We start from the raw sequence: 57,671 nt of genomic DNA on the forward strand, positions 1-57,671 counted from the left end.
ACCGGTAAGTTGTGGATGATTAATTACATAATGTAGTGCATCGAAACCAATGTGGCCAAAGCCGATATTTTCGTGGCGGTCTTTATGTGCACCACGTTCATTTTTACTGTCGTTTACATGGACTACTTTCAAACGGTCTAAACCGATAATTTTATCGAATTCGTTTAATACACCGTCAAAATCCTCGACGATATTGTATCCCGCATCGTGAATATGACATGTATCCATGCAGACAGACAGTTTATCATTATGTGTCACGCCATCGAAAATTTGTGCCAGTTCCTCGAAAGTACGCCCGATTTCGGAGCCCTTTCCAGCCATTGTTTCAAGGGCTATCTGTACATCTTTATCTTTTTCTAGCACCTCATCAAGACCTTCTATTATTCGCTTGATACCACTTTCAGCCCCCGCACCTACATGGGCGCCTGGATGCAGCACAATCTGCCTGGCACCTATTGTAGCCGTACGGTCAATTTCGCTTCGCAGGAAATTTACGCCTAGCTCAAAAGTTTCCTGTTTTACCGTATTTCCGATGTTGATAATATATGGAGCATGAACAATGACCTCTTCAATGCCGTTCGCTTTCATATGCTGTCTTCCATCCATAATATTAAGTTCTTCAACCGGTTTTCTGCGCGTGTTTTGTGGTGCGCCGGTATATATCATAAAAACGTTTGAACCATAAGATATAGCTTGCTCACTGGAACCCAAAAGCATTTTCTTCCCGCTCATTGATACGTGTGAACCTATTTTCAACAATTTCCCCACTCCTATTTTCGCTTATTCTGCTTTTTAAGTATTTGTCTTTTTATATTCTCTTGCTGTTTCTTCATCTTTTTCTTGTAACCAGGCTTAACTTTTTTCGTTTTTCTAACTTTCTTCCACGCTTCCGTATCCGCATCTGAAACTGTCTTGGTCCGTAAGCCACGCTCATTCCACGCCTTGGCTTCTTTCCATTCACCATTACGAATATCATAGTACGTGAAGGCTAGGCCCTTTTGTTCCAATTTATCTATCAGCTTGATATCGCTGTCTTGATACAGACTAATAGCTGTTCCTTCCATTCCAGCACGTGCAGTTCTTCCGACCCGGTGAATATAAAAATCTTCTTCTTTGGGCAGCTGGGCGTTAATAACATGGCTTACTCCTTTAATATCAATACCTCTGGAAGCAAGGTCAGTTGCTACAATATACTGATAACGCAGATCCTGAATCTCTTTAAGGACCCGTTTTCGTTCTCTAGGCTTCAAACCGCCATGGATAATCCCAACATCCAAACCTTTTTGCTGTAAGGATGCAGCAAGATCATCAGCAAGGTCTTTACCATTCGTAAAAATAATGGCTAGATACGGTTGGATTGTTTTGGATATTTCCATGATAATCTCAGCTTCACTCCGGTGTTTTAAAGGGATTAACCTATGTTCCATAGTCTCCGGGGATAAGGCATCATCAATTTTTACATGGAGCGGATTCTCCAAATACTTGCGGAAAAAATGCTCCAACCGCTGTGGAATGGTCGCAGAAAATACAAGAAGCTGGACATCTCGATGGGCTCTTACAAGCAACTGATCAACGTCATTGATAAATCCTAAATCTAGCATCAAATCAGCTTCGTCAATTACGAAAGTCTCAGTTGTGTAGATGGATAAAGCATCCTCCTTAACCATATCAAGAATTCTGCCGGGTGTCCCTACGACAACGTGAGGGGGAACCTTCAGTTTCTCTATGGCCTTTTGTTTATCGGTGCCACCAACCAACAATTTCGATGTCCAAATTTGTTTCTTATCAGCAAAGTCAATAATCTTTTTTACTTCCTCGTGTATTTGCGTTGCCAATTCGCGTGTTGGTGCCGTAATAACAACCTGCACCTCCCGCCTGCTCTCATCCAACTGATTAAACAGGGGTAAAAGATATGCATGGGTTTTCCCGGAACCTGTATGTGATTGCCCGATTACACTTTTTCCTTTTAAAATAGCCGGAATTACCCGCTGTTGAATTTCTGTAGGCTTCCTGAAATTTAAATCTTCCGTTACCTCTGTCATAACAGGACGGAAACCAAATTGCTCAAAATTGTTTTGCATGGTGTGTTACTCCTTTATGATTAATGGTTTCTATTCTTTTTAAATAAACTGGAATGGTTCAGTGTTTGACTGGGAGATAATAACCTCTACATCTTTTTCGTCAATATTGTCATTTAGATAATCACGTGTTGCTTGTTTCATCACTTTTTCAACATGATGTCCTGGATCAATGACCGACAACCCCATTTCCCATGCATCTTGTGCAGTATGGAACGACATATCTCCCGTAATATAAACATCTGCTCCTAATCTTTTCGCCTTTTGTATATATTTCTCCCCACTTCCACCAAGGACGGCAATTTTGCTTACTTTTTTAGTGAGATCGCCGGTTACACGGAGACCAGGAATATCAAGCTTTTCCTTTACCTGTTCACTTAAACTTTTAAGCGTTACCTTTTCCGGGAGCGTCCCAATTCTGCCTATTCCATATGATTTTCCTGGATTTTCAAGTGGAAATAAATCGTATGCCGCCTCTTCATAAGGATGTGCTTCCACCATTGAATCTATCGCATTTTTGAGCTTATTTTCAGGGATAATCGTCTCGATCTTAACCTCGTCGACTACTTCCAGTTCATTCTGCTTACCGATGTATGGATCTGTTCCTTCAAGTGGCATAAATGTACCTTGTCCATTCGATTGGAATGTACAGTGACTGTAATCACCGATATGACCAGCTCCACTTTCACTCAATGCATTACGGACTGTTTCCTTATGTGAATGTGGAACAAACACGGAAATTTTAATGAGGTTCTCTGTAAAACTAGTTAAAAGAATATCGGTATCCCTTATATCAAGCAAGTCACAAAGTATATCATTCACTCCTCCATCAGCTGCATCAAGATTGGTATGTGAAGCATAGACAGAGATATTGTGCTGTAATAATTTTCTGATTAGCCTGCCCTTACTTGAATCCAAATTTATTTGACCAAGCGGCTTAAATAGAAGCGGATGGTGTGCAATTATTAGGTCCACATTATTTTGGACAGCTTCATCCACAACTGAATCTAACACATCCAATGTAACCATAACTTTTTTGACCGGATTATTATACGAACCTACCTGCAGGCCAACATTGTCCCAATCATATGCCAGATGTGTTGGTGCCCACTCTTCCATTACCCTGAAAATATCTTTGTTACGAATAGTCCCTTCCATTTGATAAAACCTCCTGTATCCACTGTAATTCCTGTTGAAATGCAGAAAGCTTTTCGGGATTTTGCTTGCTGGCTTTTTTCATCTCGCCAATAACCCGCTCCCGTTTAAAAGCCTCATGCTCCCATTTCCGATAAAAAACTTGAGGCTTTTTGTGCAGCAAAATTGGACCGAACAGAAACTGCCGATCAAGTATACCCTCTTTAAACGGATTTCTTTCCGCATTTTTATCAGCAACGATAATTTCATAAATATGACCGTTTTCTTCCAGTATTTCCTCTTCTGTAATGGTATAATCATTCGTATATAGCCACTTACGCAGTTGACGCTCATCAACATTCGGCTGTGCCACGATCCGTGATACGTTACGTAGATGGGCTTTTCCCTCTTCAAGAATGGATCTGATTAAAGCCCCTCCCATTCCGGCAATCACTACTGAATCGATTCCATCATCTACGTTCAGGACAGACAAGCCATTTCCTAATCTCACATCTATTCGGCTGGAAAGATTACATTGGGTGACCGTTTCGATTGCACTCTCATATGGTCCTCTATTTACCTCGCCTGCGATGGCATGCGCCTCGTTATCTTTCATACAAACATAACATGGTAGGTATGCATGATCTGAACCTATGTCAGCAAAATAAGACCCTGGCGTGATGAAAGATGCAACTTTTCTCAGCCGGTCAGATAGTTTAACATTGTTGTTCATCATTATCTCCTTCAATTCCAATAGCATAAAAGAGTAAGCCTGCTGCATCAGTCAGTAAGCTTACTCTTTTGGCTAATTTACTATAAGTATGTTTGGTTATTTCTTCTCAGCAAGCCACGTTGCAAGTGCGTCAGCCTGCTCACCTTGAACAAGTCCCCCAGGCATTCCTGATTCAGGGAATCCGGTCTTTATAATTTCCAGAATTTCATCTTTTGAATACTCACTTCCAATCTTATTCAGTGCAGGACCAGCAGCACCTGACAGGTCAGCACCATGACAGCTTGCACAATTGTTCTGGAAAATCTTTTCCGGATCAGTTGCAGCTGTTTCGCCGCCCTGTTCCTGTTTCTGTCCGCCATTTTTCTCTGCTTCCTGGATAGCTTCTCGCTGACCTAAACCGGCAAACGAAATAACAACTACTAAAAGGATCCCAACTACTGCGATAATTGCGTAAGGGATAACCGGGTTTCTTTTCATCGTAGTTCCTCCTTATGTAATCCCTTTTATTCTATTTCTTGATAACTATTTATATTTTACTCGAAAAGTTCATTGGATTAAAGGGATATGTTGTGAAATTTTTATAAAACAGTATATAAAATGACAAATAATACACTAATGCCACTGACAATCCGAAGATAATTGATTCTGTACTTTTGACCAAGGAAATACCAGAAAACCATATTAACCAAAATAAGTGCTATTTGGATTCCCTGCTCAAGTACTAAAGCTGTACTAATATGCACACAAAGAAGCAGTATCAATAGCAAATGTATTAATAAAGCCAAATGATAAACCTTACTTCGTTTCACACGGTAAGTCCGGCTCATCCAAAATGCATACAAAGCAAAGAGAATAAGAAAACCTGATTGCAGTATAAAATGAAATTCAGTTAAATAAATGGTGACAAAAGAAAAAGGCAGCAATAGAAACAACATGGTCAGCTGCACCAAATTCACTAAGGCTATCCTGCTGATTTTACCTTTTTGCGGCTCCTCACTGTATTCACCATTGGTATACAACGCAAGCAGGAAATCGCAATACATATCAGGTAATAATTTATGCTCTTTCCAATAACCGATTTCTTCTACGATTGTAGCAATCCGTTTATCTTGAATATGAATCACCCCGATGCCTCACATCCTGTAATTATCACAGGTATAGGAAAAACGCGGTCAGTCATTGAACACATCAAAAGGCGACAATGACTGATACGATTATTCCAGAAAGTCTTTTAAGCGTTTGCTACGGCTTGGGTGTCTCAGTTTACGCAATGCTTTAGCCTCAATCTGACGGATACGTTCTCTGGTTACTCCAAATACTTTACCTACTTCTTCAAGTGTACGAGTACGCCCGTCATCAAGTCCAAATCGCAGCCGTAAAACATTTTCTTCCCTGTCAGTCAATGTATCAAGAACATCTTCAAGCTGCTCTTTCAATAATTCGTATGCAGCGTGATCTGAAGGGGATACAGCTTCCTGATCTTCAATGAAATCCCCCAGATGGGAGTCATCCTCTTCACCGATTGGTGTCTCAAGGGATACCGGTTCCTGCGCGATTTTCAAAATATCGCGTACCTTGTCAGGTGACAGTTCCATTTCTTTTCCGATTTCCTCTGGTGTTGGTTCACGCCCGAGATCCTGCAGCAGTTGGCGTTGAACCCGGATTAGTTTATTGATGGTTTCCACCATGTGAACCGGAATTCGAATAGTTCTTGCCTGGTCAGCAATGGCACGTGTGATTGCCTGGCGAATCCACCAAGTTGCATACGTACTGAATTTAAAACCTTTACGGTAGTCAAATTTCTCCACCGCTTTTATAAGACCCATGTTACCCTCTTGAATAAGGTCAAGGAATAGCATACCACGGCCCACATAACGTTTTGCGATACTTACCACAAGGCGCAGGTTCGCTTCAGCCAGGCGGCGTTTTGCCTCTTCCTCACCATTTTCTATACGGTGTGCCAAATCAATTTCTTCAGCAGCGGACAGCAAATCCACCCTGCCGATTTCTTTCAGATACATACGTACGGGATCGTTAATCTTGATCCCAAGTGGTACACTGAGATCATTCAGATCAAATTGCTCCTCTTTGGCAATCTGTTGCATTTTCGGATCCTCATCTGACTCACCGATTATTTCCACACCTTGCTCTGTCAGGTACTCATAAAATTCATCCATCTGATCGGATTCAATTTCAAAACCGGATAGACGGTCTGCTACTTCTTCATAAGCCAGTACTCCTCGTTTTTTACCCAGTTCAAGCAATTGATCCTTAGCCTGATCTAGCGTCAATTCGTTTTCATTCTCTTTTGTCTGTGAAGGCTTATTTTCGGCCATGAGTCCCCCTCCTTCCAACTACATTCAATTTCAATTAGTATTCCTTAACTGCTTCTGCAGTTCAATAATTTGCATAGCAATCTTTGCTGCTTTAATTGGGTCTTGCTGCTGTTCGGCTAATCTTTGCTGCTCTTTAAGGGAAGTAATACTTTCCTTATTACTGTGTTCAGCTCGAATCAGCCTTATATAATCATTGATTTCTCTGTCACTGATGTTGTCGTGAACAGGAATCATTGCTATTTCTGTAATAATCCGTTTAAGATTATCATCTGCCAGTTTTTCAATAAACATACTGACATCCGGTTCATGCCCATCCTCATAATATGCGTATAGATGTGTAGCAATTATTTTATGCGCATCAACATTAAAGGATGCTCCTAATTCCTCCTGCACTTTATCAGTAATAAAGCTGTCTTGCAACATATATGCAATAAGCTGCCTTTCCGCATTCTGGAATGCTGGCAGTAATTTTTTTGTCTGGTTAAACCTTGGTGCCCTATTAGTATATCTGTTCTTTTCTCTCTTATCCTTACTAATACTTATATTTTCGCGCTGTGACTGGATTTCTTGATTGAGTGATTCCATGGAAACATCAAATTCATTACTTAACTCTTTCAGGTAGTATTCCCGTTCCACAGAACTGTCAATCAAAGCAAGTTGTTCAATTACTTTTTCTATATACTGAATACGGTCAGCTTCCAGACTCAGATTGAAATCCTTTTTTACGTACTGCATATAAAAGCTGGTGAATGTATGGCTGGCTTTTATTACTTCATCCTTAAAAGCTTCTGCACCAAATTGGTGAATAAAACTGTCTGGGTCCATACCTTCTCGGAGGTTGGCAATTTTTACATGGCACCCTGCTTTCTGAAGCGCCCCTGCAGCCTTGTAAGTCGCATCTAAACCAGCGCGATCCGCATCATAGCAGATGATTACTGTATCAACATACCTGTGAAGAAGTTTCGCTTGATTCTCTGTCAAAGAGGTGCCGAGGGTCGCAATGCCATTCTTTACCCCCGCCTGATGCGCGGAGATGACATCCATATATCCCTCAAATAAAACTGCTTCACTTTGCTTACGGATGTGCTTTTTCGCCTGGTCGAAATTGTACAGGATTCTTCCTTTCTGAAACAGCTCACTTTCCGAACTGTTCAAATACTTCGGCTCCTGGTCAGTAATTGTTCGGCCCCCAAAGCCAATAGGTTTACCCAGATGATTTCTTATAGGAAAGATGACCCTTCCACGAAACCTGTCTGTTACACTATTATCCTCTTGCATAGAAAGTAAACCAGCTTTCACCAGAATCTGCTGATGAAAACCTTTTTTCTTTAAAAATTCCGCAGTGAAATCCTTAATATTAGGGGCAAACCCCAATTGAAACACATCAATTGTTTCATCGGTTATTCCCCGGTCAAGAAAATACTGATAGCCTGCTTTTCCATCTTTCGTATAACGGAGCAGGTGATGATATAATTTTGTAACCCATTCATATGCTGAGAGTATATTCTGGCTCTCAGGGGATAAAGAAGACTCCTGTTTAATATTACTTTCAGGAATTTCCACCCCGCTTTTTTCAGCGAGATATTTCAGGGCTTCGAAAAAGGAGTAATTCTCCATTTCCATGATAAAGGTGAGGACATTACCGCCTTTACCACATCCAAAACAGTGAAAAATTTGCTTTTCTTGTGTTACCGAAAAGGATGGCGTTTTCTCCCCGTGAAAGGGACATAGTCCAAAAAAGTTACGTCCCTGCTGTTTCAGTTGAACGTATTCGCCGATAACATCCACAATATCATTGGACTTACGTACCTTTTCAATCACCTCATCAGGTATCTGATTGGACATTTTCACCACCGCGCCTTTAATATAATTCGCTGTTCGTTAAAAAAATCCTTTAATATTCGACAATATTTTTTGATAAAGTCGAAAAAAATTTCCTTCTATGATGTCAGCGGCTTAGAAGGAGATGTCTTTAACCGTTGTACTATTGTGCCTCGATACAGGCTTTCGTAAACCTGCAGCAGTTTATTGACTGCTACACTCCCTATAATTCTACACAATCAAGAGATATTCCTTCCTTTTGAGTAATGTTTTATTTTTCTGAATATCCTTCCGTACACTGGTAAGTATTACTATATTTTTGCACAAAAAAAGATTATAATACAAAAAAAGCAAAATTACCACTAAAATGCATTAGAAAAACTTGGCCCGCTGGTATTAATCCAACAGGACAAGTTTCAGGCATGGAAATTATTTGTTGCTATTTCTTTATCATTTGCATAATAGTGTTCGCTGTTTCTTCGACCGCTTTGTTGGATACATCAATGACTCTACATCCGATTTTATTCACGACGTCATTGAAATATTCAAGTTCCTGATGAATCCGTTCCATATTTGCATAGGTTGCCTGATCCCCAAGCCCCAAAGCACGAAGCCGTTCTCTTCGAATTTCATTCAGTTTCTCGGCACTAATCCTCAACCCGATACATCTTTCTGGGTCAACTTCGTATAATTCTTCCGGTGGGTCAACTTCGGGAACGATTGGCACGTTGGCAACCTTCAGCCGTTTGTGGGCAAGATATTGCGACAGCGGTGTTTTAGAGGTTCTGGAGACTCCTATTAGGATAATATCTGCTCGGGCTATTCCTCTTGGATCTCTGCCGTCATCGTATTTTACCGCAAATTCAATTGCTTCAATCCGCTTAAAATAATCTTCATCCAATTTATGTACCAATCCTGGTTCTAAACGAGGCTCATGATCAAACACACGCTTGAGAGAATCCATCATCGGTCCCATAATATCGATTACCTCGATATTGTATTCTTTAGCCCTGGTGTTCAGGTGCTTGCGTAATTCCGGGTCCACCAGTGTAAACCCGATTATGCCCTGTTTTTCTTTAACAAGCTGAATTGTTTCATCTATCGTTCCCTTGTCTTCAACGTATGGAACCCGCTGTATCTTATATTCTTCATTATTGAACTGACTCAATCCTGCTTTGATCACAAGCTCAGCAGTTTCCCCGACGGAATCAGATAAAACATAAACCAGTGGCTTAACACCCATATCTATGCTCCTCTCTTAAACTTGGTCATCTGTAATTAACTCAACAAACGCTTTGGTTATTGTGGTCTTTGTGATTCTACCGACTATTTCAAGCCCTTTTTCGGTCTCTTTAACAACGGGCAGCCCGTCAATCTGTTTATCGATCATCTTCTTAGCAGCATCAATCATCAGGTCCTCACGATAACAGATTGTAATATTAGGCATTCTGGTCATAATTATATGGACAGGAATATCATTCAAGTCCTGTTTTCCTATGCTCGCACGAAGTAAATCTTTCCTGGACAGAACTCCTGTCAGACACGAGCTGCCATCGACCACGAAAAGTGTACCCACATCCTCTAAAAACATGGTTGAAACCGCGTCATATACAGACGCGTCCTCTTTCACCACAATCGGAACCGACTGATATTCCTGTACCTTGAACGACTTGATTTTTTCTGTCAGCAGCTCGGTTCCTGTTTTTCCTGTATAGAAATAACCTACCCTGGGTCGCGCATCAAGAAATCCCGCCATTGTGAGAATAGCAAGATCGGGTCGTAGTGTCGCCCGTGTTAAATTAAGTTGTTCTGCAATATTTTCACCTGTTATCGGACCATTTTCTTTTACTATTTCAATTATCTGTTGTTGTCTGTTTGATAACTCCACTTTTTCACCACCAATCACTTTAATGTGACATACTATATTCTAATATTATAGCATTAAACAGCGTGAAAAAGAAAATAGTTATCAAATATCAAAAGTGTTGTTTCCATTCGACAAGGGATAAATCAGCAAAATCATTTATCAAATGAGCGATAGAATTAATTAGAGCAAGCCTGTTACGTTTTACCGATTCATCATCAGCCATGACCATATTATTTTCAAAGAAAGTATGAATCGGTTCAGCGAGTTTTCCAAGCTGATTTAATGCAGTACCTGCCTGCCGTTTCTCATTTGCTGCGTAATAAGGATCCTTAACCTCAAGATATGCTTCATACAAAGCCTTCTCGGATGGCGTTTCAAACAGATCGATGTCTACCTGTGTACGATCATCTGCTTTTTTAGCCAGATTAAGCACTCGCACAAGTGCTTCCTGAACAGGTTTAAAATCTGGATTATTTCGCTCTTCTGAAAGCACTTTTGCTTTAGCTGTAGCATACGAAATGACACCAATTTTCTCATGTAGTACGGATGAAATCACATCTTGTTCCACATCGGCTTCCTTCAGTAAATACGTAGCCCGGAGTTTAAAGAACTGCTCGATTTCCGCCATGGTCTCTGTAGATTTATCTTCTGTAAGGTGCTGATACATACCCTCGGTGAGACCCAATATACTTTCAAGCATTATATCCCATTCGAATTCGCGGAGGATTTTCAAGATGCCTGCTGCTTGTCGTCTAAGGCCATATGGATCCTGGGAACCTGTCGGAATGAGGCCAACAGTAATACAGCCGGTTATGGTATCAAGCTTATCAGCTATACTTATAATTGCACCGACTCTTGTTTGCGGAAGACTTCCATCTGCCTGTACAGGCATATAGTGCTCAGCAACAGCCTTTGCAGCTGTCTCAGCCTCCCCAAACTGTTTAGCATACGTTTCACCAATGACTCCCTGTAGTTCAGTAAACTCATTAACCATATTGGTAGGCAGGTCGAATTTACAGATTTCAGCGGCCCTGTTAACCAGGCCATTAGTTTCCTCATCGACATCCAGCTTCTGTGCAAGACGATTAGCGATTGATTTTATGCGCTCAACCTTGTCACTGATTGTGCCTAAATGTTTCTGGAAAACAATACGCTCCAGTTTTTCCAGATAGTAATCAATTGTATGTTTCTGATCCTCTTCAAAAAAGAATTGCGCATCGGCCAAACGGGCACGAAGAACTTTCTCATTCCCCTTTGTAACTGTCTCAATTGATTTAGCATCACCATTTCGGACACCAACGAAATGAGCAAGCAATTCACCTTCCTGGGATTTCACCGGAAAATACCGTTGATGTTCTTTCATCGACGTAATCAGGACATCGGATGGCAACTGAAGGAATGATTGATCAAATTCTCCGGCAAAAACTGTAGGGTATTCTACCAGGTTACGAACCTCGTTAAGCAGTTCTTCATCCACCGGGACACGGAAACCTTCTTCCTCTTCCAGTTGCTTGATCCCAAGCACAATCATTTCCTCGCGTTCTGCTGGATCAGCTATTACATACTCTTTCTTAAGTGCCTCCGTATACTGCACAGGCTCTGTAAGCGTAATCCGGTTTCCGAGAAATCGGTGACCAAATGTGTAATTGCTGGTTTTTACTCGTGCCACTTCAAAATCAATTGTATTTTCCCCGAATAATGCTGCTATCCAGCGGATTGGTCTGGCATAACGCAGACTCTGTTCCGCCCACCGCATGTTTTTAGGGAACTGCAGCGATTCAATGATTGACGCCAATTCCGGCAGCAATTCAACAGTTTCTTTTCCGATTATCTCTTTCTTCACAAAGATATAGCTCGTTCCTTTTAACTCTTTTGTGTAAATATCCTCTACCGTTTTACCTTGTCCCCTGGTAAATCCGATAGCTGCCTTAGACCAATTTCCTTCTTGATCCTTCGCAATCTTTTCGGCAGGACCTTTCACTTCTTCCTCAATGGATGTCTGTTCCTCTGCCACCCCTTTAAGCAGTACAGCAAGGCGCCGGGGAGTTGAAAATGAAGTTACCGATTCATAAGAAATACGAAGTTCTTCCAGCCATGCAGCAGTTTTTTTCTTAAGTTGTTTTTCTGCATCGTCGATAAACCGAGCCGGCAGTTCTTCAAGACCGATTTCCAAAAGCAAGTCTTTAGCCATTATTCCGCCTCCTTTTTAAGCATCGGAAAGCCTAAACGCTCTCGCTCCGCCACATATGTTTTCGCAATACTGCGTGCAAGATTACGAATTCTTGAAATATAACCTGTCCGTTCAGTTACCGAAATAACACCTTTAGCATCCAGAAGATTAAATGTATGTGAGCATTTTAGTACGTAATCATACGATGGAAAGACAAGTCCCTTCTCCATCGTGGCTTTTGCTTCCTTCTCATACATGGAAAACAGTTCAAAAAGCATGTCAGTGTCCGATTCTTCAAAAGTGTAGGTTGAGTGTTCGTATTCAGGTTGAAAAAAGATATCCCTAACGGTAACACCATTGGTCCATTCCAAATCGAATACATTTTCCTTGTCCTGAATATAGGAAGCCAGCCGCTCAATCCCATAAGTCAGTTCAACGGTTACCGGATTTGCTTCTAGCCCACCAATCTGCTGGAAGTATGTAAACTGGGTGATTTCCATCCCATCAAGCCACACTTCCCAACCAAGGCCAGCTGCACCCAGAGTAGGATTTTCCCAGTTATCTTCAACAAACCTTATATCATGTTCAAGCGGATTAATGCCAAGCGCCTTCAACGATTCAAGATACAGGTCCTGAATGTTATCGGGTGATGGCTTCATGATGACCTGAAATTGATGGTGCTGATAAAGCCGATTTGGGTTATGGCCATACCTTCCGTCAGCAGGACGCCTTGATGGCTCCACATATGCTACATTCCATGGTTCCGGCCCAAGGCTTCTAAGTAGGGTCATTGGTGACATGGTACCTGCGCCTTTTTCCACATCATACGCTTGCATCAATATGCAATTCTGATCAGACCAGTGCTTTTGTAACGTAAGAATCATTTCCTGAATTGTCATTTTTTATCCTCCATCTGGTTATAGTGATCAACAGTCCAAACAAATTAGAAAAAATCCGCATAGGGCTCGTCCATAACGAGCGTTGAAGTTTTTCTTATACTATCTTCCATAGAAACTTATAAATCCTGATAGTATTAGAAAAGTTGGCTTATCGCCAAGCTTCAATGGCGAAAGCCTTAGTTGCACTTATGCAGTAAGAAAGTATTTATACTCTCTTAACTGCTAAAAAAGTCCGTCCCTATGTCACATAAATGACATAGGGACGGACTTTCAGACCGCGGTTCCACCCTATTTGCCCATGAATTCATGGACCACTTTATACATCATGCTCAGGAGTGCCGTTCATTATAGTGCCATTATCCAGCTTTCACCATTCTGGACTCGCTTTGAATAGCTTACAATAATTACTGTTCTCCCTCATTGCAATCCTTTTAAATAGAAATATGTATGAAAATAATACTTTAACACATAAACATTGTCAAGATAATGGATCATTTCAACTTAGCCATCTGTTTTAAAAATCGTTTGGATTTCAGAAAAAATCCACCATACTGCTCATAATAGGCATCAATAATCTGCCGCAACAGACGAACGTTCTCCTGCTTCACTGAAATAGTTCCTACCCGCTCAAGCTCCACATTGAGGAAAATATTCAACAGCTTCGCGACATTATCCGGAAGACCAATTGCCTGTTCATCCAAATGCCTGCAACGTGTACAAAGCAGCCCGCCCTCTTGAATTGAGAATGCGAACGGAAAGTTTTTTTCTCCGCAGTTTATACATCTGTCCACTCCAGGCGCAAAGCCTCCTTTTCGAAATAATTTCAGTTCATACATCATAATCGGGATTTCGGAATCCGTGTGATCTGCAATCCACTTTAATGTCTGATAAAGCTGGTCAAATATATACATATCCGGAGACTGAGAGTCCGTTAGCTTGTCGGTAAGCTCCACTATATACGCCGCGTATGCTGTTTTTTCAATATCTTCCCGTACAGCCCGGATGGAATCTTTCACATCTCCCTGTTGTATGGTACTTAGACCTGAATTCACATAAACAAAAAATTCACCAAGTATGAATGGCTGCGTAACTGCAGCCATTCTACTTTTGGGTTTCTTGGCCCCGCGGGCGATAGCGGAGACCTTTCCCAGTTTATTAGTAAACAGTGTAACAATCTTATTGGATTCACCATAATCCCGTGTTTTAATTACGATACCTTCCATCTTTTCAAGCAACCAGTATCACCTTCTTTGATTATCCATTAAGAGTATACTTGCACTATAAATTTGTATCAAACGATGATACTCCTTGTTCATCCTGGTGGCCCTGTTCACTTAAATCAGGTTCTCGCTGTTCCAACTCTTTCAATAACAAATAGGTTTCAATGTTTCCTGTCTGACTGAATAATTTCCATGTAAAGTCGATCACAAGAAACCCCGCCTTTCTTTTTAGCATGTTTGAAAAAGTGCTTACTTATAGAATTTCCATAAGAGGTAAATCAATAAGTTTAAAAATTTACCAAGTCTAATACTCGTCACTGCGAAAACCGAATTCATTAAGCTGAGATTGCTTGTTGCGCCAATCTTTCTGTACTTTAACCCAAAGTTCCAAATAAACTTTTGTACCCAGTAATGCTTCAATATCTCTTCTCGCATTTTTACCGATATTTTTCAGCATGCTTCCCTGTTTTCCAATCAGAATGCCTTTTTGCGATTTTCGTTCTGTCACGATAGTAGCCTGAATAAACACCGAGTTTGATTCTCTGCTTTCAATGTTTTCAATAGCAACTGCAATCGAATGCGGTATTTCTTCCCTGGTAAGCTGTAGGGCCTTCTCACGGATAAGTTCACTGATAATAAACCGTTCAGGGTGATCCGTTACATGATCTTCGGGATAGTACTGAGGGCCATCCGGCATGTGGCTCTTCAAAACATCGACCAGATGATTGACATTGTTACCTTCAAGCGCAGATATCGGAATAATTTCTTCAAAATCATACATACCCTTATATTGCTCAATCAGAGGAAACAGCTCATCAGGATGAATTAAATCAATTTTATTGATAATTAGAAATACAGGGCGTTTAACCTGCTGAAGCCGATCAATAATATATTGATCCCCTCTTCCAAATCCCTCTTTAGCATTAATCATGAACAGAATTACATCCACTTCATTGAGCGTGTTTTCCGCTATTTTGACCATGAAATCTCCAAGACGATGTTTCGGTTTGTGGATACCGGGAGTGTCAATGAAAATAAGCTGGGAATCTTCCTGTGTTAGAACACCCTGAATTTTATTACGCGTTGTTTGTGCCTTGTCACTCATGATTGCGATTTTTTGACCGATTACTTTATTCATAAATGTTGATTTCCCAACATTCGGGCGGCCTATTATTGCAATGAATCCTGATTTGAAGTTATTTTCCATGTACAATCCTCCGGTGCGTGATTCAATTTGTTATGTATATCATACTACAAATATCTGGTAGTTTCATGTTTACGACAAAACATTTAATAAGGTTATTCTTTTCCCTAGAAATTGACACTTGGATACTTAAAAAACCCTCGCCGCCGAAGGTTTATAATTTAAGGCTCATTTCGTTAACACTTACAGTTGATAGAAATTGCGACATAACAGCCGTACCTACCGCTACATCAGAATACTTCGCTTTCACCGCTCCGGGTGCAAGGTCAACATCTGTTCAAGCTAAAGCTCTCACAGTGTTTCCTTTGCCGGGGGCACGGCCTCAGCCTCCTCACGGAAAGAACGCCGCTGCGGGGGCTTCGGACTCGTGCTGTTCCCCCAGGAGTCTACGCATTCTGCCTGCGCTAATAGGCGTTTGGTGTTTGATAAAATTTAGAGGACAAACTTAATAAGTATGAATCAACCTCAATCCAGCGAAGGAAATACATGGAGACTCCTGCGGGAAAAGCAACAGCTGAAAATCCCGCAGGAAGTGGCTTTCTTCCGAGGAAGTTGAAGCGTTGCCCGCGGAAAGCGGAATGTATTTCCGGAGCGAAGCTACGAGTTACTTCGCAGTTTATTCTTGTTATGAAAATATAAAACAATCTAATTTAATAAATTATATGCAATCGGCCCAAAAATTGTCAGCCCTACAATTACAGCTATTATTGCGGCGAGCAGGACGGCTCCCGCTGCAATATCTTTGATAGTTTTAGCCAGCGGGTGAATATCTGGTTTCACATAATCCATCATTTTCTCCACTGCGGTATTTGTAATTTCCGCTACCAGAACAAGTCCAATAGTCAAAATAATAATGGCCCACTCCAGCCGATTCAACTGGGAAAGAAGCCCCGCCGCCACTACCAAAACAGCAACTATTACATGAATCCTGAAATTGCGCTCAGTCCTTGTAACCTCTTTTAAACCATTCCATGCAAAAGAGAATCCAATCGACCGCTTCTTTCCGTCATCGTTCAATTCCAAATTCACCTAATATTTCATCCTGCCGCTTAAACATGTTACGCTCATCTTCCTCATTCATATGGTCGTAACCTAATAGGTGCAGGAAGCCATGAACTGACAAGAAACCCAGCTCCCTTTCAAGGGAATGTCCGTATTCTTCTGCTTGTTCTTTCGCTTTATCCACCGATATCACGATATCCCCGAGAATTAACGGCCCATCGTCCCCGATAACTTCCAGTTCACCATCAGAGTGCTCTTGCATGGCAAATGAAATTACATCTGTTGGTTTATTTTGCTGTCTGTAGTTACGATTGATTTCCTGAATCTCAGTATTCGTTACAAAGCTAAGAGAGATTTCCGCTTCCTGGGAAACTCCTTCCTTCTCTGCTGCGAAAACAATTAACCGTTGGAGCACGTCAATATAATCTGAAGTAACAGAGTTAGTTTCGTCGTGAAAGTCAATATGCATTTATTTTGCCTCCTTCAGGGGATATTGAATTCGTGAATGAAAAATTCCCTTTAATGTTTCACAAATAGTCAGCTGGATTTTCTCCAGTTCTCTCATGGTAATAGGACACTCATTTAATTGCCCATCCATCATCCGATCCGTAACGATAGACGCTACAATTTCTTCAATCTTTTCCTCAGTAGGTTCTTTTAAGGATCTGACAGCTGCTTCCACAGAATCACAAATACAAATTATTGCAGCCTCTTTCGTCTGAGGTCTTGGCCCCGGATAGCGAAAGTCATCCTCGCTGACTATCTTGTTTGATTCTTTTTCTTTGTAGTAAAAAAACTTTAACAGCGTTGTACCATGATGTTGCATTGCAATTTGTATGATTTCCTTAGGCAACTTGTGTTTTTTTAGCATGTCTGCTCCATCATATGGATGACTGATGATAATTTCCGCACTCTGCGATGGTGTAATAAAATCATGCGGATTTTTTATTGCCAGCTGATTTTCAATAAAATAATGCGGCCTAACAGTTTTACCTATATCGTGGTAGTATGCACCAACACGTGCAAGAAGTCCATTTGCCCCAATCGCTTCGCATGCGGTTTCGCTTAAATTTGCCACCATAATGGAATGATGGTATGTACCCGGTGCCTCTGTCAATATTTTCTTCAATAAAGGCTGGTTTGGGTTGGCAAGTGTCAGGAGTTTCGCGTCTGACAATATACCAAGCCCTGTTTCGAAGAATGGAAGCAGTCCAATTGTAAGTACAGCGGACAAAAATGCTGAAGCAATTCCATAACCTGCCTGACTCAGTACCTCTCCAACTGCAAAGTTTTCAAATGAAAGGAAAAGGAATAACAGGACTACCGTAATATTAATTGCAGCTATTCCCGCACCTGCCTTAAGAATCGCTAGCCTGTCCTTTACATTTATCAGGAATATGATTCCGGCCATCTGGGTAAAAAAGAAATAAATCCCTGCTTCCATATTTAATGAACCTGGAATATGGCTATTAAAAATTATGCTGCCGAGAACGGCGTACAGCATAGATAGGACAATAGCAAATCGTTCATTAAGCAACTGCTTTGCGAGTAATACACCCATAGCTGCAGGGACAGCTAAGTATAAGTGTCCGTCTGGTGTATCGAACAGACTCACTACTTTCATAATTCCGATCACCAATATACTTGCAAGCAAAATAAACGCTATTTTTCCATTGTCCAACGCCTTGTTTTTTAACAGGAGACTCATTTCGTATGCAATCAGACTTATAACCAGCATAATCAGCAGGGCGAGACCAATGACAGGATAAATATTTCTGTCTTTGTCCAGTAATCCAACAAGCTTCAGATTTTCATAAACTTCGTTGGTAATTGTCTGTCCCTCGCGTACAATTATTTCTCCCGCACGAATGGTCACTGGCTCTACACGGCTTGCTGCTTGTTTCCGTGCTTCCATAGTTTTTTCCACATCAAAAAAAGAATTCTCTTTTACGGCAAACTCACTCAACGCATTCAAAGGTTCTTTAATAGAGCTGTCCAATGCTGAATATTTTATCCGTTGGTTCATTTCAGCAATAGCACTCTGCAAATTTTCGACACGGACCCCACTATTTAATACCTCTTTAAGGGCGGTGATAAACAGCTCTTTTCCCTTCAGCCTTATTTCCTGGTCCACTTCTACCAGCTGATAAAAGATTCCGTCGTTAATCACCTCTGTAATTTCTCCTGACAACATCTCTTTTAACCGTAATACTTTCTCACGTGTTGTCGGGGGAGTTACAGTGGAAGCCTCTTTATCCGGAACAGGGCCTGTTTCCCCGGAAGCTTCCTCTTCTAGCATGTCAATTGCATCGAAAATTTCTTCCACATAGCCAACCTGTTCATCAGTTATTTCAGCGGACACGTTGTATCTGTCCTCAACCGACTGGACGATTTCTCTGGTTTTCCGCTGTGTTTCCTGCTCGTTCACTACGGTAATAGGCGAATGAATCGTCTCACGGGCTGTGCTGAAACGCTCCATATCATACGTTTTCGTGTAGACGTTATTAAATGTTACGAGGAAAAAAATGACACCTAAAACTACTGCCGGCAGTATGATTGGTATCCATACAGTCCGGAGTTTCCGGGATTTATATGTAAAGCCTCGCCACATTTTTTTCATCCCATTCACCTCATAACCGTCAAATAGAAAATTATTCTGAATACAGAAATAAGACCCGCAACCCGGGGCCTTACACTATTTACGTGGATCGTTTTGTTTGTCATATGCGTCAATAATTTTCTGAACCAACGGATGCCGAACCACATCGGTTTGATTCAGATGAATAAATGATATCCCGTTAACATTATCAAGCAATTGCTTGGCAGTCTGCAGACCTGATCGCATACCACGCGGCAGGTCTATTTGGGTGATATCTCCGGTTATTACCATTTTAGAACCAAAACCTAACCGTGTCAAAAACATTTTCATTTGCTCAGGGGTTGTGTTTTGTGCCTCGTCAAGAATTACAAAGGCATCATCCAGGGTTCGTCCCCTCATATATGCAAGGGGAGCAATTTCAATAGTATCACGTTCAATGAGTCTTGCAGTATGCTCACTTCCGAGAACATCGTGCAACGCATCATACAACGGACGCAAATATGGATCAACCTTTTCCTTCAAATCTCCGGGAAGAAAGCCAAGACTTTCCCCCGCCTCTACTGCCGGCCGGGTAAGGATAATCCGCTTTACTTCACCATTTTTCAGGGCATGTATCGCCATTACTACAGCAAGGTAAGTCTTACCTGTTCCAGCCGGACCAATCCCAAATACCAAATCATGGGATTTTATAGCGTTCACATAACTTTTTTGTCCCAATGTCTTAACTCGGATTGATTTACCTTTTGCGTTTTTTGTTATATCGTCTTCAAAAAGGGTTTCAAGCTGATTAATTTTCCCTTTCTTCGCAAGATCGACAGCATAGACGACATCACGTTCGGTAATATCCAGCCCTTTCCGGACCAGTGACAGCATAGTCAGTAATATATCTTCACCAAGTTTAATATTTTCATTATTACCGGAAATGCTTACCTGCTCTCCCCGGGTTACAATGGATATGTTTAACTGCTCTTCAATCTGTTTGAGAAATTTATCATTTGTTCCGAAAAGAGCAAGCGCCTCATTCGGATCGTTAAGCTGTAATTCAATTGTTTTCAGGTTTTCTGGCATAGAATGATCAATCTCCTTGGTCTATTGGTTCTGCTTTTGCAATATCTTCTTCCACAGACATGTATAAGATTAATTTAACTTTACCATTCTCGGTTGTTTCATGCAAAATATTTTCAGATACGATTTTTGCCTCTGGACCAAGCTGCAGCTGCAGTTCTTTTTTTGCCTGTTCAATACCTTCTTCAATCGCTTCCTGTTTATTTCGCTTTACCGAATGATACCTTTTCTCACTTAACGTTGTCTCTATAATTGAGATAGGAAGTTTCCATTTTAAGAAATAAAGTTCTTTCGTATCCCTTTCTCGTTGTATATCATTAAATTCCGGCGTGCCAAACCCCCATATAGGGATATCCAAGTCACTAATCCGAAGATGATATTTGGTTTCGTGCTCCCCTGTCAGCAGTTCATGTTTAACTTTTAGTGGTACAGTGACTTCGGTCTCATACCAGGTTTTTGCTATTATATCACCCTCGGCGGCTACGAGCTTAAAATGCTTGTCCTTTTTCTTATCATCCTTCTTATCCTCATCTTTCTCGGGAATACCAAGCCGACCAGAAACCAAGATATCACCTGGTTCGACATAGTCATTGACCTTCACCATCGGAAGTCCTTGCGATACATACATATACTCGATAACACCCTTTTTGGTCGCGACCAGGTTGCGAGGACCCTCGGGTACCTCCTCTTTCACAATTGTCTTTTCTACTCCTTCAAGGATATAGCTTGTCCCTTTCTGATGAACACCAACCCACAGCAATTCCGGTATATCGTTGATCAGCTTCTGCTGGATATCACTGGGAGGTTCAACGGAAAATGTCCATGTTCCCTGGTGAATGCCATATGCTGTCAGCTGCTTACTGATTTTTTTCTCCAGATCTTTTGGTACCCCTGTAATCCTTACTTCCCAGATAATATTGGATAGGAAAAATACCAGCGCAATACTAAGCAAAAGACTGATCATTATTTCTTTTCTTCCAGTATATTTCCGGATTATAAAAGGGTATCCTTTTCTGTTTGTAAAAGTCAGCTTATAGTTCGTTCCTCGTCGTATCTTTTTAAGTCTTTTTACATCTGCTAATTTAATGTTTCCGGAACAGTGTTGCTCAGAATCTTTTTTTATATTCCAGACATGTATGTCATTTTCGATACACGACTGAAAAAATAACTCTGGATGATTACCTTTCACCGATACTGTCACATAACCTGTAATATAAGAACCTTGTGTATGTTTCATGTCCTCCTCCTTAACATTAATCTGGCAGGAATTTAACCTCCCGTATGGACCCTTCCAGCAGTATTTCTTCCGGCAGCATCATCTTTAAAACAAAGGAAGAGCCTAAGATCTGGACATATCCCTTATTCGTTCTGAGTTTCAGTTCTTTGTCGGAATAAACAATCAACCCTTTATGGTTTTCAATGTATACATGTATTTGGCCGATCATTGTGATTCTTGGTAACTCCAGCATGACATCTGATGGGAGTGCAAGATACTTGGTCAGCCATGGACCGATTCGTTGTTGCCATTTCTTCACAGATGGGGCCCCCTCTCACATACATATTTATGAATCCTCCCCCAATATAAGAACAACAAAAAAAGAACCATCTCCGTTACGATGGTTCTTTCCCTGGTATGTTCTATATTCTAATTATTTCCTTCGTTGCTCAATAACACTGCGGTATGGTTTCACTGCCCGCGGAGGCCCGAGTATTTCGGACATAACGATGCCATTGACAAGCCCTTTTCTGGACAAATTACGCTTTACCTGACTTTTAAATTGTTTTTGCTCTTTGGATAGATCTGTATGGGACCGCTTCGTGACTTCACCAATTGAAGAGTCATGTTTACGATTATCCATTTCCACCTGAGTGGCCGTATTCACTCGCTCAGCCAGCCGCTCCCGTTGCTCTTGTTGACGCTTGGAGATAGTAACTGTATCGCTCGTCTCTGTTTCCTCTACGGGATAGTGCCGGCCGGCTCCACCTGATGGAGTAGGAGTCGGTCTTGGCACATTTATCGTACGTTTCTGTCCTCCAGGGTCCTTATCTGACTTGTCTTTAAAGAAGCCTGCCACAGCCCCGATAATGGCAATGAGGATAAGTATGATATCCATCTTAGTTCCCCTTTCACTAAAGACGATTATTTTTTGTCATTATCTTCCTTTTCATCTTGTGTTAATTTTCCGATCGTATCACGCATATCTGTATCGGCATCGATGTTTTTATAATTCATGTAATCCATTACCCCAAGGTTACCTGAGCGTAGGGCTTCAGCAAGTGCAAGTGGCACATCTGCCTCAGCTTCAACAACTTTAGCACGCATTTCTTCAACACGGGCAACCATTTCCTGCTCTTGAGCAACAGCCATAGCACGACGCTCTTCAGCCTTAGCCTGGGCAATATTCTTATCTGCTTCTGCCTGGTCTGTCTGTAAAATAGCTCCAATATTTTTACCAATATCAACATCAGCAATATCAATCGAGAGGATTTCAAAGGCTGTTCCAGCGTCAAGACCTTTACTTAACACATTATGGGAAATTGAATCAGGATTTTCCAATACTTTGGTATGTGCTTCAGAGCTACCAATTGTACTGACAACTCCCTCACCGACACGGGCAATTACGGTATCTTCACCAGCACCACCAACAAGACGGTCAATGTTCGCCCGTACAGTAATCCGAGCTTTTGCTTTTACTTCAATCCCATCCATTGCAATACCTGCAATAAAAGGTGTTTCAATTACTTTCGGGTTTACACTCATCTGAACTGCTTCTAAAACATCACGGCCTGCAAGGTCAATTGCTGCGCCTCGCTCAAACGACAATTCAATGTTCGCCCGGTGAGCTGCAATCAGTGCATTTACGACCCTGTCTACATTACCACCCGCCAGATAATGACTCTCCAGCTGATTGGTGGTTAAATCCAACCCCGCTTTGTGGGCTTTAATCAGCGGATTAATCACCCGCGATGGAACAACCCTTCTCAACCGCATACCAACTAGTGTGAAAATTCCTACCTTAACCCCTGCTGCCAACGCACTAATCCAGAGCATAACTGGAATGAATGTAAATAAAACAGCTACTGCAATCAAGATAACCGCAATAATTATAAGCGGCATTAGATCCTTTAAATCCATTTAAATTCCTCCTACTAAATTATTTTATAATTCCCTTACTACTACTCGAACTCCTTCTACTTTCACAACTTTCACTTGCTTACCGCTCTCAACGAAACCGCCTTCTGAGACAACGTCAATCCGTTCATTATCAAATACAGCGGTTCCAGATGGCCTAAGAGGTGTAACAGTCTTTCCCTCTAACCCAATCAATTCAAGCCTGTTGATTGAGGATACATACCCTAGTTCAGTTGTCGTCCTGTCCTTTAGTATAATATGGCGAAAGAATCCTTTTTCCATTCCAATTGTTCGGAACAGTATTACCGCAGCAATCATGGCTACAATGAACGCAATCCCGACACTCATTGCCATATGGCCGATATCCTGACCGGACATAATCAGGGAGCCAACTACTGCACCGATACCCAGAAGACCGATTATTCCCCCTGGAACAAAGAATTCAGCTATTATCAGAACAACACCAAGTATCAGTAAGATGATGGCTTCAGACCCGGCAAGCCCCGCAACTACATGACCGTAGAAAAATAGTATCAGTGCAACCAGCCCCATAATTCCAGGAACACCGAATCCCGGGGAATACAATTCAACAATCAATCCCAGGCTTGCTAATGATAATAATATCGGGACAACAACAGGATTAGTTATAAACCGTGCTACTCTTTCAGAGAAAGTCAGTTCCTTCTCTACCACTGTTGCCTTTGACAGTCCAAGCTGGCTTAAAAGCTCTGTCCGGTCTTCAACTGTCCCCTTGGAATAGCCGACTTCCAATGCATCACCTGGTCCGAGTGTAAGAAACTCACCTTTGGGAGCATCAAATTCCGGTAGATCTATGCTGGGATCAGCCATTGCAGCAGCGTAAAGTGGGTCTCTTCCTTTAGACTCAGCCGCACTCTTCATAGCACTGAGCCAGGCTGACTGAGCTTTTTTATCTGCAGCTGTTCCATCCTGGTTTATAACACCACTGGCACCCATAGTCGCATGCGGCTTCATGTAGATATTATCTGTATTCAGTGCAATATAGGAGCCTGCAGACAAAGCCCGATTGACAATAAAGGAGGTTGTCGGTATCTCAAGATTCTGAAGAAGTTCGGCTATTTGTCCTGCGGCTGCAACCCCGCCGCCTGGTGTGTCGATCTCAAATATTATACGGTCAGCACCGGTGTCTTTAGCCTCTTCCGTAGTTCTGTCAAGAAACGCCTTCAAACCTCGTTCTACTTCATCCTCAATTGGTATCACATAAACCAGCTTTCCATCCCCATCTGCAGCTGAACTTAGGGATGAACTGGCCATGAAGAAAGAACATACGGCCAGAAGAAGCATTAAAAGTGTTATGTATTTTCTGTATCGATGACCATGCAAGCGATATACCTCCCTTCCTGTCATGCCAGTCACATACCTATACGTATTATGTATGGAAATGGTTTCATTTAACCACACTATAAATAGTATCACATCGTTGATAAGCAGGATATAACTTCCAACGATATTTCAAGATAAATTGAAAAAAGCCCTGTCCCGCAAGACAAGGCTTTTTGTATTTAGCTTAAATGTTTTTGAACGAGTTTATTAATCTGCGAACCATCTGCCTTACCTTTAACCTTAGGCATAATGGCGCTCATAACCTTACCCATATCTTTTTTGGAAGTTGCATCAACTTCACTGATGGTTGACTGAACTATTGCCTCCAGCTCCTCTTCAGATAACTGTTCAGGCATATATTCTTGTAAAATATTGATTTCAGTTTCAAGTTTTTCAACAAGATCATCGCGTCCAGCTGCTTCAAATTCCTGGAGGGAATCTTTTCTTTGTTTCAACTCTCTTGAGAGAATGGTTAATTCTTCGTCTTCAGAAAGTTCTTTATTACCAAGTTTTATTTTCTCATTCTGCAATGAAGATTTGACCATCCTAATTACACTAAGACGCTCTTTGTCCTTATCTTTCATTGCTTGCTTCATATCCTGGTTCAGCTGTTCATGTAAAGTCATGCTCTCGCACCTTCTTTATTATTTACGCTTTCTTGCAGCTTCAGACTTCTTCTTACGTCTAACGCTAGGTTTTTCATAATGTTCACGCTTGCGATATTCTTGTAGTGTACCACTTTTTGACACACTACGCTTAAAGCGACGAAGAGCATCCTCAATGGACTCGTTTTTACGAACGCGAGTTGTATTTGACATGCTAATTTCCCTCCCTCCGAAGCACAAAACAGATATATACCGACATGCTTATTGTCACATGTCTTTGCTAATTATAATATAAGAGACCATGGAGGTCAACTTAAATTTACTAATATAAGCCATTATCCGTATGTCTCTTTAGTATGCGTCAGTTCCTTCATTCCCGGCAATGATATCCACACCGGCACTTGCTCCAATTCTGGTTGCACCAGCTTCTATCATCGCCTTAGTAGTTTCCAGGTCACGAACTCCACCGGAAGCTTTAACACCCATTTCACTTCCTACAGTTCTCCGCATTAGCTTGATATCTTCAATGGTTGCACCCCCACCTGAAAATCCAGTCGATGTTTTCACAAAGTCAGCGCCAGCTTCTTTTGCAAGTTCACATGCTCGGACTTTTTCATCGTCGGACAGGAGGGATGTTTCAATAATTACCTTTGTAAGAGCTTTTCCTTTTGCAGCATTAACAACAGCTTTAATGTCTTCTTTTACTGCATCATAATTCTTAGACTGAAGTTCACCTACATTGATAACCATGTCAACTTCTGTTGCACCCTCTTTAATCGCTTGTTCAGTTTCCGCAGCTTTAATACCTGTTGCAGTAGCTCCTAACGGAAAGCCAATCACAGTACAAACCTTAACGTCCGTATCCTTAAGATTTTCATAACAGTATGGTACCCAATACGGATTAACACAAACAGAAGCGAAGCCATGTTCCTTTGCCTCTTCAACGATTTGTGTGATCTTAGCTTTCTTTGTATCAGGCTTCAATTGTGTGTGATCGATATATTTTGCCAGATTAGTGGACATAAAAACCTTCCTTTCCTTTTCTCATCGTATCCATTTTGTATTTTACCATAACCCTTTATAGAACACGTTATCCTACAAGAATTAGTTGCACTAATGCAGTTAAGAAGTTTAAACTTTCATTCCTGCAAAAAAATCCCGGATAACTCCGGGATTATGATGTAGCCTCTATTTTTGAGTTGGTGGCATACTCCATTACCCGCACAAAAGTACCCTCACAATATGGATAACCTGCTTTAGTTATTTTCACACGGACTATTTTGCCAATCAGACTTTCTGGTCCGCTGAATCGCACCTTTAGGTAATTATCAGTATAGCCTTCCAGCATCCCGTCATTTTCCGACATCTCTTCAGGAATTACTTCAAGCACCTCATCTTCATACCCAGCAGCATACTCTTTGGCAAGCTGGTTGGATAATTCTATCATTTGATGAACACGATCATTTTTGATATCTTCATCCACCTGATCGCTCATCCGTGCAGCCGGTGTACCGGTACGGCGGGAGAACGGGAAAACGTGAAGCTCAGAATAACCGAGTTCTTTTACAAAATTATATGTTTCCTTGAACTCTTCGCCTGTTTCACCAGGAAAGCCGACAATAACATCGGAAGTAACCGCCAGTCCTGGCAGCGCGGTACGGATTTTTTCCACTTTCTGTCTGTAATACTCACTGGAATACTTCCGGCGCATCCGGTTAAGTACACTGTCTGAGCCAGACTGCAATGGTATATGCAGGTGTCGGACAATTTTCTCAGATTTATCCAGAACATCAATTACTTCATCAGTTATCTGACTTGCTTCAATGGACGAAATACGAATACGCATAAGACCTTCCACTTCGGACTCCAGCTTTCGTAATAGCTTGGCAAAGTTAAAGTCGTTCATATCTTCTCCATAACCAGCAGTATGAATTCCGGTCAGAACTATTTCCTTATAGCCTGCATCTACGAGGTTCTGTGCTTGTTGAACCACATTTTCCGGCTCTCTGGACCGAAGCAGCCCTCTAGACCACGGGATAATGCAAAAAGTACAGAAATTATTGCATCCTTCCTGTATTTTTAAAGAGGCCCTGGTCCGGTCGGTAAACTCGGGTACATCCATTTCTTCAAACACCCGATTTTTCATGATGTTTGCTACACCGTTAATTGGCTCGCGAGTCTTCTGGTGTTCTTCAATATATTCAATCATCTGTTTTCTGTTTTGTGTCCCGACTACGACATCCACCCCTGGGATTTCCATAATCTCCCCAGGTGAAGTTTGTGCATAACACCCGGTAACACAGACAACAGCCTCCGGATTTTTACGTACCGCACGTCTGATTACCTGCCGACTTTTTTTGTCACCAGTATTGGTCACGGTACATGTGTTGATCACATATACATCGGACTGGTGATCAAAATCGACCCGTTCATAGCCATTCGCCTTAAATATATTCCATATTCCTTCTGTTTCATAGTGATTCACTTTACATCCTAATGTATGAAAAGCAACTGTTGGCATTACCTGCACCCCAATTCTTCAAATTGATACGAAATACTTGCTAAAACATATAATGGTGCTGTCTCCGTCCGTAAAATACGGGGGCCGAGTCGGACAGCTACAAAACCATTCTCCTTCAGAAGGTGGACCTCATCATCCGAGACACCACCCTCTGGTCCGATATAAACGAGAACATTATCACCAAGTTTCATATCGTTTACTATACTTCCAAATGACCGGTATACCTCGGACTTCGCCTCTTCCTCATATGCAAAAATCTTAATATCATACGTTGAACTCTCCCGAACGAGCTCCTTGACGGACATTAATGAATGAATCTGCGGCTTTTTATTACGATGACTTTGTTCGCTGGCTTCTTTGATTATTTTAGTATAACGGATCAGCTTTTTTTCAGCCTTTTTCTTATCCCACACGACAACCGATCTGTCGGCCTGTACCGGAATAAAACCGGAAGCCCCAAGCTCAGTTCCTTTCTGCAATACGAGTTCGAACTTATCACTTTTAGGTAGTCCCTGTGCTATCGTTACATTTACTGGCAGTTCAACCGATTCCTTCAACCATTCATCAATTTCCGCTTGTATGCGATCAGGCTCACTTACAAGGATTGAACACCTGGCAGCTTTACCATCCGGGTGATTGCAGATGATTTCATCTCCGGGCTGAAGACGCATGACCCGATTAATATGATGGGCATCGTCCTTGCCAATACTCACTTTATTATCTTCCCAGTTGTCTACGGGAACGAAATAGCGTTGCAAATCAAGCACCACTCTTCTGATTGTTTTTCTTGGCGATGATAGACACCCAGTCCTCCATCTCATTGACTTCCAAGATCCGGAAACCTTGTTCAGTCAATTTATCCAGTACTAGTTGTTTCTTAGCTTTAATAATACCGGAAGTAATGAAAATACCGTCATCCGTCAGGGTATTCCACGCATCATCCACGAACCGGACAATGATTTCAGCCAATATGTTGGAGACAATCATATCTGCCTGCACGGATACATGGTCAAGTAAATTATTTTGTTTCGTGATAATCTGCTTATCAGCTTTATTGAGTTTGGCATTCATCGTAGTAGCCTTTACAGCAATATCGTCAAGGTCATAGGCATAAACTTCACTTGCACCCAACAATACAGAGGCAATACTCAGCACACCAGATCCGCATCCGACGTCAATAACCTGATCATTCTTCTGTAGATATCGCTCGATCCCCTGTATGCTCAATACTGTTGTTGGATGAGTACCCGTACCAAATGCCATGCCAGGGTCAAGCTCAATAATAACTTCATCGCTGTCGACTGCTTCGTATGTCTCCCATGTAGGAGTGATGGTTATTTTTTTGGATATTTTAACAGGCTTATAATACTTTTTCCAAGCGGTCGCCCATTCTTCTTCATTGATTTCACTAAACGTGATATTATTCCTGCCAAGGTCTATGTCATATAACATCAAATTGTTAATTGCCTGCTTGATTTCGTTGACTGTTTCACCAAGAAAACTGTTAACAGGCAGATAGGCTTTTACATAAACCCCTTCTTCCGGATAATCCTCGGTGTTAAGCTCATAGATTTCTCCAAACGTATCATCCCGCTCCATGTCCGGGTCCAATGGTTCCTCTATCACTACACCACTTGCACCAGTCTCATGCAGAATATTAGAAATCGGTTCAATAGCCTCATTTGTAGTATGAATGCATATTTCCGACCATTTCAAATTAATCCACCCATTTCCGGATAAAATAAATGTTTTTATGTAAACGGTAGTGCATAAGCACACCGCATTTAATTCTTAAAAGCATTTTTAAACTTACTAAAGAATGATCCACCCTGCTCGTCGGTTGACTCATGGCCACCGATTTCATTAAACTCCCGCAGTAGTTCCTTTTGGTGATCAGTTAACTTGTTCGGAGTTACTACACGTACTTGCACATGCTGATCACCATGACCATAGCCACGTACGTTCGGGGCACCTTTCCCTTTTAGGCGGAAAACCTTCCCTGTCTGTGTACCAGCAGGAATCTTAAGCATGACTTTGCCATGAACAGTTGGCACTTCAAGCTCATCCCCAAGTGCTGCTTGAGCAAAAGTAAGTGGCAGTTCACAGTAGATATTGTCCCCGTCACGCTCGAAAAACTCATGCGGTCGAACTCTAATCACTACAAAGAGATCACCAGGAGGTCCACCATTCACCCCTGCTTCTCCTTTACCGGAAACACGGATTTGCTGTCCTTCGTCAATCCCTGCAGGAATAGAAATATGGATTTTCTTGTTCTTTTTCACTTTACCGGTTCCACCGCACGTATTACATTTATCCGGAATAATTTTGCCGCTGCCGTTACAATGATGGCATACACGGCGGTTAACAACACGTCCGAATGGTGTGTTCTGCTCAGTGTTCAACTGGCCGGAACCGTTACAGTGCGAGCATGTTTTTGGCTTGGTGCCTGGTTTGGCCCCTGTCCCGTGACATGTTTCACAATTCTCCTCTTTTGGAATGGTTATCTCAGTATCTTTTCCAAAAATGGCTTCTTCAAAATCAAGAACCATAGAATACTGCAGATCCGCTCCTTGCTGGGGAGCATTCGGGTCACGTCGGCGACCTCCACCGCCAAAGAACATATCAAATATATCACCGAAACCACCGAAGTCCTGAGCACCACCGCCGAAGCCACCAAATCCCTGATCTTGTGCGGCGTGACCGAACTGATCATATTGAGCGCGTTTCTGTTCGTTGCTTAGTACCTCGTACGCTTCTTTGGCCTCTTTGAACTTGTCAGCGGCGTTTTCTTCATTGCTAACGTCCGGATGGTATTTTCTTGCCAGTTTTCTATATGCTTTTTTTATCTCTTCTTTTGAAGCGCCTTTATCAACACCAAGCACTTCATAGTAATCGCGCTTACTCACTTGTAAATCACTCTCCCGACACACTATTGCATAAAATTTATGATATCATCATTTACTCCCTTATAGCAAATGAACATGGCATGCTAGTTAGGAAACTGTCATGCGTTATTAAACTTCTTTTCTACCTGTTAGAAAACTTGGCTTATCGCCAAGCTTTAATGGCGAAAGCCTTAGTTGCACTTATGCAGTAAGAAAGTATTTATACTTTCTTACCTGCTAAAAAAAGTCAAAGTCAAGAAAGAGCCTGACTTTGACTTTTATCCATCAATTTCAATTAATTACTTCTTGCTATCTTCATCATCCACTTCTTTGTAGTCTGCATCTTCAACTACATCGTCGTCAGCGTTCTGGCCACCTTCTTGGCCTTGAGCTGCCTGTTGTTCTTGCTGCATTTGTTCATACAGTTTAACAGACAGTTGCTGAACCTCTTCCTGTAGAGCTTCTTTCTTCTCTTTGATTTGTTCGATGTCATCTGATTCGATAGCCTTCTTAAGTTCTTCTTTTGCATCTTCAGCTTTTTGTTTCTCTTCGTCAGAAACTTTATCGCCAAGATCTTTGATTGTTTTATCTGTAGTGAAGATTAGCTGATCTGCTTCATTCCGCAGTTCGATTTCCTCACGACGTTTTTTATCTGCCTCGGCATTTTCCTCAGCATCTTTAACCATCTGTTCTACTTCGTCATCAGATAATCCTGAAGAAGACTTGATTGTGATGGATTGTTCTTTGTTCGTACCTTTGTCTTTAGCACGTACATTTACGATACCATTGGCATCAATATCAAAGCTAACTTCGATTTGCGGTACCCCACGTGGTGCTGGTGGAATATCAGTCAGTTGGAAACGGCCAAGCGTTTTGTTGTCTGCCGCCATTTCACGTTCACCTTGCAAGACATGGATATCAACAGCTGTCTGGTTATCCGCAGCAGTTGAGAATACCTGAGAATGGCTTGTCGGGATTGTAGTATTACGCTCAATCAGCTTAGTTGTTACCCCGCCCATAGTTTCAATACCAAGGGAAAGTGGTGTAACATCAAGCAGTACAACATCTTTTACGTCACCCTGCAGGACACCACCTTGGATTGCAGCACCAAGTGCTACTACTTCATCCGGGTTAACCCCTTTGGATGGGTCTTTTCCGATTTCACGTTTGATTGCTTCCTGTACGGCCGGGATTCGAGTGGAACCACCGACAAGAATAACTTTATGGATATCGCCTGCAGAAAGATCAGCATCTCTAAGAGCTTTCCGGGTTGGCACCATAGTGCGTTCAACCAATTCAGATGAAAGCTCATCGAATTTAGCACGGGTAAGTGTCATTTCAAGGTGCAATGGACCAGCTTCACCTGCTGTGATGAATGGCAGGGAAATTTGAGTCTGTGTTACACCTGACAAGTCTTTTTTCGCTTTTTCAGCAGCATCTTTCAGGCGCTGTTTAGCCATTTTGTCCTGAGAAAGGTCGATTCCGTTCTCTTTTTTGAACTCCTGAACCATGTGATCAATAATTACTTCGTCAAAGTCGTCACCACCAAGACGATTGTCACCTGCAGTTGAAACAACTTCAAAAGTGCCATCACCGATATCAAGGATGGAAACGTCGAATGTACCTCCACCAAGATCGTAAACCAGGATAGTCTGGTCTTGATCGTCTTTATCAATACCATATGCAAGTGCAGCTGCTGTTGGTTCGTTAATAATACGCTCAACTTCTAAACCAGCGATTTTACCAGCATCTTTAGTTGCCTGACGCTCCGCATCGTTAAAGTATGCGGGAACTGTAATTACAGCCTTTTCCACTTTTTCTCCCAAATAGTCTTCAGCGTAAGATTTAAGATGCTGCAGGATTATTGCAGAAACTTCCTGTGGAGTATATTCTTTATCGTCAATTTTTACTTTGTAATCAGTGCCCATATGACGCTTGATGGACTGAATAGTATTAGGGTTAGTAATTGCCTGGCGTTTAGCCACCTCACCAACCTGACGCTCACCATTTTTAAAAGCTACAACAGATGGGGTAGTCCGGTTACCTTCTGGATTTGGAATTACAACAGACTCTCCACCTTCCATCACTGCCACACAAGAGTTTGTGGTACCTAAGTCAATTCCGATTATTTTACTCATAATCAACTTCCTCCTTCACTGCTCATCATTTTACTTATTTACTTTAACCATTGCTGGACGAATAACTTTGTTTTTTAAGGTATATCCTTTTTGTAATTCTTCCACTACTATATTCGATTCCTTATCTTCTTCCTCAACCTGCATTACTGCATGATGAAGATTTGGGTCGAACTCCTGCCCCTCGGATTGTATTTCTTCCAGTCCTTCCGATTTAAGGGCGTCTTTCAACTGCCTGTAAACCATCGAAACACCCTCAGCAAATCCCTCTGCCGCTTCACTCACTTCGACCTTGAGCGCGCGTTCAAAGTTATCGAGGGCTGGAAGTAATTCGGTGATCAGGTCCTGTGATTTATATTTACGCTCAGCTTCCTTCTCTTTCTGTGAGCGTTTTTTGTAGTTATCAAATTCAGCTTGAATTCGAAGCATACGCTGATATGCTTCATCTTTTTCTTTTTTCAGCTGCTCGACTTCTTCCTGAAGCTCTTTCAGATTGGTTTCATCAGAAGTGGTTTCTTCATCATTCTCTGCTTCTTCTGCATCGATTACTTCTGTAACCAGATCTTCGTCTTTTTCCTGATCATTTGTTTGATCCTTGTTCTGTTCTTCTGCCATAGCTGCCACCTCCCAGTGTAAAAATATAACATGAATAACCAAGCAAACATAGAATTTCACATTAGATAACCCAACATCCGCTCAAGCTATTTAGTACGAATGTCATAGTTTCGCTTATGTAGACAGGAAAGGTATCCTCCCCTGCCCTTTATAGAAACTTGCTTATTCACTATTTTTATACCACTTATACAGTGCATCCGACATTTCATTGGATAGGGAATTCAGTAAAGTAATAACCCTTTTATATTCCATCCGTGTCGGACCAAGTAAAGCGATTGTTCCCATATGCTCATCGTTAAGCCGGTAAGCAGCGGTAATCAAACTGAAGTCTTTAATCGCATCGACTTTGTTTTCATGTCCAATCGTCACTGTAATACCATTTGTGGTATCTTTCAATAAATTTGCTATTTCTTCTTCCTTTTCAATCATCGTGTAAAAGGAGCGGACTTTTTCAATGTCCTTAAATTCCGGTTGCATCAATATATTGCTCTTCCCGCCAAAATACAATTTAACTGGGTTTTCCCGGAAAAATACTTCCTTCAAGTATGAAAAGGATTTTTCGAAATCAGAGATGTACTTATTCATCAAGTCGAGTACTTCGGTGTTGAGCTTCTCCGGCAGTTTAAGAATCGGCACGCCTCGAAGCCGTTCATTTAAAATGTTGACCATTTTCTCAAGGTCGGATGCGCTCATTTTTTCCGGAATGGTAAATGAGCGATGCTCGACATGACCGGTGTCTGTTACCAATATAACCACTGCCGTCTGTGATGATAAGGTAACAATCTGCAACTGCTTTAATTTCGTCTCAAATATTTCTGGACCCAGAATAATGGACGTATAATTTGTAATGTCTGACAGTATTTCCGCTGATTTCTGCACCACCTGTTCAAGCTCAAACATACCATCCTGAATAATGTTATGAATCAGTTTAGTCCTGTTATCTGTTCGTTGAGGTGAAATGAGATGATCAACATAGTATCGGTATCCCTTCTCAGACGGGACCCTTCCGGATGATGAGTGTGTTTTCTCCAGAAATCCCATATCTTCAAGGTCTGCCATTACATTACGGATAGTGGCCGAACTAAAGTCAATTTCCTCTTTTTTAGAAATGGCACGTGATCCAACCGGCTGGGCAGAGTCGATGAAATCATCAATGATGATTTGTAAAATCAATAATTGCCTTTCTGTCAGCATGATCATCACCTCTGTTAGCACTCTCATTTGTTGAGTGCTAATACTAATAATAAATTATCAAATCGTTTTTTTTTTGTCAACGCAGATGGTTTAATTTATCTTCTTCAAGCAGAAACTGTGCAAATACCTCATTTCCAAACAGCATACCTTGTTCAGTAAGCCGCAAATTTTCCTGGTCATCAACGAGCCAGCCTTTCTGTACCAGATATGCAACTGTATCATCATATACCTGTTCATGGCTGAACCCAAATCTTTCCTTAAACCGTTTCTTGCTAACACCCGAAACTTTTCGCAATCCCAGGAACATTTCCTCTTCCACCATCTCCCTTAGCCCAATCGGTTCATTGGTTAGCCGTGGGACTCCGCTGAGAAAGGCTTCCTTGGTATATGCTGGTAACGGCCGGAGGTTTCCTGTGCGCACTCCAGGGAGGTATCCATGTGCTCCAGCTCCAAACCCATAATAATACTCGTTGTTCCAGTATGTCAGGTTATGCTGACTTTCATAACCTGACTTAGCAAAATTACTGATTTCATACTGATGAACACCGTTTTCCCGCATGGTTTTTTTAAGAAGCTCAAACATGGCAACTTCTTCATCCTGTGGAGGACGATGTAACTTCCCCTTCTTATGACGCTGATAAAAAATCGTTTTCGGTTCGATTTGCAGCGCATATGTAGAGTAATGTGGCAGGCCAAATGAGACCGCCTCGTCCAATGATTTTCCGAATTGTTCGACCGTCTGATTTGGAAGTGCATAAATAAGATCCAGACTTATATTATTAAAATCATGCTTCTTCAGTTGGTTTACTGTGGTATACACATCTTTCACTTTATGAAGTCTGCCAAGTTCCTCCAGCATGACATCATCAAAGACCTGAACACCAAGCGATATCCGGTTAACCCCATAACTTTTGATCAATCTGATTTTTTCTTCCTCAAACTCTCCCGGATTCGCTTCAATCGTAAATTCCCTACAACTGGCCACATCGAACTTTTCGTTGATGAGCTTCATCAAGGCTTCCAATTGCGCAATATTCAAAGCTGTGGGAGTGCCTCCACCGATATATATGGTATTTACTTTATTTTTTGCACCTTTAACATTGGTATTTACTTCTTTTGCCAGTGCTTCTATATACTCCGTTGCCAGTCGCTCATTATAAAAGAACTTCGTAAAGTCACAATAATGACAAATTTGCTGGCAAAATGGAATGTGAATATAAACTGACTTCGCTTCCATTACAATTCTCTCCAATCCTCAATCACACGGGGTTACGTTACAGTACATAACACCAAAACAGCAGTTTCACTACATCAAGACATACTAACAAAAAAAGCTAACTTATTTTTCTTTACTGCCAAAAGAGAAAAACCCGGAAAACCGGGTCTCCATTAAAATATTAGTCATCATTCATCTGCAAAACCGCCATAAATGCCTCCTGAGGCACTTCAACTGATCCCACCATCTTCATTCGCTTTTTACCTTCTTTTTGTTTCTCAAGAAGTTTTCGTTTACGCGAAATATCTCCGCCATAACACTTGGACAGAACATTTTTACGCATTGCCTTAATAGTGGACCGGGCAACAATTTTATTGCCGATTGCCGCCTGGACAGGCACTTCAAATTGCTGACGCGGAATCAGATCTTTCAGTTTCTCAACAATCTGCTTGCCTCTTTCAAAAGAGAATTCCCTGTGAACGATAAACGAGAGCGCATCGATTGTTTCACCATTCAGAAGAATATCCATTTTGACAAGGTTGGATGGGTGGTAACCAATCAAATCATAATCAAATGAGGCATATCCTTTTGTTTGTGATTTCAACTGATCAAAGAAGTCATAAACAATTTCAGATAATGGTATATGATAAACAACATTTACTCTTATGTCATCGAGGTACTCCATATCCACAAATTGCCCGCGTTTTTTCTGAGCGATCTCCATAACAGGACCGACAAAGTCATTTGGCACCATAATCGTTGCCTTAACAAAAGGCTCACGGATCTCCTGAATTATTTGCGGATCGGGCATCATCGACGGATTATCAACTTCGATAATCTCACCATCTGTCTGTTCCACTTCATAAATAACACTTGGCGCAGTAGTAATAAGTCCAATATTAAATTCCCGTTCAATACGTTCTTGAATAATTTCCATATGCAACAGACCGAGAAAGCCACAACGGAAACCGAAACCAAGCGCCTGTGATGTCTCTGCCTCATATTGCAGGGAAGAATCATTCAATTCAAGCCGTTCAAGTGCTTCACGAAGATCGTTGTATTTATTGGAATCAATCGGGAATAGTCCGCAGAACACCATCGGATTCAGCTTCCGGTACCCCGGTAATGGTTCTGCTGCCTGATTTTTCGCATGGGTAATCGTATCACCGACACGTGAATCACCCACATTTTTGATGGAGGCAGTCAAAAAGCCTACGTCCCCGACATTTAGTTCGTCTTTCGGAACAGGTTTAGGTGTAAACACGCCAACCTCGTTTACCTCGAATTCCTTTCCTGTTGCCATCATTTTAATTTTATCGCCGACCTTTACGGCTCCTTCTTTCACACAAACATAGGCGATGACACCGCGGTATGAATCATATAACGAATCGAAAATAAGTGCTTTAAGTGGTTCATCCGGATTTCCGGCTGGTGCAGGAATATCAGTGGTAATCCGTTCAAGGATTTCTTCAATACCAATATTATCTTTCGCAGAAGCAAGGATAACATCGTCTTTATCAATGCCGATGACATCTTCAAGTTCCTGAGCAACCCGCTCCGGATCAGCATTGGGTAAATCAATTTTATTAATAACCGGGATGATTTCGAGTTCGTTATCAAGGGCAAGATAGACATTTGCCAATGTTTGTGCCTCAATCCCTTGAGCTGCATCTACAACAAGGATCGCTCCCTCACAAGCAGCAAGACTTCTGGAAACCTCATATGTAAAATCGACGTGTCCGGGTGTATCAATTAAATGAAAGGTAAAATCCTCACCTTTTTTACTTTCATAATTCAGTTGTACAGCATTCAGTTTTATAGTAATACCCCGTTCGCGTTCCAAATCCATCGCGTCGAGGAACTGTTCCTTCATTTCCCGCTGAGTCAGCGCTTTTGTGTTTTCAAGAATCCGATCAGCCAATGTTGACTTTCCATGGTCAATATGGGCGATAATCGAAAAATTACGCACGTTTCTCTGTTTCTTCACCATAAGTGATGTTCACTCCTACATGTCCTTTACCTGTTCGAGATAAAAGCGCAAAATTAAGACGTCAATAACTAGGATTGATTATAGCAATTGCACCACGCACATTCAAGAACAAAAGCACAGGCTAGGAGTAACCTTTCATTAGCGGATCAGAAAAATGCCTTTGTAAACTGATAGATGATCCCGACGACTAGATCGTAAAAGCCCTTTACAGCCCCCTCAAGAAACGAGGCCGTTTTTTGGGTCATATGGTTTTCGGGAGAGTTGGTGGTTCTGATATCTTCGCTGGTTGTACTTTCAACTGCCAGCATCTCAGCCTCTTTATCCGTTTTATTAACAGTCTCCACGTCCTGTTGGACCGCTACATCCACAGGTTCATCATCCTGGTAATCATTAAACTTATCCATTCCCACCACTAAACCTGTTAAAAAGAAAACTGCCAACAACAACAAAACCACCAGAAAACGCATTAATTTCCCTCCTTTGGATTTTTGCTTACTTTCTCAGCTTCCCAATAATAATCACTGAACACTTCAGCAACTGCATCGGCTGTACGATATAGTTCATCAAAGTTATTCTCGACTCCGCCAAATTCTATTAAAACAGCATTCCCAGAAAGGTCCTGGTTGTATACCCCATCGTTTATTGGACCCTTTTTCTTGATAACTCCCCTACTAAGCCCCGGGTATTTGTCCTGAATAAGTTCATGAAGGTCAGTAGCCAATGCCAAATTTTTCTCATAGCTGGAATAATCAGCTCCCACTACAAACGCGATGCGAGCATAACGATTTCCATTAATTGTTTTTGTCGTTTCTGACCTGTCTTGTGAATCGCGGTGAATATCAAATACATATTGAATGTTATCGTTAGTAGAAAAAGCCTCCTTTACAATTTCTCTAGAAGCACGATATGCCTGATGATATTCCCATCCCCGCTTATTCAACATTTGCATGATATCTGTGTTGGCAACCGTGGTTCCTATCCCTTCTTCCTTGAGTGACTTTGCCAACCGATCACTCACTTTTGTGATATTTACCTCTCCATGTTGAGCAAGGTCAGGATCAGTAACCCCCGGTAAATGCGGCAAAAATGATTCCCTGTTATGACTGTTATAGATAAAAACTACATTTCTGTCGCCCGTTGATAACTGTCCCTCTTTTTGATCAGGTTTTTCTATTTCTTCAATTTCCTCAGGCTCATCCACGACAGCCTCTCGGTCTTTCAGAATATCCTCCAGAGGTGGAGCAGATTCAAATGGTAAGTTGGTATAATTGGTTCCTTCCCCCGCAATTATAATTTCATTTTGAAATGTAGCAAAACCCGGTAACTCCTGCCCTAGCAGACTTCGTGTATCGCTGGGTTTAATGCTTGTTGCCATCTGAAAAAAGGTGCTAGATAAGTCAAGCATTGGCATGTCATCCGGATACGCTTCCTTAAATGCCCTGTTTTCCATTCCCATCAAATAAAGAAAGGTTGAGCTGTTCAGATCGCTTGTCCAGTTTGAAATAGTATGCGAGGACAACCTGTATGCTGGAGCTACAGTAGTTAATGCGCCAACAATAATAAAAAGTACCAGTACACTTACTATATATATTCCACTCTTCCTGTACAGATGGCTGAACAGGTTAGGTTTATCATCACGGTTTTTATTGCCGAAATTCATGGTTCCACCCCTCTGAAGTATTTTGCTGATAGTTAAATCTATGAAATATCTTCAGAAGGTAGAACCGATTCTTCTAAGAAAAAAACTCGACATGCGCCTCGTATACAGCACATGTAGAGTTTTTTTATATTAACTTAGATGCAACTAATAGGAAAGAATAACCAAAAATGATAGAGTTGCTTTCAGATTTGTTTTACCGAGTAAATGCAGCAGAGTTATCGACAGTTACCCGTTCATGTAAAGCTGCATTCAGACCGGTTGCAATCAACATCGCCATATCCTTCATAAACCCATCCACTTCCTTGGGGGTTACAATCAGATTATGACCAAGCGGTGTCAGGACTTCCTTTATCAGTGACCTTTTCTCTTCTTCGCTTAATCCACCAACTATCCCGAGAAATGTCTTCCGCTTTTCTTCATCGGGAAGATCTTCGTCAGTCAGCTTCTTCCCTCCAAACGTCATTCCCGCCGGCGCCAGCGATCTTGAAGGACGGTCCTTCTCTTTCCACTCTCTGCCGAAATGTTTGAGAATAAAATCGATTGTGTCGCTGGTAATAGTCGCTGCATCTACTACCGTAGGAACACCTATAGCGAACACTGGAATACCGAGTGTTTCCTGACTAAGCTCTTTACGCTTATTACCTACGCCTGAGCCTGGATGAATCCCTGCATCAGATAACTGAATTGTTTCATTAACACGCTCAATTGACCTAGAAGCAAGCGCATCGACGGCGATTACAAAGTCTGGATTAAATTTCTCTACTATCCCAAAAATAATATCACTTGTTTCCATGCCGGTTACCCCCATTACCCCTGGGACAACAGATGCAACTGGCCGATACCCTTCTGATACTGACTGATGTTCCATCTTAAATAGGTGACTTGTAACCAGAATCTTCTCAGCGGTCATTGGTCCAAGTGCGTCTGGTGTAACATTCCAGTTACCGAGCCCAACAATCAGGCCCGTTGCCTCTTTAGTGACCTTGTTTTTGGCCAGCAACTGTTCCAGTTCCTTGGAAAATATTTTGGCTGCTGTCTCCTGTCGAGCGGTATCCTGTTTCTTTACCCCATCGGCATAGATGGTTATGTAAGAACCTGGCTTCTTGCCAATCAGTTCCCCGCCCTTTTTATCAATATCCACATACGATATTTTAATATCATCCTGGTGGCGCTCCCTTGTATTAACGCCCGTTATCTCCTGTTGCTGTTCCTTTTCAACGTACATATCCTTTGCTTCGACGGCCAGGTCTGTTCTTACCTGAAACCGCTGTTCATTATCATCCATAATATTTCACTCCTTATGGCATATTGGGCACTTGTCTACTTATTAGCCTTCACTAATAACATAAAAAAATACAGCAGCTGGACATTGCTATTGAAAAGGTTGTGGACGTTTGGTAAAATGTCTTGTGTTATACTTTAGGAATATAAAAGTATAGTTGCTTTCCTGAATGATAATAAGGAAGAGAGTTACTTGGGAGGTGAAACAATGGCTAATATAAAATCCGCAGAAAAACGTATTGATACAAACCAGAAAAAACACGCACAGAACCTGCGCTATAAGTCTGACATGCGTACACATATCAAACGTGTTGAAAAACTGGTAGCAGCAAACGATGCTGAAAATGCTAAGTCTGTATTGCAAGAAACATTCAAGAAAATTGATAAGGCAGTACAACGGGGCGTAATCCATAGCAACAATGGAAACCGTCAGAAATCCCGTCTTACTAAAAAAGTAAACGAAATAAGCGCATAATTATAAGAAAAAACGATCCCTTTTGCAGGATCGTTTTTATTATGTGCAACTTTAACGGCTGATTAAATCATAAAGCAGCAGTTCAAAAGCTAGTTCTTTTTCCATTCTTCCCTGTTTGATTGCCGCATCAGCTTCAGTCAGCTTATCCACGATTTCCTCCAACCGGTTGACAGAAAATTTCCTTTCCCTGTTCAATGCTATTTTGATTACATATGGGTGGGTGGAAATTTGTTTCTGCATCTGTCCCTGACTATAACCCTTTTGTTTGAGAAGTTTAACACGGAGAATGGTCCGAAACTGAAAAGCCAATAATGCAATAAGCCCAATTGGTTCTTCCTTCATTTTTTCCAGGTCTTTATATATGGAAACAGCCTTATGTAAATCACGCTCCATAACCGCATCAACCAATCGTAACGAGGAATTATCCGTACTGTGAGCCACGAGATTTTCAGCAATTTCCTTTGTAACTAAACCCCCTTCTCCAACATAAAAGGAAAGTTTGGTGAGTTCATTACGCAATAAATGTAAGTCGCCTGAAAGCTCTGCCTCAAGCATTTCGTATGCATCGTCTGCTATTGTGATCTTTAGACTTCCAGCAAGGTTGGTTATCCAGTTTTTGACTTCATATTCCTTAATCGGCAAGCATGCCGCAACAGTGCCATTCTTCTTTAGTGTCTTACTTACTTTTTTTCGTTCATCAATTTTTTCATAAGGTGCAATAAAAACGATTACTGAATAGTCAACCGGCTGTGACAAATAATTGGTAAGTGTATCCAGATCATGCTCAAACGGAAGCTTATCCGGTTTAGCCTTTAAAAAAACAGGGTTATTGGCAATGATCAGCTTTCTGTCTCCAAAAAATGGATATGTTTCTGCATCTGTTATAACCTCCTGGATTGGTGTTTCTTCGAGGTCATAAACAGACAGATTTTCATCATCACTATCCGCTAATACATTTTTTGTAATTTGTTTTGTTATATTTTGTATAAAGTATGATTCCGTTCCATATAATAAATATACTGGTGTTATCTGGCCTTTTTTTACCTGTTTCATTACCTCGACATGGGTCATCCGCTTCACTCCAAAATAAACGATATAAATAAATCGTAAAACGGAACCAATGGAATAGCAAGTGATTTTTTTGCAAGTATAAATCAGTATCCCGTAAAAAGAAGGCTATTTTATTTTTTGTTTTTGACACAAAAAATATAAGCTACGAAGTAATAGCGTAGCTTCGCTTCTGCGTCAAACTTTGTATGAAATCTGTTCGTACAGAACATACGACTAGGCCAAAAGGAAAGAGGGAAATTATCAAAGTAATTTCCCTCTGCAATCTATATGAACGCCTGAAGAACAGCCCTAGGAACTGCCTTTCTGGCGGTATTTGTTTATTTATAGAATTTCCCTTAAATCCAAAACTATAGATGTAAACTCTTTCTAAATCTGGTGCCATTTGATTTTCTGAATGAATTTTTGGTTCATAAGTGGATTTTTTTATGTATTTAATTTATACTTGAAGCTGTATAGGAGGGGTAAAAGTGAACGAATTTGAAAAAAACGTCCAATCAAAAAATAACGATGTAGTGGATTCCATAAAAGGCTTTGCGTTCTCATTTATTTTCTTTGTTTTGATTTTTGCAATTGGTGTTGTGATTAGCGTAGCTGGGTCCTAACCCTGCAACACATACTTAGAACATTCAGATCCATATGAAAAAGTTGTGAAAGAGACTGCCCGAAAACAGTCTCTTTTTGTGTTCCACTATAGACTATGGCAAATAGGGCAAAAAGGTTCCCCTGTCATTACGGAAATAATATTGAATCGCCCCGTTCCTATCTGTCCTCCATACTTTAACACCTGCTCCTTTCAGGATTTTTAATACCTCCTGATGCGGATGGCCATATGAATTATCAACCCCTGCTGAAATAAGCGCAAACCCTGGTGATATCTCTTTTACAAATGCTTGGTCTGTTGATGAATTACTTCCATGATGGGCAACTTTCAGAACATCAGCGTGGAGAGATGGATATTTTGCCATAATTTCCTTTTCAGTATTTATTCCAATATCACCAGTAAAAAGCCAGCTTTTACCACCAAGCTTGGTATAAACCACCAATGAGTTTTCATTAGTTGTCTGTCGATCCTGTTGCGGAGAGAGTATGTAGAAGTCCTGTCCGCCAATCTTCAAACGCTCTCTAGGCCCGACCCGCTTAAAGTCTGCTTTTGTGATACTCTGCTGCGTATCTTTATTCATTTTATAGTAATTACTTACAATTACCTCTTTAGCTCCCATATCCCGCAAAATATACGGAAGACTGCCCATATGGTCACTGTCTTCATGCGAGATAAAAATTGCATCAAGCGTATGGATACCTCTTGAATAGAAGAATGGCCTTATTATTTGCTCATAAACCTTCCCGGTCGCTTTATTATTCTCAAAAGACATTTTAGCACCTGCGTCTACCATGATAATCCCTTTTCGGTATGGCAGTTCAACCACGATGGCATCCCCTTGTCCGATATCAAGCATAGTGACTGTGCCTATAGGAGAGAAATATGGCGCAAGCCCAAGCATCAGGATATAGACTGTAAGTAAGCAACCCAAACTGAACGCTCGCTTCAATAGTTGCTGTTCCAGACCCTTCATGAAAAAAAGAAAAATACCATAATAAATCACAGTTTCGCTTAGTGATAATGAACCTAATACCATTGGAAAGTAGGCAATCCCATCCACCATGCCAATAAACGATATAAAGTTCTCGTGAATGGATGTAAATAGCGAATCAAAAAGGGGAAGTATTGGACCGGCCACCGGAGACAAAAGTAGCAGTACAAACATAAACGGGATTACAAACAGCGAAAAATAGGGAACAATTAGGACATTCAATAAAATAGAGAGCGGTTGGAAAGTATAAAAGTAGAGTAACTGGAGTGGAAGTATTACCATCTGACATACGAAGCTGATTTTCAGAACGGTGAAAAAGGGTGAGGTTGACTGTGCAATCCAATTCTTCGAAAGCAGTAGTCCCATTGTGACACTGAAGGATAATTGAAAACCAATGTTATAAATCATATATCGATCAATCAGTACAAGGAGGATAAATGCAATACTGAGTACATCCGTGATACTAATTTTATAATTTACTTTGCTCAAAAGGATAAAAAACAAAACCATTATTCCAGCACGCCACACGGATGGCTCACCACCAGCTAGTACAGCGTATAAGGGAAGAAATAGAACGAGCGCCCACTGTGCCTTCTCCCTCGTTAAAATATTCATCTTTAGTAATAAGAAGTATACGAAACCAACTAGAAGTCCGACATGCAAACCCGAAATAGCAAGCAAGTGAGACAAATTCCATCGTTGAAACAACTCTATAAGTTCCTTTCCCATCGTAGAGTCGTCACCGAGTACGAGAGCATTTAGCCATGCCGCAGTATGCTTGGTCAACTTTTCAGAAGTATATACAAGCAGGGCTCTCCGCAAGGAATGTATTCTGCTAAATACAGACGCTCCATCACAACTCACTTGATCGAGCGATGAAATGACCATTTGGTGTGTTATTCCTTTTGCGAGCAAAAACTTCCGGTAATCAAATTGACCCGGGTTCCTGCCACCTTCTGGCAATTCAACCTTACCAGTAAGCTGGCATACTGCGCCATGGTTTAGATGGTATACCGGTTCTTGCTGTTTTAGAAAATAGACGACCTGAAGTTTGCGGTTCGTGCCTTCTTCTGTAAGTACAAATTCAATTTTGGATGCAGAGCTCTTAACCGGGGAGGAAATTCTTCCGATAATAGGTGAGGAATTTTGCGGCGGTTCAAGTTTAGGGAGTGTATTCAAGTCAGGGAGCTGAAAGAAGAGATATATTGGGATGGCCAGGGAAATCAATATACAGATTTTCCCCAACCTCCCCTTCTTATATAAAAGAAGAATCCATAGAAAATAAATTAGAATAAACCAATTGCTGTGTAAAATAATTGTAAGTGCGCTGAAGACTGTGCCAATCGCTGGGAAATGCCAATACCCCTTCATCAGCTTACCGGATATTAAATAATTCTTCTGCTTCTGTTTTTAGGGTCGCGTATTTTTCTGTGTCATTCGAAACCGCCTCAAGTTCTTCAAGCAGTTCACGGATATATTTTTCTTTTTTATTGTACTGGGTATCGACGGCCAGGTAGGTGAGTTCCACCTTTTTCGTTTGCACACCTGCTTCCTTAAATAACTCGATAGCATATGGATGGTTCTTATAATCTTCAGCATAATAGACTGCCTTGATTCCACCCTGAATAATCTGTTTGCAACATTGGAGGCACGGGAAATGTGTAACATATAGTTCAGCACCCTCCGTTGGGACCCCAAACTTCGCACATTGCAGAAGCGCATTTGCTTCCGCATGGACTGTCCGGACACAATGGCCATCAATCACATAACAACCTTCATCAACACAATGAACACTGCCAGAGACACTGCCATTATACCCACCGGCGATGATTCGTTTATCCCGAACAACGGTTGCTCCCACCATGAGTCTAGTACATGTGCTTCGGAGGGCCAGCAGTTGGCTTTGGGCCATATAATACTGATCCCAAGAAATTCGTTCCATAAAAATTAACCACCTTTTTAATATATTTTTTCAGTTTATCTTTATTTGCCCTATTACGTCAACAACCCTCCAGACTCAATCATGGGATCTGAATGAAATCCCTTAAATTTTCCAATGTCTTTTCACCAATCCCAGAAACTTCCAGCAAATCCTCTACTTTTTGAAATAAACCATTTTCATCCCTGTACTCAATGATGGCCTGGGCTTTGGAAGGTCCTATTCCGTTTAATGTCTCGATCTCTTCCTGTGTGGCATAATTCACCCTTACCTTCCCATCTCCTGCCGGTCCTGTAGTCATGCTTGGTATATTCTCACCTTTCTCAGGAATGAGAATGAGCATTTCGTCTTGTACCTTCTGTGCCAAATTCACCATTTTCTGATCCGCGTCAGCAGTAAAACCTCCTGCCTGCTTTATAACATCATTAACCCTTGAATCAGGTGATGTCTTGTAAACGCCGGGATGTCGGACAGCCCCTTTCACATCCACTATTACCGTTTCAGAACGTTCCTGCTTTTGCTCTTTCACTAGCAAAGTATCCTCAGATGGTACGGATTCCACCTGTTTACTTTCCGGTATTTTGCTGTTACTTATCCATAAAAAAATTCCAATTGCCGGGATGATTAAGAGAAGAAAGAGGTTTCTTCGTAGAATGGAAAACATGGAGCCACTTCCTTTAGAGGTTTTCAGAGGGGATAATCGTATAACTGCATTTACTTATTTCGACATCGTTCGTAAAAACTCCTGCAAAAAAATACGACTGGAAAAAATTATTTTTCCAGCCGCTTTTCAGCAACGATAAACACTCTTTCTGTATTTTCATAGAGACTTTCATCATCAAGTGAGAAATCCCCTGTAACGTGCATGACCCGAAAGCCTGTTTGATTGAGTAATCGCTGGTAAAAATCAATTGAAAAGGTCCGTTGATGGTGATACTCATCAAATCGAATATAATGCTCCTCATCCCGTACAAAGAACGTCAGGTCGTGATACATTTCCCCTTCGTTTTCTCCCTCTGTACATTCCCAGATATAAGCAATATCGTCCCCGGTCTCGGTAAACGTATGATTAATAAAATTAGAGCGGACATGATATAACGAATGAACGTCAAACAGGAAAAGTCCCCCAGGTTTTAATGTATCGGCAATGTTCTTGAAAGTCGCCAATAGCTCAGAATCTTCCGTAACATAGTTTATGACATCACAATAGCTGACCGCCAAATCCTTATCTCTTATTCCCTGCAGTGTTCTTATATCTTGATGAATCCACTGAATAGGTAACTTTTCCTCACTGGCCCGCTGTTCAGCATAGCTGAGCATCTCGGACGAGTAATCAACCCCAGTCATACTATACCCGTTGCGAGCTAATCGGGTGGTTATTTGGCCTGTACCACACCCTAAATCAACGACTGATTTTACATTCTTGCCAGATTTTTTGATCACATGCTCTGTAAAATGTACCCAGTTATCATATGGAGCATCATTCATCAGGTGATCGTAGACTGCAGCCATTTGCTGGTAAGCCATGGTTATCCGTTATTTCCTGTATTCAGCTCAACTTGTGAGGCATCACCCCAAAGTCGCTCAAGGTTATAATAAGACCGCTCGTCTTTATGGAAAACATGGCAGACAATGTCTCCCAGGTCAACTAGGATCCAACGTGCCTGTTCAAATCCTTCCATACGGTTAATGTGTATATCTTTTTCTTCAAGTGAGTCTTTTATTGATCTGGCAATAGCCTGTACCTGACGTTCATTGCTACCGTGGCAAATCAAAAAATAATCTGTCATCAGAGAAACTTCTTTCATATTCAGTACTACAATGTCTTCTGCTCGTTTATCGTCACATGCCTCAGCGGCGATGTGGATGATTTCTTCATTATTCATGAAATTAACTACCTCCATTTATACGTTTCGTTAAGTCATTATACGCGTAAAAAGTATCCGGATAAACTGTTGCATGCCTGCTGACCAAAAACCGGATAGTGTTAGCGAGCGCCATCCAGGCTGAGCGGGTAAGGTCTTGTTTTGCCATTTCTCTTACTTCCTCAACTCCTGGAAAATTTCTTCCTGGTTCAATATAGTCAGCAACAAAAATTATTTTATCCATCATGCTCATATTCGCTCTGCCTGTTGTATGATACCTTATAGCGCTATGTATTTCGTGATCCTCTATTCCATATTCCTGCTCAACAAGCACCGAAGCAACAGGACCATGCCAAAGTTCCGAATGATACTCAAAAAGATCCTTCGGCAAATCATTCTTTAGGATAACTTTTTTCATATCTTCTAGCGGAAAATATTTGGCATAGTCATGAAAAATTGCAGCCATTTCCACTTTTTCGATTGATTCATTATAAATGGTTGCCAGCTCAACAGCGGTGTCTGCCACACGCAAGGTATGTTCAAAACGTTCACGCTTTAAAAAGGGTTCCACGATTTTAATCGCTTCTTCTTTATTCATATAAATCCTTCTCCTTAATATAGGTTTCCACCGGTTCAGGCACCTGATATTTAACAGATATTCCGTTCTGAAGGCGTTCTCTGATCGCCGTGGAAGAGACTTCAATAGTAGGAATTTGCACTTTTATAACCGGATACTCGCTTTTCACTTTATAACCCTGACGTTCAACACCTACAAACTTAACCAATTCAGTTAATTCCTCGATATCTTTCCATTTTGGCAGGTACTCAACCATATCTGCTCCAATAATGAAGTAAAAGTCAGTGTTTGGATTTTCATCTCTTAATTGTCTGATTGTATCAATCGTGAATGATTTTCCAGGGCGTTCTATCTCAATTGGATTCAGTTTAAAATATTCATTTGTACTGATTGCGTACCTTACCATTTCTGCTCTGTCCACTGCGTCGGTTGTCGCCTTTTGCTTGTGAGGTGGTTCTTGGGAAGGGATAAACCATATTTCATCAAGCCCCAGGTTAGCCCTTACTTCTTCTGCAATTATTAAATGCCCAAGATGCGGGGGATCAAATGTGCCCCCCAATAAACCAATCTGTTTCATGATAAACTCCTTTACGGAAGCTGAATATGTTTGTTTTCCTCTGACTCTTTATAAAGTACAATATTATTTCCGATAATCTGAACAATCTCTGCTCCAGTACCGTTTGACAACTGTTCTGCAACTGTATTCTTATCTTCAAGACAGTTCTGCAGAATGCTGACTTTGATCAATTCCCTTTTCTCGAGTGCCTCGTTTATTTGTTCTATCATATTTTCATTTACACCCGTTTTACCCACCTGAAAAATCGGTTTCAGATGATGTGCTTCTGAGCGTAAATACCGTTTTTGTTTGCCTGTAAGCATTACGATCTTCCTTCCAGAATATTTTTTAGTTGCTGATCCATATTTCCTATGGGTACTTTTTTGTTTGTCCATAATTCAAACGCGGCCTGCGCCTGATATAACAGCATCGTGTGCCCGTAATGAATAGCCGCACCCTTTGCTTGTGCTTCCTGCAGAAATGCAGTTTGGATAGGCTGATAAACAATATCGCTAGCTATACAGCCTTCCTCTATTGATTGTAGCGACATAACTTTTCCTTCCACGTTCGGTTTCATACCTACCGACGTAGTCTGGATAACCAAATCGTACTCGCCTAAATTATTCTCTGCCTCTATAAGGGTAAGCACGTCTGTTTGGACTCCCTCCCTGTCAACAGCGGCGATTGCATGTGCACTTTCAGCAGTCCGATTCGCAATATCTATGCGCGTAAAGCCTTCTGCTACAAGAGCGTAATAAATCCCGCGCGAAGCTCCTCCAGCTCCAATAATCAAAACCTTTCTTGATTTATCCTTACTGAAAGAAGGGAATTTACTATTCAATGCTGCCACGTATCCCGTTCCATCCGTATTATAACCAATCCATTGTCCATCTTTATAGACTACTGTATTAACGGCACCAATGGCCGCTGCATTTTTGTCCAAACCATCCAGATACGGAACAATCTTTGTTTTATATGGAACAGTTACGTTAAACCCATTAATTCCTTCTGTTTTTATCCTTTCCAGTTCTTCTTCAAATGAGTCTTCAGGACTGATTTGAATCGATTCGTACTCCCCTGCAATATCCGATTTTTCCAGGAAACGACCGTGAATCCACGGTGACAGGGAATGTCCAATCGGAAATCCTATTAACCCTAGTTTCATCATATATCTCCCCCTAAGTAAATGACCTGCGTTGTGACACATTAACCCCTTTTGGACTGTGCACCGCTACTGTTAATTCGCCGGACGGGATTGTGACCCAACCTAAACCTGGAAAGACAATATCTGTATTCCCTTCCGTAATCCTGAATGTGTTAGCAGTGAGTTCAGGAATAATTTCCAGTGTATCTTTATCCGGAGGGGATAAAAGACCGCCCAGATGCTCTTTGTATAATTCATCTGCCTTTTCAATTTTTGTTCGGTGGATTGGCAGGTTATTAGCAAAATAACAGACGAAAGATTGCCGTTCGCCTTTTATGAAATCAAGCCGGGCTAGTCCGCCAAAATAAAGTGTCTGCCCACTGTTCAACTGATACACTCGTGGTTTAATTTCTTTTTTCGGTGTAATCACTTTCAGATCGTTGTCAGAAACATAATGTGCCATTTGCTGTTTATTTACTATTCCCGGTGTATCAATCAAGGCTGTTTGATCATCAAGTGGAATCTGTATAAACCCTAACGTGGTTCCAGGAAAATAGGAAGTCGTTATTACATCTGATTCACCGGTTGACTGTTTGATCAGACGGTTTATAAAGGTGGATTTTCCTACATTTGTTGTTCCCACAATAAAGACATCCTGCTTATTCCTGTGATATTCAATTGTTTCAGCCAGCGCATCCATCCCATGACCTTTCACGGAGGAGATTAGATAGACGTTTTCTACATTAATGCCTGCTTCTTTAGCAGATGAACGGAGCCATTGAATCAGTTTGTTTTTATTTGTAGATTTAGGTAATAGGTCCATTTTGTTTCCAACAAGCAGAACCGGTTTATTCCCAACTATCCGTGGTAATCCACTGATCAAGGTTCCACTTACATCAAAAATATCGATCACATGAACGACCAGACCATTCCTATCCCTGATACGACTGACCATTGACAGAAAATCATCATCGGTAATCGAGACATCCTGAATTTCATTATAATGTTTTAGTCGGAAACACCGCTGACATAACACTGTCTCACGATCTAATGCTGATTTTGGTGTGTACCCGGGATGTGTTTCATCGGAAGTCTGGACTTCGATTCCGCAGCCCTGACAATTTATTTCAGTCACAATTATTCCTCCCAGCTTATCTTCCCTTTTTTTCGCATATAACTTAGTATTCTTCGCTCGATGGACCGATTAAATCGGGTTATCTTACCATCCGTTTCAACAATCGGTACCACAAGAATAGTGTAGAAGCCCGCAAAATTACCACCAAGCACATCTGTCAGCAATTGATCACCAATTACCACTACCTCATCTTTCGGCAATCGCATTTCTTTTGCGGCACTTACAAACGCACGGCTGAGGGGCTTTCTAGCACTGAAAACAAATGGTGCATCCAACGGCTCCGAGAATATTTCAACCCGTTCCTGGTTATTATTTGAGATAATAGTCACTTTGATGTCCTGTTCTTTCATTTGCTTAAACCACTGGATTATTTCCGGAGTAGCTTCGCGTACATTCCAAGCTACAAGTGTATTATCAAGGTCGGTAATAATTCCTTTGATACCCTTTTTCCTCAGTACTGTAGGTTGAATATCAAAAATACTTTTCACATGTTCGTTTGGTAGAAATCGTTTCAGCAATACTTACACCTCTGCAATCATTATTATTATCAGAACACTAGTATATATTTTTTTACAGTCAATGCAGAATGATATTATATCTTAATCCTATAATATCTTTCTACAATAATAAAGAAATAATGGAATATCATGGTGTCCACAACTAACTATTTACCCGTAGAAATATACCAAAAACCGTTCGACAAATTCCTTCATTATTCGAGTTGGGGATAACTTTGTTCACAAAATCAACAGCGAAATATCAACATTGTTCGCCTGTTTTGTCATTTTATACACAAGTTATCTACAGGCGGATGTAGATAACTCACATCTTGTTATGCCTATAAATTCATGGTAAATTATTAACTATCAACACAGGAAATAAGAGATTCAGAAAGATTAGGAGGGCGCGTTTATGGAGCATTTGTCGGATGAATTGTTGTTGGAATCCTATTATAAAGCACATGAACTAAATCTAAGCCCTGACTTTTTATATCTTATTGAAAAGGAAATTAGCAGAAGATCCCTGACCATCAAAATCAAATGCTCAAGCTGAGTTCACCAATTATCACCCTGCCAACACTGGCAGGGGTTTTTTATTTTAACTGGGTTTATTTTATGATAAGCTATTTTTTGTATAATTAAATTGAATGTAATGCTGATAAAATAACCCATTTACTATCGCATTGATATCCCCGTATTATCATACAGCTATCCGTATTCATTAAGGGAGGACAACAGTTAAATGATTTACACAGTTTTAATTCCACTTCTGCTTGCTTGTTTTATTCCATTTATCAGTAAATTTAAACATCAAGTACATACCGGAGTATTTGTGTTTTTTATTCCTTTTGGAGTATTTCTATATTTCATACGGTTCGTGGGAGGTAATTTTGAACCATTTAAACATACATATAATTGGATTCCATCTCTTGGTATAAACATTGATTTCTACTTGGACGGACTCAGCCTGCTTTTTGTTTTGCTTATAAGCGGGATTGGTTCACTGGTAGTTTTATACTCTATCTACTATTTACATAGTACAGAGCGCCTTGGTCATTTTTATGTTTACCTGATGATGTTTATGGCAGCTATGCTTGGTGTTGTATTGTCCGACAACGTTTTTGTCTTATATACATTCTGGGAATTGACTTCTATTTCATCATTTTTGCTGATTGGATACTGGGATCATAATAAACGCTCGAGATATGGTGCACAAAAATCATTGCTGATTACTATTTTTGGTGGTCTCAGCATGTTTGGCGGGTTTATTTTATTATCAGTTGTTACGGGGACTACTAGTATTCAGGCCATGATTGATCAGAAAGATGTTATACTTGAGAGCGGATATCTTCCATTGATACTCGGCTTCGTCCTGCTTGGTGCGTTTACTAAATCAGCGCAATTTCCATTCCATATCTGGTTGCCAGATGCCATGGAAGCTCCTACACCAGTAAGTGCTTACCTGCATTCAGCAACAATGGTTAAAGCAGGTCTCTTTCTGATTGCCAGATTTTCACCGGTGTTCTCTGAGTATGTATGGTTCTTCATAATCGTCAGTGCCGCAGGGATTCTCACTCTATGTTGGGGATCGTATATGGCAGTTCGCCAAACAGATTTAAAAGCTATCCTGGCCTTCTCCACAATCAGTCAATTGGGAATGATTATGGCCATGCTTGGTTTTGGTACAGAGGTCGCTGTTTTTGCTGCAGTCTTCCATATACTCAACCACGCCACATTTAAAGGAAGCTTATTTATGGTTGCCGGGATTGTTGACCATGAGACAGGTACCCGGGATATCAGGAAACTGGGCGGTTTAATGACATTTATGCCGATGACGGCAACCCTTGCCCTGTTCGGTACATTTTCGATGGCAGGTGTACCTCTACCGTTTCTGAACGGTTTTTACAGTAAAGAGCTTTTCTTTGACGCAACACTTCACCTATCTGAAGGACTAAATAGCGTAGCTGCATTTCTAGTTGCGGTTATACCGTATCTTGCAGTATTCGGAAGTATCTTTACATTTGTATATTCTCTGTATTTCTTCTTTGGCGTTTTTACTGGAAAAAAACAACTTAACCTTCTTCCGAAGAAACCGCATGAAGCACCAGTCGGTATGCTGATTTCACCAATCGTGCTTGTACTCGGGGTCATCCTGATTGGGATTTTTCCTAACTCAGTTAATGGAACGTTTCTGGCACACGCTGCCGGAGCTGTCTTTAACGATGATGTTGTGCATCCTGTAAAATACTGGCACGGATGGGACTCTAGGGCATTTCAGATGTCATTAATTGTGGTCGGATTAGGAAGCATCCTCGTTGCTACAAGAACCAAATGGAATAAGGTGTATAGTGTGCTTCCAGGGAGTCTAAGCTTCAACCGAGCGTATGACTTTCTGATAGAGAAGTTGAATACTTTTTCAGGCAAATTGACAACTTCCTATATGACAGGCTCACTTCGTTTGTATATGTCGATCATCTTGGCGACAATACTGCTGGTAACAGGTGTATTTATGTTTATGACCAATGGATTTACACTTGACTTCAACCGTCTTGCAAAAGTAACCGTAATTGAAGTGGCAATCGTTATTACTATGATAGTGGCAGCTTTCGCGACTATTTTTACTCGTTCAAACCTTGCTGCAATCCTGTTGCTTGGGGTGGTCGGTTATGGAATTTCAATATTATTTGTTATATACAGGGCACCAGATCTTGCATTGACGCAGTTCATTATTGAAACGGTGACAGTTGCATTGTTTATCCTTTGTTTTTATCACCTGCCAAACCTGCAGCACCGTGATGAGTCGCTGGGAGCCATCACATCCAACACGTTAATTTCGGCAGGGTTTGGTTTGCTGATGACGGTCGTCGGCATTTCTTCATTCAGTTCAGACTGGTTTGGAACAATCTCGGATTATTTTCTTGAAAAGTCCCATTCACTTGGTGGCGGGGATAACGTGGTCAACGTCATCCTAGTTGATATGAGAGGTTTGGATACACTGTTTGAAATAACTGTTCTGGGGATTGCTGCCCTGGCCATTTACAGCCTCATAAAATTAAAAGTCAACAAGGGGGCGAAATAAATGGAGATTATCATTTGCATACTTGCAGGAATACTTTTTGCAACTGGTATTTATAATTTGCTTCAGAAACAGCTGTTGCGGATTATTATTGGTACAGGTCTAATCACACATGGCGCTCATTTGTTCATCCTCACAATGGGTGAATTGAAGGATGGAAAACCGCCTATTCTTACACATGGAATTGATGATTACGTCGATCCACTACCACAAGCGCTGATCCTGACATCCATCGTTATCAGTTTTGGAATAACCAGCCTATTGCTGGTGCTTGCCTACCGGGCGGCTAATGAAAATAATACAGACAATATGGAAGAATTAAGGGGCAACGAAAATGAGTAGCAACTTAGCAGTATTACCAATCATCATCCCGTTATTATCGGGGATAATTCTAGCTTTCTTTCCAAAAAAATTAAAAGCTGTCAGAACACTTACTAAGCTTTTTACCATAATAAGTCTTGCAGTCGTAAGTTATACTGCATGGTCCGTATTTAACAACGGGGCCATTATACTCGAGACAGGTGGATGGGCGGCGCCTTATGGAATTGTACTGGTAGCTGATTCATTGGCAATACTAATGGTTTTGACTACCAATGTAATTGCTGTAGCATGTGCTTTCTATGCTCCCCTTTCACTTGATAAACAAAAAGAAGAATCCTATTTTTATTCATTCTTCTTTTTCCTGATTACTGGTGTATCAGGTGCTTTTCTGACGGGCGATATCTTTAACCTGTTTGTTTTCTTTGAGGTGCTTTTAATGGCCTCTTATGCATTAATTGTTCTTGGCGGCGGTAAGGTACAACTGAGAGAATCAATTAAATATGTCCTGATCAACCTGTTTTCCTCCATGCTGTTCGTTACCACAGTTGCATTTCTTTATTCTACGGTCGGAACCATAAATATGGCGCAGATCGCTCAGCGTGTACAGGATGTTGATCAGCGTGGTATTCTTACCACAATTGGCATCCTTTTATTCTTTGTATTTGCAACGAAAGCAGCTCTATTTCCATTGTATTATTGGATGCCTAAATCATATATTGTTCCTAACCCAGTTATTTCAGCGCTATTTGGGGCATTACTTACTAAAGTAGGAATCTATTCAATCATCCGCGTGTTTACACTTATTTTTGTACACGATACAGATTTAACCCATGAAATGTTTATATGGATAGCCGGTTTATCAATGCTCTTTGGTATATTAGGGGCATTATCTACCAATAATATAAAATTAATCATAGCTTATAACATTATTCCTTCAATTGGTTTTATTTTAATGGGAATTGGGGTTTTTACGGAAACAGCTGTTGCCGGATCAGTATACTACCTTATTCATGACATGCTGATTAAAACTATTTTATTCTTGCTAGTTGGAATAGTTGTTTATGTAGCCGGTACTTCAGACTTACGTAAATTCAGTGGTCTGATTCATCACTATCCAGTTCTTGGCTGGCTGCTATTCCTCTCTGCATTTGTTCTCGCAGGGATCCCGCCTTTTAGCGGTTTTATCGGAAAGCTACTCCTTCTCAAAGGTGCCCTTTCTGAAGGCGAGGTTGGAATTGTTATTGTCGCCCTGCTATCAAGCCTGCTGATTCTCTATTCAATTATGAAGATTTTCATTATGGGATTCTGGGGAGAAAAAGACGAAACGCTCGAAAAGAAACCAGTCGGAAAGATGCTCACACCTGTTGCATGCCTGCTGTCACTTTCCGTATTTATCGGTGTCGGTGCCGAATTTATTTATCCGCCGATTGAATCCATTTCTGCATATCTGCTTGATCCGCAAACCTATATTGATTCTGTCCTAAAGGAGTAATGTTCTATGGCATTTCAAATTTTGATAAATGTTGTAATTGCTGTCATGTGGATGTTTTTAAGTGAAAGCTATACCGGGGCAAGCTTTTTGTCCGGCTACATACTAGGAATGCTTTTGCTGCTTTTGCTTAACAAATTTATTCCGGACGCCTTTTACATGAGGAAAGTATTCAAGATTTTAAATTTGATTATACTTTTTATTAAAGAGCTGATCACCTCCAATGTGGAGATTATTAAGATGGTTTACAAACCGAACCTTGAGTTCGAACCAGGTATTTTTGCCATGCCTACAGACCTGAAGAGCAACTGGGAAATTACCCTGCTTGCAAATCTGATTTCATTGACTCCGGGTACTTTATCGGTGGCAGTCTCACATGACAATACCCATATATATATTCACGCCATTGACATTGACGATATTGACGAGGCGATTGATTCAATTAGGAATACATTTGAAAAAGCTATATCTGAGGTGACACGCTAATGGATTTGTTAACAGGAACCGAAACCTTTCTTTCAATAATTACGAATGTCTGTATCATAGGAATAGCTGTATCACTCATTATGCTCCTTTGGCGGACAGTTGTTGGGCCAACCAACGCTGACCGTGCAGTGGCGCTTGATGCAATCGGGATCAATCTTATGGGACTTGCTGCCCTGATGACGATAAAAGTGGAAACCACGAAGTTTACAGATGTAATACTTCTGATCGGAATTTTACTGTTTATCGGTACCCTGGCGATAGCAAAATTCTTGGAAAAGGGTGTTATCATTGATAGAAACTTGGATTAAAATCATCCTCAATATACTAACTGCCTTTTTCTTACTGTCAGGAACATTTTTTATTTTCTCAAGTTCCATCGGTATTATCCGCTTTCCGGATGTTTATACACGGCTACATGCAGCTACAAAAGCATCTACTCTAGGAATTGCAGGTGTGTTGATCGGCTCCTTCCTATATTTATATGTTTCACATGATATTGTCAGTGGGAAACTATTACTGGCTATCGTATTCACCCTCTTGACCGCCCCGGTATCTGGCCATATGATTTCACGTGCGGCCCACCGGCATGGTGTTAAGCCTGTAACCAAGAATAGAACGGACGAATATGAAGAAGCTATACAAAAACAAACACAGAAATAATCCATTCGCAGGTTTCTTGTTTCGACGGTTTTAGTAGAAATTCACCAGATTAGACCACCA

The 57,671-nt window shown here is 41.1% G+C and carries 60 protein-coding genes and 1 other annotated feature (1 of these 61 only partly in view); of the genes, 9 read left to right on the forward strand and 51 right to left on the reverse strand.

The genetic code is table 11. The features are described 5' to 3' along the window. The 39 genes from ACFO3D_RS11515 to gpr form a co-directional block, all read right to left on the reverse strand. On the reverse strand, positions 1 to 759 hold the 5' portion of the coding sequence (locus tag ACFO3D_RS11515) for a deoxyribonuclease IV (protein WP_390296076.1). 135 nt of this gene lie to the left of the window's left edge; the window shows 759 of its 894 coding nt (coding positions 1-759); its start codon is at positions 757 to 759; its stop codon lies off the left edge, out of view. Positions 760 to 770: 11 nt separating this feature from the next. After that, positions 771 to 2,081: a DEAD/DEAH box helicase gene (locus ACFO3D_RS11520; RefSeq protein ID WP_390296078.1), complete on the reverse strand. Its 1,311-nt coding sequence runs from the start codon at positions 2,079 to 2,081 to the stop codon at positions 771 to 773. A gap of 39 nt (positions 2,082 to 2,120) precedes the next feature. Further along, positions 2,121 to 3,236 (reverse strand): Nif3-like dinuclear metal center hexameric protein, encoded by a 1,116-nt coding sequence (locus tag ACFO3D_RS11525; protein ID WP_390296080.1) that lies wholly within the window; start codon positions 3,234 to 3,236, stop codon positions 2,121 to 2,123. Further along, positions 3,217 to 3,945, reverse strand: a complete 729-nt coding sequence (locus ACFO3D_RS11530) for a tRNA (adenine(22)-N(1))-methyltransferase (RefSeq protein WP_390296082.1) — start codon at positions 3,943 to 3,945, stop codon at positions 3,217 to 3,219. The genes ACFO3D_RS11525 and ACFO3D_RS11530 overlap by 20 nt, the downstream gene beginning before the upstream one ends. Positions 3,946 to 4,041: 96 nt before the next feature. Next, positions 4,042 to 4,422 carry a cytochrome c550 gene (gene cccA, locus ACFO3D_RS11535; RefSeq protein ID WP_390296085.1) on the reverse strand — a complete coding sequence of 127 codons (381 nt, stop codon included), beginning with the start codon at positions 4,420 to 4,422 and terminating at the stop codon, positions 4,042 to 4,044. A 101-nt stretch (positions 4,423 to 4,523) separates the two neighbouring features. After that, positions 4,524 to 5,069, reverse strand: coding sequence for a hypothetical protein (locus tag ACFO3D_RS11540; protein ID WP_390296087.1), 546 nt, complete (start codon positions 5,067 to 5,069; stop codon positions 4,524 to 4,526). A gap of 90 nt (positions 5,070 to 5,159) precedes the next feature. Then, entirely contained in the window at positions 5,160 to 6,281 is a 1,122-nt protein-coding gene (rpoD, locus tag ACFO3D_RS11545) for an RNA polymerase sigma factor RpoD (RefSeq protein WP_390296089.1), read from the reverse strand. 30 nt (positions 6,282 to 6,311) lie between these two features. After that, the gene (dnaG, locus tag ACFO3D_RS11550) at positions 6,312 to 8,126 is read right to left on the reverse strand and encodes a DNA primase (protein WP_390296092.1); all 1,815 of its coding nucleotides are present in this window, start codon (positions 8,124 to 8,126) and stop codon (positions 6,312 to 6,314) included. A gap of 415 nt (positions 8,127 to 8,541) precedes the next feature. Continuing rightward, positions 8,542 to 9,345, reverse strand: coding sequence for a pyruvate, water dikinase regulatory protein (locus ACFO3D_RS11555; RefSeq protein WP_390296094.1), 804 nt, complete (start codon positions 9,343 to 9,345; stop codon positions 8,542 to 8,544). A gap of 15 nt (positions 9,346 to 9,360) precedes the next feature. Beyond that, positions 9,361 to 9,990 (reverse strand): helix-turn-helix transcriptional regulator, encoded by a 630-nt coding sequence (locus ACFO3D_RS11560; RefSeq protein ID WP_390296097.1) that lies wholly within the window; start codon positions 9,988 to 9,990, stop codon positions 9,361 to 9,363. 88 nt (positions 9,991 to 10,078) lie between these two features. Next, positions 10,079 to 12,160: a glycine--tRNA ligase subunit beta gene (gene glyS, locus ACFO3D_RS11565; protein ID WP_390296099.1), complete on the reverse strand. Its 2,082-nt coding sequence runs from the start codon at positions 12,158 to 12,160 to the stop codon at positions 10,079 to 10,081. Then, positions 12,160 to 13,038 (reverse strand): glycine--tRNA ligase subunit alpha, encoded by an 879-nt coding sequence (gene glyQ, locus ACFO3D_RS11570; protein ID WP_390296101.1) that lies wholly within the window; start codon positions 13,036 to 13,038, stop codon positions 12,160 to 12,162. Before glyQ ends, glyS begins: the two co-directional genes overlap by 1 nt. Positions 13,039 to 13,293: 255 nt before the next feature. After that, positions 13,294 to 13,468, reverse strand: a binding site (T-box leader). A gap of 61 nt (positions 13,469 to 13,529) precedes the next feature. Further along, positions 13,530 to 14,273 carry a DNA repair protein RecO gene (recO, locus tag ACFO3D_RS11575; RefSeq protein ID WP_390296104.1) on the reverse strand — a complete coding sequence of 248 codons (744 nt, stop codon included), beginning with the start codon at positions 14,271 to 14,273 and terminating at the stop codon, positions 13,530 to 13,532. 43 nt (positions 14,274 to 14,316) lie between these two features. Further along, positions 14,317 to 14,466, reverse strand: coding sequence for a YqzL family protein (locus ACFO3D_RS11580; RefSeq protein ID WP_390296106.1), 150 nt, complete (start codon positions 14,464 to 14,466; stop codon positions 14,317 to 14,319). Positions 14,467 to 14,562: 96 nt separating this feature from the next. Next, positions 14,563 to 15,465 (reverse strand): GTPase Era, encoded by a 903-nt coding sequence (gene era, locus ACFO3D_RS11585; protein WP_390296108.1) that lies wholly within the window; start codon positions 15,463 to 15,465, stop codon positions 14,563 to 14,565. 642 nt (positions 15,466 to 16,107) lie between these two features. After that, on the reverse strand, positions 16,108 to 16,491 hold the full coding sequence (locus tag ACFO3D_RS11590) for a diacylglycerol kinase family protein (protein WP_390296110.1): 384 nt from the start codon (positions 16,489 to 16,491) through the stop codon (positions 16,108 to 16,110). After that, positions 16,469 to 16,933: an rRNA maturation RNase YbeY gene (ybeY, locus tag ACFO3D_RS11595; RefSeq protein ID WP_390296112.1), complete on the reverse strand. Its 465-nt coding sequence runs from the start codon at positions 16,931 to 16,933 to the stop codon at positions 16,469 to 16,471. Before ybeY ends, ACFO3D_RS11590 begins: the two co-directional genes overlap by 23 nt. Next, positions 16,934 to 19,084, reverse strand: a complete 2,151-nt coding sequence (locus tag ACFO3D_RS11600) for an HD family phosphohydrolase (RefSeq protein ID WP_390296114.1) — start codon at positions 19,082 to 19,084, stop codon at positions 16,934 to 16,936. 75 nt (positions 19,085 to 19,159) lie between these two features. Next, complete coding sequence (locus tag ACFO3D_RS11605; RefSeq protein ID WP_390296116.1) at positions 19,160 to 20,131, reverse strand: PhoH family protein; 972 nt, start codon at positions 20,129 to 20,131, stop codon at positions 19,160 to 19,162. Between the two features lie 7 nt (positions 20,132 to 20,138). Then, on the reverse strand, positions 20,139 to 21,365 hold the full coding sequence (gene yqfD, locus ACFO3D_RS11610) for a sporulation protein YqfD (RefSeq protein ID WP_390296118.1): 1,227 nt from the start codon (positions 21,363 to 21,365) through the stop codon (positions 20,139 to 20,141). Between the two features lie 16 nt (positions 21,366 to 21,381). Next, positions 21,382 to 21,663, reverse strand: a complete 282-nt coding sequence (gene yqfC, locus ACFO3D_RS11615) for a sporulation protein YqfC (protein ID WP_390296120.1) — start codon at positions 21,661 to 21,663, stop codon at positions 21,382 to 21,384. Positions 21,664 to 21,777: 114 nt separating this feature from the next. Next, positions 21,778 to 22,242 (reverse strand): hypothetical protein, encoded by a 465-nt coding sequence (locus ACFO3D_RS11620; protein WP_390296122.1) that lies wholly within the window; start codon positions 22,240 to 22,242, stop codon positions 21,778 to 21,780. A gap of 26 nt (positions 22,243 to 22,268) precedes the next feature. Further along, positions 22,269 to 23,264, reverse strand: coding sequence for a flotillin-like protein FloA (gene floA / locus ACFO3D_RS11625; RefSeq protein WP_390296124.1), 996 nt, complete (start codon positions 23,262 to 23,264; stop codon positions 22,269 to 22,271). Between the two features lie 24 nt (positions 23,265 to 23,288). Then, the gene (locus tag ACFO3D_RS11630) at positions 23,289 to 24,554 is read right to left on the reverse strand and encodes an NfeD family protein (RefSeq protein ID WP_390296339.1); all 1,266 of its coding nucleotides are present in this window, start codon (positions 24,552 to 24,554) and stop codon (positions 23,289 to 23,291) included. 248 nt (positions 24,555 to 24,802) lie between these two features. Next, positions 24,803 to 25,249: a GatB/YqeY domain-containing protein gene (locus tag ACFO3D_RS11635; protein WP_390296126.1), complete on the reverse strand. Its 447-nt coding sequence runs from the start codon at positions 25,247 to 25,249 to the stop codon at positions 24,803 to 24,805. A gap of 18 nt (positions 25,250 to 25,267) precedes the next feature. Next, positions 25,268 to 25,441 (reverse strand): 30S ribosomal protein S21, encoded by a 174-nt coding sequence (gene rpsU / locus ACFO3D_RS11640; protein WP_390296128.1) that lies wholly within the window; start codon positions 25,439 to 25,441, stop codon positions 25,268 to 25,270. A gap of 138 nt (positions 25,442 to 25,579) precedes the next feature. Next, the gene (gene deoC, locus ACFO3D_RS11645; protein ID WP_390296130.1) at positions 25,580 to 26,251 is read right to left on the reverse strand and encodes a deoxyribose-phosphate aldolase; all 672 of its coding nucleotides are present in this window, start codon (positions 26,249 to 26,251) and stop codon (positions 25,580 to 25,582) included. Between the two features lie 151 nt (positions 26,252 to 26,402). Then, positions 26,403 to 27,749 (reverse strand): tRNA (N(6)-L-threonylcarbamoyladenosine(37)-C(2))-methylthiotransferase MtaB, encoded by a 1,347-nt coding sequence (mtaB, locus tag ACFO3D_RS11650; protein WP_390296132.1) that lies wholly within the window; start codon positions 27,747 to 27,749, stop codon positions 26,403 to 26,405. Further along, on the reverse strand, positions 27,749 to 28,507 hold the full coding sequence (locus ACFO3D_RS11655) for a 16S rRNA (uracil(1498)-N(3))-methyltransferase (RefSeq protein ID WP_390296134.1): 759 nt from the start codon (positions 28,505 to 28,507) through the stop codon (positions 27,749 to 27,751). The genes mtaB and ACFO3D_RS11655 overlap by 1 nt, the downstream gene beginning before the upstream one ends. A 1-nt stretch (position 28,508) precedes the next feature. After that, positions 28,509 to 29,465, reverse strand: a complete 957-nt coding sequence (gene prmA, locus ACFO3D_RS11660) for a 50S ribosomal protein L11 methyltransferase (RefSeq protein WP_390296136.1) — start codon at positions 29,463 to 29,465, stop codon at positions 28,509 to 28,511. Between the two features lie 68 nt (positions 29,466 to 29,533). Further along, complete coding sequence (dnaJ, locus tag ACFO3D_RS11665) at positions 29,534 to 30,655, reverse strand: molecular chaperone DnaJ (RefSeq protein ID WP_390296138.1); 1,122 nt, start codon at positions 30,653 to 30,655, stop codon at positions 29,534 to 29,536. 278 nt (positions 30,656 to 30,933) lie between these two features. After that, positions 30,934 to 32,772, reverse strand: a complete 1,839-nt coding sequence (gene dnaK / locus ACFO3D_RS11670) for a molecular chaperone DnaK (protein ID WP_390296140.1) — start codon at positions 32,770 to 32,772, stop codon at positions 30,934 to 30,936. A 30-nt stretch (positions 32,773 to 32,802) separates the two neighbouring features. Further along, positions 32,803 to 33,384 carry a nucleotide exchange factor GrpE gene (gene grpE, locus ACFO3D_RS11675; RefSeq protein ID WP_390296142.1) on the reverse strand — a complete coding sequence of 194 codons (582 nt, stop codon included), beginning with the start codon at positions 33,382 to 33,384 and terminating at the stop codon, positions 32,803 to 32,805. Positions 33,385 to 33,546: 162 nt separating this feature from the next. After that, positions 33,547 to 34,578, reverse strand: a complete 1,032-nt coding sequence (hrcA, locus tag ACFO3D_RS11680) for a heat-inducible transcriptional repressor HrcA (RefSeq protein ID WP_390296144.1) — start codon at positions 34,576 to 34,578, stop codon at positions 33,547 to 33,549. A 76-nt stretch (positions 34,579 to 34,654) separates the two neighbouring features. Then, positions 34,655 to 35,815: a radical SAM family heme chaperone HemW gene (hemW, locus tag ACFO3D_RS11685; RefSeq protein WP_390296146.1), complete on the reverse strand. Its 1,161-nt coding sequence runs from the start codon at positions 35,813 to 35,815 to the stop codon at positions 34,655 to 34,657. A gap of 160 nt (positions 35,816 to 35,975) precedes the next feature. Beyond that, positions 35,976 to 37,784 carry a translation elongation factor 4 gene (lepA, locus tag ACFO3D_RS11690; protein ID WP_390296148.1) on the reverse strand — a complete coding sequence of 603 codons (1,809 nt, stop codon included), beginning with the start codon at positions 37,782 to 37,784 and terminating at the stop codon, positions 35,976 to 35,978. Between the two features lie 146 nt (positions 37,785 to 37,930). Next, positions 37,931 to 38,251 (reverse strand): hypothetical protein, encoded by a 321-nt coding sequence (locus ACFO3D_RS11695; RefSeq protein ID WP_390296150.1) that lies wholly within the window; start codon positions 38,249 to 38,251, stop codon positions 37,931 to 37,933. Next, a complete protein-coding gene (gene spoIIP, locus ACFO3D_RS11700) occupies positions 38,251 to 39,444 on the reverse strand; it encodes a stage II sporulation protein P (RefSeq protein WP_390296152.1) in 1,194 nt (397 codons plus the stop codon). Before spoIIP ends, ACFO3D_RS11695 begins: the two co-directional genes overlap by 1 nt. 193 nt (positions 39,445 to 39,637) lie before the next feature. Further along, positions 39,638 to 40,729, reverse strand: a complete 1,092-nt coding sequence (gpr, locus tag ACFO3D_RS11705) for a GPR endopeptidase (RefSeq protein WP_390296154.1) — start codon at positions 40,727 to 40,729, stop codon at positions 39,638 to 39,640. 204 nt (positions 40,730 to 40,933) lie between these two features. Here gpr and rpsT point away from each other — a divergent pair, with 204 nt between their 5' ends. After that, positions 40,934 to 41,200 carry a 30S ribosomal protein S20 gene (rpsT, locus tag ACFO3D_RS11710; protein ID WP_390296156.1) on the forward strand — a complete coding sequence of 89 codons (267 nt, stop codon included), beginning with the start codon at positions 40,934 to 40,936 and terminating at the stop codon, positions 41,198 to 41,200. A gap of 51 nt (positions 41,201 to 41,251) precedes the next feature. Here rpsT and holA read toward each other — a convergent pair whose 3' ends face one another. Next, complete coding sequence (gene holA, locus ACFO3D_RS11715) at positions 41,252 to 42,271, reverse strand: DNA polymerase III subunit delta (protein ID WP_390296158.1); 1,020 nt, start codon at positions 42,269 to 42,271, stop codon at positions 41,252 to 41,254. A gap of 467 nt (positions 42,272 to 42,738) precedes the next feature. Between holA and ACFO3D_RS11720 the strand changes: the two genes are divergently transcribed. Then, positions 42,739 to 42,873: a YqzM family protein gene (locus ACFO3D_RS11720; protein ID WP_390296160.1), complete on the forward strand. Its 135-nt coding sequence runs from the start codon at positions 42,739 to 42,741 to the stop codon at positions 42,871 to 42,873. A 93-nt stretch (positions 42,874 to 42,966) separates the two neighbouring features. Here the strand turns inward: ACFO3D_RS11720 and ACFO3D_RS11725 are convergent, their stop codons facing one another. The 11 genes from ACFO3D_RS11725 to ACFO3D_RS11775 all read right to left on the reverse strand — a co-directional run bounded on the left by ACFO3D_RS11725 (position 42,967) and on the right by ACFO3D_RS11775 (position 51,597). Next, complete coding sequence (locus ACFO3D_RS11725) at positions 42,967 to 45,234, reverse strand: DNA internalization-related competence protein ComEC/Rec2 (protein WP_390296162.1); 2,268 nt, start codon at positions 45,232 to 45,234, stop codon at positions 42,967 to 42,969. A gap of 4 nt (positions 45,235 to 45,238) precedes the next feature. After that, positions 45,239 to 45,805, reverse strand: coding sequence for a ComE operon protein 2 (locus ACFO3D_RS11730; RefSeq protein ID WP_390296164.1), 567 nt, complete (start codon positions 45,803 to 45,805; stop codon positions 45,239 to 45,241). Positions 45,806 to 45,884: 79 nt separating this feature from the next. Beyond that, positions 45,885 to 46,466, reverse strand: coding sequence for a helix-hairpin-helix domain-containing protein (locus tag ACFO3D_RS11735; protein ID WP_390296166.1), 582 nt, complete (start codon positions 46,464 to 46,466; stop codon positions 45,885 to 45,887). 107 nt (positions 46,467 to 46,573) lie between these two features. Next, positions 46,574 to 47,329 carry a class I SAM-dependent DNA methyltransferase gene (locus ACFO3D_RS11740; RefSeq protein ID WP_390296168.1) on the reverse strand — a complete coding sequence of 252 codons (756 nt, stop codon included), beginning with the start codon at positions 47,327 to 47,329 and terminating at the stop codon, positions 46,574 to 46,576. A 2-nt stretch (positions 47,330 to 47,331) separates the two neighbouring features. Further along, positions 47,332 to 47,688 (reverse strand): ribosome silencing factor, encoded by a 357-nt coding sequence (rsfS, locus tag ACFO3D_RS11745; protein ID WP_390296170.1) that lies wholly within the window; start codon positions 47,686 to 47,688, stop codon positions 47,332 to 47,334. Positions 47,689 to 47,692: 4 nt separating this feature from the next. Next, positions 47,693 to 48,265 (reverse strand): bis(5'-nucleosyl)-tetraphosphatase (symmetrical) YqeK, encoded by a 573-nt coding sequence (yqeK, locus tag ACFO3D_RS11750; protein WP_390296172.1) that lies wholly within the window; start codon positions 48,263 to 48,265, stop codon positions 47,693 to 47,695. Next, positions 48,258 to 48,821, reverse strand: coding sequence for a nicotinate-nucleotide adenylyltransferase (locus tag ACFO3D_RS11755; RefSeq protein ID WP_390296174.1), 564 nt, complete (start codon positions 48,819 to 48,821; stop codon positions 48,258 to 48,260). The genes yqeK and ACFO3D_RS11755 overlap by 8 nt, the downstream gene beginning before the upstream one ends. Before the next feature lie 11 nt (positions 48,822 to 48,832). Then, entirely contained in the window at positions 48,833 to 49,123 is a 291-nt protein-coding gene (gene yhbY / locus ACFO3D_RS11760; RefSeq protein ID WP_390296176.1) for a ribosome assembly RNA-binding protein YhbY, read from the reverse strand. After that, on the reverse strand, positions 49,123 to 49,965 hold the full coding sequence (gene aroE, locus ACFO3D_RS11765; protein ID WP_390296341.1) for a shikimate dehydrogenase: 843 nt from the start codon (positions 49,963 to 49,965) through the stop codon (positions 49,123 to 49,125). Before aroE ends, yhbY begins: the two co-directional genes overlap by 1 nt. Before the next feature lie 13 nt (positions 49,966 to 49,978). Continuing rightward, positions 49,979 to 51,079, reverse strand: coding sequence for a ribosome biogenesis GTPase YqeH (gene yqeH, locus ACFO3D_RS11770; RefSeq protein ID WP_390296178.1), 1,101 nt, complete (start codon positions 51,077 to 51,079; stop codon positions 49,979 to 49,981). A 2-nt stretch (positions 51,080 to 51,081) separates the two neighbouring features. Beyond that, the gene (locus ACFO3D_RS11775; protein ID WP_390296180.1) at positions 51,082 to 51,597 is read right to left on the reverse strand and encodes a YqeG family HAD IIIA-type phosphatase; all 516 of its coding nucleotides are present in this window, start codon (positions 51,595 to 51,597) and stop codon (positions 51,082 to 51,084) included. Positions 51,598 to 51,991: 394 nt separating this feature from the next. Here ACFO3D_RS11775 and ACFO3D_RS11780 point away from each other — a divergent pair, with 394 nt between their 5' ends. The 7 genes from ACFO3D_RS11780 (at position 51,992) to mnhG (ending at position 57,611) form a co-directional block, all read left to right on the forward strand. Next, on the forward strand, positions 51,992 to 52,132 hold the full coding sequence (locus tag ACFO3D_RS11780) for a sporulation histidine kinase inhibitor Sda (protein ID WP_390296182.1): 141 nt from the start codon (positions 51,992 to 51,994) through the stop codon (positions 52,130 to 52,132). A gap of 189 nt (positions 52,133 to 52,321) precedes the next feature. Then, positions 52,322 to 54,658: a hydrogen gas-evolving membrane-bound hydrogenase subunit E gene (gene mbhE / locus ACFO3D_RS11785; RefSeq protein WP_390296184.1), complete on the forward strand. Its 2,337-nt coding sequence runs from the start codon at positions 52,322 to 52,324 to the stop codon at positions 54,656 to 54,658. After that, positions 54,659 to 54,997, forward strand: a complete 339-nt coding sequence (locus ACFO3D_RS11790; protein WP_390296186.1) for a Na(+)/H(+) antiporter subunit C — start codon at positions 54,659 to 54,661, stop codon at positions 54,995 to 54,997. Beyond that, positions 54,990 to 56,468: a Na+/H+ antiporter subunit D gene (locus ACFO3D_RS11795; RefSeq protein WP_390296188.1), complete on the forward strand. Its 1,479-nt coding sequence runs from the start codon at positions 54,990 to 54,992 to the stop codon at positions 56,466 to 56,468. Before ACFO3D_RS11790 ends, ACFO3D_RS11795 begins: the two co-directional genes overlap by 8 nt. 6 nt (positions 56,469 to 56,474) lie before the next feature. Beyond that, on the forward strand, positions 56,475 to 56,951 hold the full coding sequence (locus ACFO3D_RS11800) for a Na+/H+ antiporter subunit E (RefSeq protein ID WP_390296190.1): 477 nt from the start codon (positions 56,475 to 56,477) through the stop codon (positions 56,949 to 56,951). Further along, positions 56,951 to 57,259, forward strand: coding sequence for a Na(+)/H(+) antiporter subunit F1 (locus ACFO3D_RS11805; RefSeq protein ID WP_390296192.1), 309 nt, complete (start codon positions 56,951 to 56,953; stop codon positions 57,257 to 57,259). Before ACFO3D_RS11800 ends, ACFO3D_RS11805 begins: the two co-directional genes overlap by 1 nt. Continuing rightward, complete coding sequence (gene mnhG, locus ACFO3D_RS11810) at positions 57,240 to 57,611, forward strand: monovalent cation/H(+) antiporter subunit G (RefSeq protein WP_390296194.1); 372 nt, start codon at positions 57,240 to 57,242, stop codon at positions 57,609 to 57,611. The genes ACFO3D_RS11805 and mnhG overlap by 20 nt, the downstream gene beginning before the upstream one ends. Positions 57,612 to 57,671 lie beyond the last annotated feature (60 nt).

The organism is Virgibacillus kekensis, assembly GCF_042654125.1.
GTDB classification, from domain to species: domain Bacteria; phylum Bacillota; class Bacilli; order Bacillales; family Amphibacillaceae; genus Lentibacillus; species Lentibacillus kekensis.

Excerpts from the sequence above, each read along its gene's own strand:
- mtaB (WP_390296132.1), bottom strand. The coding sequence starts at position 27,749 with ATGCCAACAGTTGCTTTTCATACATTAGGATGTAAAGTGAATCACTAT.
- ACFO3D_RS11740 (WP_390296168.1), bottom strand. The coding sequence starts at position 47,329 with ATGGCTTACCAGCAAATGGCTGCAGTCTACGATCACCTGATGAATGAT.
- gpr (WP_390296154.1), bottom strand. The coding sequence starts at position 40,729 with ATGGATGATAATGAACAGCGGTTTCAGGTAAGAACAGACCTGGCCGTC.
- era (WP_390296108.1), bottom strand. The coding sequence starts at position 15,465 with ATGGAAAATAACTTCAAATCAGGATTCATTGCAATAATAGGCCGCCCG.
- glyQ (WP_390296101.1), bottom strand. The coding sequence starts at position 13,038 with ATGACAATTCAGGAAATGATTCTTACGTTACAAAAGCACTGGTCTGAT.
- yqfD (WP_390296118.1), bottom strand. The coding sequence starts at position 21,365 with ATGAAACATACACAAGGTTCTTATATTACAGGTTATGTGACAGTATCG.
- spoIIP (WP_390296152.1), bottom strand. The coding sequence starts at position 39,444 with ATGAATTTCGGCAATAAAAACCGTGATGATAAACCTAACCTGTTCAGC.
- rpsT (WP_390296156.1), top strand. The coding sequence starts at position 40,934 with ATGGCTAATATAAAATCCGCAGAAAAACGTATTGATACAAACCAGAAA.
- ACFO3D_RS11755 (WP_390296174.1), bottom strand. The coding sequence starts at position 48,821 with ATGAAACAGATTGGTTTATTGGGGGGCACATTTGATCCCCCGCATCTT.
- glyS (WP_390296099.1), bottom strand. The coding sequence starts at position 12,160 with ATGGCTAAAGACTTGCTTTTGGAAATCGGTCTTGAAGAACTGCCGGCT.
- ACFO3D_RS11525 (WP_390296080.1), bottom strand. The coding sequence starts at position 3,236 with ATGGAAGGGACTATTCGTAACAAAGATATTTTCAGGGTAATGGAAGAG.
- deoC (WP_390296130.1), bottom strand. The coding sequence starts at position 26,251 with ATGTCCACTAATCTGGCAAAATATATCGATCACACACAATTGAAGCCT.
- ACFO3D_RS11790 (WP_390296186.1), top strand. The coding sequence starts at position 54,659 with ATGGAGATTATCATTTGCATACTTGCAGGAATACTTTTTGCAACTGGT.
- ACFO3D_RS11735 (WP_390296166.1), bottom strand. The coding sequence starts at position 46,466 with ATGTTTTCCATTCTACGAAGAAACCTCTTTCTTCTCTTAATCATCCCG.
- hrcA (WP_390296144.1), bottom strand. The coding sequence starts at position 34,578 with ATGCTGACAGAAAGGCAATTATTGATTTTACAAATCATCATTGATGAT.
- ACFO3D_RS11600 (WP_390296114.1), bottom strand. The coding sequence starts at position 19,084 with ATGAAAAAAATGTGGCGAGGCTTTACATATAAATCCCGGAAACTCCGG.
- rpoD (WP_390296089.1), bottom strand. The coding sequence starts at position 6,281 with ATGGCCGAAAATAAGCCTTCACAGACAAAAGAGAATGAAAACGAATTG.
- ACFO3D_RS11795 (WP_390296188.1), top strand. The coding sequence starts at position 54,990 with ATGAGTAGCAACTTAGCAGTATTACCAATCATCATCCCGTTATTATCG.
- ACFO3D_RS11630 (WP_390296339.1), bottom strand. The coding sequence starts at position 24,554 with ATGGCCAGTTCATCCCTAAGTTCAGCTGCAGATGGGGATGGAAAGCTG.
- ACFO3D_RS11620 (WP_390296122.1), bottom strand. The coding sequence starts at position 22,242 with ATGGATATCATACTTATCCTCATTGCCATTATCGGGGCTGTGGCAGGC.
- ybeY (WP_390296112.1), bottom strand. The coding sequence starts at position 16,933 with ATGCATATTGACTTTCACGACGAAACTAACTCTGTTACTTCAGATTAT.
- grpE (WP_390296142.1), bottom strand. The coding sequence starts at position 33,384 with ATGGCAGAAGAACAGAACAAGGATCAAACAAATGATCAGGAAAAAGAC.
- floA (WP_390296124.1), bottom strand. The coding sequence starts at position 23,264 with ATGGATTTAAAGGATCTAATGCCGCTTATAATTATTGCGGTTATCTTG.
- holA (WP_390296158.1), bottom strand. The coding sequence starts at position 42,271 with ATGACCCATGTCGAGGTAATGAAACAGGTAAAAAAAGGCCAGATAACA.
- mbhE (WP_390296184.1), top strand. The coding sequence starts at position 52,322 with ATGATTTACACAGTTTTAATTCCACTTCTGCTTGCTTGTTTTATTCCA.
- cccA (WP_390296085.1), bottom strand. The coding sequence starts at position 4,422 with ATGAAAAGAAACCCGGTTATCCCTTACGCAATTATCGCAGTAGTTGGG.
- aroE (WP_390296341.1), bottom strand. The coding sequence starts at position 49,965 with ATGAAACTAGGGTTAATAGGATTTCCGATTGGACATTCCCTGTCACCG.
- ACFO3D_RS11780 (WP_390296182.1), top strand. The coding sequence starts at position 51,992 with ATGGAGCATTTGTCGGATGAATTGTTGTTGGAATCCTATTATAAAGCA.
- ACFO3D_RS11635 (WP_390296126.1), bottom strand. The coding sequence starts at position 25,249 with ATGACTTTACATGAACAGCTGAACCAGGATATGAAGCAAGCAATGAAA.
- hemW (WP_390296146.1), bottom strand. The coding sequence starts at position 35,815 with ATGGAAGCGAAGTCAGTTTATATTCACATTCCATTTTGCCAGCAAATT.
- ACFO3D_RS11730 (WP_390296164.1), bottom strand. The coding sequence starts at position 45,805 with ATGGAACGAATTTCTTGGGATCAGTATTATATGGCCCAAAGCCAACTG.
- ACFO3D_RS11725 (WP_390296162.1), bottom strand. The coding sequence starts at position 45,234 with ATGAAGGGGTATTGGCATTTCCCAGCGATTGGCACAGTCTTCAGCGCA.
- ACFO3D_RS11520 (WP_390296078.1), bottom strand. The coding sequence starts at position 2,081 with ATGCAAAACAATTTTGAGCAATTTGGTTTCCGTCCTGTTATGACAGAG.
- rpsU (WP_390296128.1), bottom strand. The coding sequence starts at position 25,441 with ATGTCAAATACAACTCGCGTTCGTAAAAACGAGTCCATTGAGGATGCT.
- dnaG (WP_390296092.1), bottom strand. The coding sequence starts at position 8,126 with ATGTCCAATCAGATACCTGATGAGGTGATTGAAAAGGTACGTAAGTCC.
- rsfS (WP_390296170.1), bottom strand. The coding sequence starts at position 47,688 with ATGAATAATGAAGAAATCATCCACATCGCCGCTGAGGCATGTGACGAT.
- ACFO3D_RS11800 (WP_390296190.1), top strand. The coding sequence starts at position 56,475 with ATGGCATTTCAAATTTTGATAAATGTTGTAATTGCTGTCATGTGGATG.
- lepA (WP_390296148.1), bottom strand. The coding sequence starts at position 37,784 with ATGGTGAAGAAACAGAGAAACGTGCGTAATTTTTCGATTATCGCCCAT.
- yqeK (WP_390296172.1), bottom strand. The coding sequence starts at position 48,265 with ATGAATAAAGAAGAAGCGATTAAAATCGTGGAACCCTTTTTAAAGCGT.
- ACFO3D_RS11555 (WP_390296094.1), bottom strand. The coding sequence starts at position 9,345 with ATGGGTGTTAAGCCACTGGTTTATGTTTTATCTGATTCCGTCGGGGAA.
- ACFO3D_RS11530 (WP_390296082.1), bottom strand. The coding sequence starts at position 3,945 with ATGAACAACAATGTTAAACTATCTGACCGGCTGAGAAAAGTTGCATCT.
- ACFO3D_RS11805 (WP_390296192.1), top strand. The coding sequence starts at position 56,951 with ATGGATTTGTTAACAGGAACCGAAACCTTTCTTTCAATAATTACGAAT.
- ACFO3D_RS11605 (WP_390296116.1), bottom strand. The coding sequence starts at position 20,131 with ATGCCAGAAAACCTGAAAACAATTGAATTACAGCTTAACGATCCGAAT.
- yhbY (WP_390296176.1), bottom strand. The coding sequence starts at position 49,123 with ATGCTTACAGGCAAACAAAAACGGTATTTACGCTCAGAAGCACATCAT.
- ACFO3D_RS11695 (WP_390296150.1), bottom strand. The coding sequence starts at position 38,251 with ATGCGTTTTCTGGTGGTTTTGTTGTTGTTGGCAGTTTTCTTTTTAACA.
- dnaK (WP_390296140.1), bottom strand. The coding sequence starts at position 32,772 with ATGAGTAAAATAATCGGAATTGACTTAGGTACCACAAACTCTTGTGTG.